The following is a 48,834-nucleotide window of genomic DNA, read 5'->3' as shown; positions in this document are numbered from 1 at the left end:
AATCGGCGAAGAATGCTGAACATGCCGTTATGATTGAGCTTGTTAAGGGTGTTCTGACCACACCTACGGTTACTAGCTCCATATATGGCTTTGACGGAGGCATTTTAAAAACAAAACAGCTGGTAACTGGTTCTACACAACGGACCATTCGGTTTGACTTTTTCTCCGGAGAAACCTTTACGAATGCTGAAGTTCAGGTAACGATTGAAGGCATGACCTTTAACACAAATGACTATTATAGCATTAGTGGGTGGACACATCTGACAAGTGACCAAATTAGCAATAATGGGCATACGCTGACTTTCACAGGAAGCAACAGAGGTGTTTCGGATATTGCGTTTGAACTTCACGATAAATTGATGCCGGCACCGGGGACCTATCTCATTAAGTTCAAAGCAGATGCAGATGGACCTGGAACAGCTAGATCTTTCTCCGAGGAACAATTTATTACCTTAATTATTTTGACTCCGGCTTAAAAAAGAAGCTTCTCATGAGTTCTTTGAACTTATGTGAAGCTTCTTTTTTATGAAAAATAGGATTGCTCAATATAGTCTAAATGAGTATTATGAGTAGGTATGCTCTTATAAAAATAGAGATAAATAGGATGGAGAGCACCATGACAACATCACGACAGAACGCATTGATTTTTTCGTTTACTTTTATGGCGTTTATTCTGGGTACGACGGAGTATATTATCGTTGGTTTACTCTCGGAAATATCCTCGAGCCTCGGAGTGACGCTAGCGACAGCCGGGGGCTTGGTATCTGGTTTCGCGATCGCTTATGCCATTGGCACACCCATTATGATGTCTTTGTTCAGCCGCATCCCGAAACGGATTACGATTCTTGTATCGCTTGTATTGATTCTGCTGCTGAATTTGTGGAGTGCTATAACTGGAACCTATAGTATGCTGCTAGTGACTAGAATAGTTACTGCCGTACTATGTGGTTTTGTTCTTTCTGTAGCCATTACGGTAGCAAATGAAGCGGTTGACCCGGAGAAAAGAGGCAAAGCGATCGCTACAATTTTAAGCGGATTCGCTGTTGCGAATGTATTTGGTGTACCGATCGGCACTTTTGTAGGGCAGTATTTTAACTGGCCTGCAGCATTTGTTCTGAATGGGGGATTAGCTGGAATTGCCATAGCGCTAAATTATGCCTATATTCCACGCAAACTACCGAAGCCTGTGCCTAGCTCACTCAAGGATCAGATCGAGCTGCTCACAAATGGACGTATTATTCTTGCATTTCTCATTCCAGTTACGGCAGTGGGAGCAGTGTTTGTGATGTATACGTACATCACACCATTGCTAGAGCAAGTGATGAATATTCCTAAGAGCTCGGTTAGTGGTGTACTGTTTGTATACGGGATTGCTACGATTGTCAGCAACTGGATTGGAGGCAAGGTTGCAACCGGAAATGCGGTAAGTAAGCTTAGATTCGTTTTTCTTATACAAGCAGTGATCTACATCATCTTTAGTATGACCGCATCGATCTCGATTTTAGGAATGATCGTACTCATGATGTTAGCCGTCATGTCGAGTATTGTGAGCGCACCAGCCCAGCTCTATTTGATAGATTTGGCGAAGCAGTTCTCACCACGATCGAAAGACCTTGCTGCATCGTTGAATCCAGTAGCGTCTAACTTGGGAATCGCAGGTGGCTCCGCAATTGGTGGAGTCGTTGCCCAGCATGGAGGATTAATCTCCCTTCCAATAGCTGCTTCTATCCTGGCGATATCAGCCTGTGTAATTGCATTGATATGCTATAAGTTGGATCAGCAGAGTCAAGAAGCAGTTATTGCTCAGCATCATAACTTAACCTGAGGAGAAGTCATAGAGGTCGTCGGAAATAATCCGGCGGCCTTTTCGTATATCAAAGATAATCTAGTAAAACAACATTTCACTATCATTGACTATATTTTTAACTATGTTATAATTCAAACATATGTTGCTAATATAACAAAATGTATCAATACATATTAGGAGCATTAATTCGTTGCACAAACAAAGTAATAGCTTATTCATCAACATTAATGACTATGGAGGAACTAGCTCTTTGTAGTGTCAGCGAATGTTATAATAGTAACATTTTAATGTTTCATAACTAATTTTTAAAGGAGAAGTGAATAGAATGGATGTTAAAGATATATTAGCAAAAGTAGATCATACACTGCTGGATGTTACGGCTACATGGGAAGATATAAAGAATTTATGTGATGATGCTATGAAATACCAAACGGCCAGTGTTTGTATCCCAAGTGCTTATGTTAGAGAAGCAGCAAATTATGTTGAAGGCAAAATAGCCATCTGTACAGTCATTGGATTTCCGAACGGTTATAATACCCAAGCTGTTAAAGTATTTGAAGCAACAGACGCCATTTCAAATGGAGCATCAGAGATTGATATGGTGATCAATGTGGGCTTCTTAAAAAGCGGGCGTTATGAGGAAGTTTACGAGGAAATACATGCCATTAAAAATGCATGTGGAAGTAGAGTATTAAAGGTTATTGTTGAAACCTGTTTGCTAACCCAAGAGGAAAAAGTGAAAGTATGTGAGCTTGTTACAAAAGCTGGTGCTGATTATATCAAAACATCCACTGGATTTTCAAAAGCTGGAGCAACTAAAGAGGATGTCAGCCTGTTTGCACAGAACATTGGTCTAAATGTGAAGATTAAAGCAGCTGGAGGCATTCGCTCTTTGGATGATGCTAAAGCATTTATCGAGTTGGGTGCAGACCGTTTAGGAACTAGTGCCATAGTTAAAATTGTAAAAGGGCAGGAAGTATTGGGGTATTAGATATGGTATAATTCTGATAATTATACTTTATTATTAGTAGTTAGGATGAACCGGTATGGATAAGCAAGAGAGAGTAAATACAATTGTATCAATCCTAAAAAATAAAAGTGGCGCATCCATCAAAGAACTTTCCCATCAACTTGATGTCACAGAAATGACTGTTCGCCGGGATATTAAATATCTAAAAGAAAATAAAATCGTTCAAGTTGTTTCAGGTGCGGTTATTTATAATGGTTCTGACCTCAATGAGAATAAACAAGATGAATATGATTTGACCACTCAAAAAAATAATCGGGCATCAGAAAAATATAATATAGGTAAGTTAGCAGCTTCACTAATCGAGCCTAACGATATTATTTTTATTGATATTGGTACAACAACCGCTCAAATCATCGAACATATTCCGTCAAATCATTCTGTGGAAATGGTTTGCTGCACTATGAACGCATTAATTGAGATTCATAAAAAAGGGTTTAAGGATTTTATTCTTATTGGTGGTCATTACCGTCCAGAACTTCAAATGTTTGAGAGCAGAGAAGGGTTGGATTTAATAAGTAGAACACGAACAACAAAAGCATTTATTTCTGCAGCTGGAGTTAATGCTAAATTAGGCATTACTTGTACGAACAGTTGTGAAGTGGACACAAAAAATGCGGCAATTCATTGTGCTCTTGAGAAAATTTTAGTGATTGATTCCTCTAAGTTTGATATGGTTAAGTCCACTTACTTTGCTTCGTTAAATGATTTTGATGCGATTGTAACTGATAGAGGTTTATCAGAAGAGTGGATTGAGAAAATCAAACAATTAAATATTTCTCTTTATCTAGCTTAGAAATTCAGCGCGTGCCGATACTCAATTGGTGCGCGCTGTTTGCTTTTATACTTTTAAACTACTTTCTTATATGTTATAACTAATGCTACATTCTGAAGATCATTTGGCATTTGATTCGTTGAGGGGAGATTTAGTTTTTGCATTCACCACAGACACAAGACAACAAGAATTTGTTATATATCATTTTACTCATTTCGGGGATTGTTCTGGTAGCCTTTAATTTACGCCCTGCGATTACATCGGTAGGTCCATTAGTGGGCATTATTCAAGAAGATGTGGGGCTTGCACACTGGAGTGCAGGTTTATTAATGAGTATACCTTTGATATCCTTCGCTGTTATGTCGTCTCTCGTTCCTAGAATCGCTGCTCGTTTATCCAACGAGAAGACGCTATTGTTAGGTTTGGTTATTCTTTTGGTCGGAATTTGCATTCGTTCCATTTCAATGACACTCTTTATTTTCGTTGGTACGCTTTTGATTGGAGTAGGGATAGCCATCGGAAATGTTCTATTGCCGGTAGTTGTGAAGGAGAAGTTCCCACAAAAGTTCGGTCTAATGACAAGTATCTATTCCACTTCCATGGGATTGTTCGCATCGTTAGCATCAGGTATTAGTATTCCTCTAGCCCATGGTCTGAAGCTTGGGTGGGACGGAGCCTTAATCGTATGGGGAATTCCGACAATCATAGCGATCGTGGTATGGATCCTTCTAATTAGATTAAATCCAGCCAAAGATAATGCAGTGAAAAGTGTAAGGATCAGTGCTAGGCAGATCTGGCGTTCACCGCTCGCTTGGAAAATAGCGCTATTCATGGGATTTCAATCTTCATTATTTTATATAACAATGTCTTGGTTACCTGAAATCTTATATAACTATGGCATAAGTAGGGGTACAGCAGGCTGGTTATTATCCTTCATACAAATTGTTGGCGTACCTGTTAGTTTTCTTGTTCCTATTCTTGCAGGACGACTGCGCTCTCAAGTATGGATTGCATTCGCATTAGGCATGTGCTCCATTGTTGGTTATGGGGGCCTATGGATGGGCTCATCTTATCCTATGATGATCCTAAGTATTATCTTGATTGGTATCGCTTTGGGAGGGAATTTCCCACTGGCGCTAAGTTATATCGGAATTCGTGCCCGAAACGGAAATCAAGCTGCAGAATTATCTGGAATGGCTCAATCCACGGGATATATGCTTGCAGCCATAGGGCCTATACTGATCGGTTATTTATATGATATGACCCAAGTGTGGACGATTCCACTGATCACACTGATCGTTATTTCCGGACTCGTGATGACGTTTGGAATGTTGTCTGGCCGAGATAAATATGTATAAAAAAACTCCCCATATAGCAGACAGGTGAAATAATGAACCCTGCTGCTGTATGGGGAGTTTTTTTAAATCGTTTTATTTAAAATACTAAATATCTTTAGCGCTATTTGAATTCGTAGTAATTCTTCCGAATGCTTTAAGTCCAGATTTAGGATTTCTTTTATTTTTTCGATTCGATAGATAAGTGTGTTTCTGTGCAAAAACATAGCCTTCGAAGTTTCGGTGACATTCAGATTGTTAATAAAGTAATTTTCTAAAGTTAGCATGTAGCTTGTACCGTGTAATTGATCATGATCAAAGACTTTACCTAGACACTTCCGGAAAAATTCTTCTAAGGCAACGATTTTGATATTTGCTTCCAACAGATGGTAAACTGAATAATCTTCGAAATGTGAGACCTTGTTTTGAAGGTTTTTTTGTTGCATCAATTTAATCATTTCGTTCGCCTCAGAAAAGCTATTATGCAGCGAGCTGATTGTACTGTATTGCTGACCAATCCCTATTAAGAGTGTTTCTTTCGTTCTTTGGATAAGTACCTCAAGCAGTTCATTTGCATATAACTTGGCATCACTAATCGAAATAGGAGGTCTTTCTTCATTTTGCCCTACTAGAATGATGACTCTGTTGTTTCTATAAAAACACTTAATTTCTCCAATCGCTTTATGCGACAAGTCATAAATGATGTCCACACACTTTTTTGCAATGGACTCCATTTTGTACTTTCCGATAATCATATCTTCAAACTTGTCTGCTTCATTCATTTCAATATTTATCACCATACTGTAATACATATAGCTCGGATTTAATCCATGTAAATAACATAAGGTTTGCAGCGCTTCATGGGATGATATTTTCCCCGAAAGTAAATCATCAATGGAGTCCTGCTTAATTCTTATTTCAAGTTCGCTAATTTCCTTTGCTTTGATCAGCTCAAGTGCCATGATGGTGGAGGCTTGCTGCAAAATAATGTAATCAAATTCTGATAGCTCTTGCACTGTCTGCCAAATCACAATATAGCCGTAAATATAGTTAGAAGCAGCGACAGGAATCACCCGACATTTTATTTCCGCACCTTCTGAATGATAGGTCCTCTTAATAGATTTTTTCATTTCATTTAGATTGGTAGGAATAGTATCGATAAACGCTTTATTAAAAACAGGCTGTCGATTTGAAAAATCTAGATAATACTCGAGAGGACTGTTATTCTTCGCATGTTCTGTGTGATGCAGTAATCGCCAATCCTTGTCTACGACAATAATAGGATTACTAATCGTTTCGGATAACATGGAGGTTATTTTGGCAATACCGCCGCCTTCGAGGGTGATTTTGAAGAACAAGTTATGTATATCTAAAGTCTTTCTATTGAGCAAATCATATCTTCCGGAAACCTTCTCATTAATGATCGAGATCATGTTAGAGAGTGTGTATTCAAAGGGAAGTTCTAGAAGGGGTAACCCATACTTATTGGCTTCATCAATCATGTTCTGAGGAAGCTTGTCAAAGTACCGTTTCATTTTCACAACCAATCCTGAACAGTTCAGCTCCGCAAGTTCCTTAATCATTCGATTTTGTAATTTGGCATTGTTTTTAAAGATGTAGCCTGTTGATAAGAGTAGTTCGTTAGGTGAAAGCCAGTCAAAGGCATCAGGATTCTCAATAATGTTAACGATGGATATGGATTTATCAATTCCTTGTTCTCCAGCAACAATTTTTATTCCCTCTATAGCCTTGATCTTTATTAAGTCTTTAACGGTTAGCAATGTTTGGCACACTCCTCAGACACACTTTTAACACATTCCCTTGTATAACATGCACAAATAGGATGCACTCTTTTTGGTTCGCTTAAACGATGACGATCCCTACCAGTATATTATATATTAAGTGCGTAAGGTAGTTACGCTAATAGTTGCCTTTGTACGATGTAACCAAATCATATGATTCAATGCATTCATCCATCTGTTGAAGTGAAAAGGAGGTCAATCACCTTTTTGAAAATATAAGGAATGAAAATAGAGGTGACTCTAGTGAGATTTGCGAAATCCGGTGATGGAGATTTTATTCAACGAATCATTCATCATAAGTTTCATGGCTTTGTTCATAGCACATTTAATCGCACAATCAATATTCAATGTTTGGATCGTGGAGATTTGTATACTATTGCGTGTAAGGGAATCGATAATGCGCCTAATACACTTATTATTGACTTAGAACATTTTGAAGAAGCAGATATCAGGGTGAATGACATTGTAAGTTCGGATCATTCCGTTTTATCAATTGCTAATAAGATGTCTATCACAATGAATGGTGTTAAAAAATGGAATTGTAAACTGCCTAAATATCCTTCAGAAGCTGATGTCTTAATAATGAATGTATCCGTCATGAAGCAATATATTAAACTTCACGGAAATAACAGCAGAATTGAAAGGGCTTTCAAAAGCGGCAATCCTTTTGACGATGAAATGTCTAGAATCCTTCATGAACGGACGCAGTTACTTGTATCGGAATTGCAAAACAAGCGAATCTCTACTGCAATCACACATGCAACTTCGCTCATAGGCCTTGGACCAGGTTTAACGCCAGCCGGCGATGATTTCTTGGTGGGATTGTTTACCGTCATGGGCATCGAGAATCATCAATACTTTTCACACCAATCGTTTTGTGAAGAAGTCGTCTTACATGCGAAGGCTTTAACCAATGATATCAGCTATATGGCATTAGCTAAAGCAGCAGTTGGCCAGGTAAGAGAGTCTATAAGTGACTTAATGGAAGCTTTATTTAGAGGTAGCGAAGAGGAATTACTATTGGCTTTAGATAGGGTACTGGCTATAGGGTCCACTTCGGGTACAGATATCGCCCTAGGAATTGTTGCAGGGCTGGAAATGAACATGTAAATGGGAGGTACAAGTATGACTGTTCAAGTTTTAGTAAAACCAAACACATATATCGATTCCGTATCTTTGATGTCACTCTCAACCAAAGCGAATCAGATCGAAATCATAGAACAAGCCATTATTGCAATGGGGACTGAAATGAATAAAGAGGTCATTAGAAATGTGGGCTTGATGACACCTGAAGTAGAAAGTGCCAAAACAAGTGACTTAGTGATTATTGTGAAGGCTGCCTCTGAAGAGCTATGTGAGGGTGCTTTCGATAGCATCAATGAATTGTTAACGAAAAAGAAAGATTCCTCTAAGGGAAAAAGTGAGGTTAAATACTCAACCATTACCTCAGCTGTAAACGGTACTCCTGAAGCTAACTTAGCGATTATTGCCGTAAATGGGAGCTACGCTCCTAGAGAAGCAAGAAAAGCTCTTGAAAATAATCTTCATGTCATGCTGTTTAGCGACAATGTAAGTATTGAAGATGAAATTGAATTAAAGACTTTAGCCCAAGAAAAAGGCTTGTTAATGATGGGGCCAGACTGTGGGACTGCGATTATTGGCAATGTCGCATTATGCTTTGCAAATGCCGTGAGAAAAGGAAATATCGGGATCGTTGGCGCATCAGGAACAGGTAGCCAAGAGGTAACGGTTCGTATTCATGAATTTGGCGGTGGAATCACACAGTTGATCGGTACAGGCGGCAGAGATCTAAGTGAAGAGGTTGGCGGCATTATGATGCTGGCCGGAATTAAAGCGTTAGAAGAGGACGATGCAACAAAGGTTATTGTTCTCGTATCTAAACCACCAGCACCAAGTGTAGAAGAGAAAGTGCTTGCGCAAATTAAACAATGTAAGAAACCAGTCGTGGTTTGGTTTGTGGGTGGGAATGAAGAAAAGGTCACCCAAGCTGGCGGTCATTTTGCAAAAATGTCAAAAGAAGCGGCGCTTAAAGCGGTACTTTTAGCTGGGGCAGACGAATCGATGCTTAACAAACGTACGTTAAATCTCCCGCTTATTGAAGAAGTGCGTGCGAAGTTAAATCCTCAGCAAAAATATATCCGTGGACTATTCAGTGGCGGTACGCTCTGTGATGAAGCGATGCACATTGCTATGGAGAAATTCGATAATGTCTACAGTAACATTCAGAGAGATTCTGAATATCGCTTAAAAGATGTTAGAGTAAGCCAAGCTCATACCTTTATTGACTTCGGAGACGACCAATTTACACAAGGTAAGCCACATCCAATGATAGATCCATCCACTCGGATTGAAAGATTTATTCAAGAAGCGAAAGATCCTTCTGTCGGTGTTATTGTGATGGACTTTGTTCTAGGCTTTGGAGCACACGAAGATCCTGTAGGGGCAATGCTTCCAGCGATTATCGAAGCGAAGCAAGCCGCTGAAGATGAAGGAAGGCATCTAGAGATTATTGGATACATTCTTGGAACCGAGCTGGATAGTCAAAATATTGAGGGTCAAATTAATAAATTGTTAGCTTCGGGTGCTACACATGCTAGCAGCAGTCAGAATGCAGGTCTACTAGCAAGAGAATTCGTTGTGAAAGGAGAATAGTCATGAGTAAAATCAATGAACTTTTTACGAATAAACTAAATGTCATTAATGTAGGCATTGCGAACTTTAAAGATGATTTGTTAAAACAAAACGCGAATGTAACTCACTTGGAGTGGACGCCGCCAGGCAGAGGTAATCCAGAATTAATTGCTGCGCTGGATAAGCTTGAAGACCCAAGGGTTACAGCTAAGATTGAAGCTGCTAACAAAGAGGCTGTTGGGCGAATTATTAACTCGCAACCGGTACTGATTGGCTTTGACCAAGCGATCAATGTGGTTCCGGGTATGACGAAAAATACGATTTTACATGCTGGCCCGCCAATCACTTGGGAACGAATGAATGGTCCGATGAAAGGTGCGGTAACAGGGGCTATTGTATTTGAAGGACTTGCCCCCAATCTTGAAGAAGCAGCTGTACTAGCCGAGTCTGGAGAGATTATTTTCTCGCCATGTCATGAACATAACTGTGTTGGTTCCATGGCTGGCGTAACATCGGCTTCCATGTTTATGCATATTGTTGAGAATAAAACTTATGGAAATATTGCCTATACAAATTTAAGTGAACAAATGTCCAAAATCCTTCGTATGGGTGCTAATGACGAGAGTGTTATCCAGCGTTTGATTTGGATGCGAGATGTATTGGGTCCTATTTTAAGAGATGCGATGAAGCTAAATCCCAATGGGATTGACTTGCGCCTAATGCTGTCACAAGCCCTTCATATGGGGGACGAGTGTCATAACCGAAATGTAGCTGGAACAACCCTGCTCATTCAAGCGCTAACGCCTTATATTATCCAAACCGATTTCACTGTTGAACAGAAAAAAGAAGTGTTTGAATTCGTTAGCAGCAGCGACTATTTCTCGGGCCCGACGTGGATGGCGCTTTGTAAATGTGCCCTTGATGCTGCGCATGGCATTGAGAATAGTACCATTGTTACCACCATGGCTCGTAACGGAGTGGAATTCGGTATCCGCGTGAGTGGAATCGCTGGGAACGTATGGTTTACAGGTCCAGCACAACAAGTAATAGGTCCTATGTTCGCTGGTTATAAACCAGAGGATTCTGGTCTTGATATTGGTGACAGTGCGATTACGGAGACCTATGGAATTGGCGGATTTGCTATGGCAACTGCGCCGGCTATTGTTTCGCTTGTGGGGGGGACCGTTGATGATGCCATCAGCTACACCACAAAAATGGCAGAAATCACAACCACTGAAAATCCTAATGTGACGATTCCAATGCTTGACTTTATAGGGATTCCAACAGGTATTGATATTCAAAAAGTCATTCAAACAGGAATTATGCCGATTATTAATACAGCCATTGCACATAAAGATGCGGGTATTGGAATGATTGGTGCGGGTATTGTTAACCCTCCAATCGAAGCATTTGAACAAGCCTTACTCGCATTAAGTGAAAATATTAAATAAGAAAAGGGCTAATTTGCTTAGCCCACCATTCTTATTTGGAGCTAGACGAACATCTTCGTGCTAGGCTGTGAAGGAGTGAACAATTTTGGATCATCTATCCTTGAATACAAAACTTATTGAAGCGAGTGAACAGGGAGAACTGGCTTTTGTTGAGAAACTATTAGACGAGGGTGCCAGTGTTGATTATAAAGATGCTGCAGGGCGAACAGCGTTAATGGCGGCAACTCAAAACAATCAAATCACGATTGCTAAGAGATTAATTGAAGCAGGCAGTGACGTAAACACTAGAGATATTACACAATTATCGCCATTTATATGCTCAGCAGCAAATGGATTTTATGAAATTCTGCGTCTCATGATTGCTGGAGGAGCTGATTTGAAGAGCGTAAATCGTTTTGGAGGAACAGCACTGCTACCCTCAAGTGAAAAGGGCTACTTAAAAACCGTGGAAGTATGTATTGATGCCGGGGTTCCTGTGAATCATGTCAACGCCCTAGGTTGGTCAGCACTGCTTGAAGCAGTTATATTGGGCAACGGGGGGCGGCTATATTCTGACATTATTAAATCACTTGTCCATGCGGGGGCAGATGTGCATTTGCCTGATCGGGATGGGCTCTCATCCCTACAACGTGCCGAAGAGAATGGTCAGCATACAGTGGTGAAGATTCTAGAACAAAGCTTCCAAGAAAATAACGAATATGTGAAGCAGGCAAAGGCTCTTGCTAACAAAGAGCAATATGAAGAAGCTATATCTGTCATGGGCAGGGCGCTGGAAGCGGATGCTGACAACCTGGACTTCATCTATTATAAAGGTTATTTCTTGCAACAAGTAAAGAGATACGAAGAGGCACTTCAGTGCTATGAAAGCGCTTTATCTATGAATCCGATGAATTTAGAATTTTATTTCTATACAGCGAATGCTTTGAGATTGTGGAAAAAACCGGAGGAAGCTCTTCAGGAATATGATAAAGCCTGTGAGCTGGCACCTAATGAAACGTTCTATCGCTACCACAAAACCAATTATTTAAGAGAACTTGGGCGACACCAAGAAGCAGTTATCGAGATGGATAAGCTTCTCGCGCTTCAGCCCCATAGATATGACTTCTCTTTCCATAAAGCGAACAGTCTAAGATCGCTTGGTAAGCATAAAGAGGCCATTGAGGCTATCGAGAACGCCATTAAGAATGATCCAACGAATCCGTTATACCACTCACACAAAAAGCAATCTCTTGAGTTACTCGGTTAGCGTATAAGAATTGCAACATAGGAGGCATCAGATGAAAGAGACTGTAATCGTTGCTATTGGCGGGAACTCATTGGTCAAGGAAAATGGCCTGGATTCGATTCATGACCAATCTGAAGCAGTAAAAGAAGTGGTCGTTAATATTGTTGATATGGTGCAAGAGGGCTACAATGTCGTCGTTACTCATGGTAACGGACCACAGGTAGGGTTTGGACTAAGAAGATCTGAGATTGCACATGAAATTGCCGGCATGTCTCCTGTTCCACTAGTGAATTGTGGGGCTGATACACAAGGTGGAATAGGTTATTTAATTCAGCAAGCTTTAATTAATGAATTTGCAGTTAGAGGGATCCATAAGAATGTGGCTACGGTGATTACACAAGTCGAAGTAAGCTCAGAAGATCCTAATTTCAAGAATCCGACGAAACCAGTAGGATCCTTCTTTTCCAAAGAGCAAGCGGAAGAAATGAAAAGAGAACATCCTGAATGGAGCTTTGTAGAAGACTCTGGCCGAGGATATCGTAGAGTAGTTCCGTCCCCAAGACCTATAGATATTGTGGAGAAAGACGCGATTAAGTCATTAATCGACGGGGGCTTTGTCGTTGTTGCTGCAGGTGGTGGAGGTATCGCAGTCGTGAAGGCTGAGGATAACACGTACCAAGGTGTTGATGCAGTCATCGATAAGGATTTCGCAACGAGTCTTTTAGCAGAACAAATCCATGCGGAGACCTTAATTATTACAACGGGAGTGTCCAGAGTATGCATCAACTATGGTAAGCCGAATCAAAAAGAGCTTTCCAAAATGACGGTTGATGAGACTAAACAATATGTGCTAGAAAATCACTTCCCAGCAGGAAGTATGCTGCCTAAAATCGAGGCGAGTTTAAGCTTCTTAGAGAACAGCGGAACGCGAGTTATTATTACGAATCCGGAAAGCTTAAAGGATGCGATGAATGAACAAGCAGGCACTCATATCGTGAAGTAATTTAAGCGAGGGGAAGTGTAGATATGGATCAAGCAAAATTGGAACAAAATTATGACAGGTACAAATCATACGGTTATGGTGAGGAATTACTGCCCAAAAAGCCTGAGCAAAGAGACTGGGGAATGTCCAACTATATCACACTCTGGATGGGCGCTGTCCATAATATTATGTCTTATATGACAGTGGCAGGTTTCTTCGTCCTAGGACTGAATACAACACAGGTGCTTTTTGCCGTTATGCTTTCAGCCATTATTGTCTCTGCATTTTATGCTTTAAATGGGTATTCTGCCTCCAAGTATGGGCTGCCATTTGCGATGCTGCTTCGTGATTCCTTTGGAGTAAAAGGAGCCATAATCCCTGCATTAATACGGGGGCTTATTGCCGGGTTAGTCTTCTTTGGAACCACAACCGTTGTAGGTGCAGAATCATTAAATGTTATATTTGCTAGATTTATTCCGGATTATATGAGTTTAGGCGGCGGGTTTACACTATTCGGGTTAGCATTTCCGACCATGATCTCCTACGCAATTCTTTGGACAGCAACTGTGCTGTTGTTCTTAGGGGGAATGAAAACACTGGGTAAGTTCGGTAACTGGTCATCCCCGGTAGTGTATGTGTTTATTATTGGTGCTGCGCTGTGGGCGATCAAGATTGCTGGAGGGTTTGGCCCGATTTTAGAGTATGTACCGGCGAACCCAACTTCAAGTCCACTAGTCTTTATTGCTTGCGTGAGTGCATTGGTATCTAACTGGGCGGGTCCTGTTGTAAATATGTCTGACTTCACCCATCGTGCGAAATCACCAAGAGCGGCTATGATTGGATTGCCTGTAGGGTTTATCTTGTCTTATATTCTTTTTGCCATCACTTGTGTGGCTTTAATCGCGGGTACTGAAATTGCGTTTGGTGAACCGATCTTCAATATCGTTCATGCCATTGATAAAATTGAAAACACTTTCGCGGTTGTTGTATTGATTCTTGCGCTAAACGTAGGAGCAATCGCCTTCGTAGTGTTTGCCAACTTATTGCCAGCTGGCTTGCAAATGTCATCTCTTTTCCCGAAAAAATTCACTGTAAAGACTGCGGGTGTCTTAACAGCCGTCGTTGGAACTTTGATTTTGCCATGGAAGCTTGTAGAAAGCACTACGACGTTGTTTTATTTCTATAGCTTTATCGGGTCCATCTTTGGTCCAATTGCGGGTATCATGCTTTCAAGCTTCTTTATTCATCGGAAAAGAGTATTAAATCTTGACCATATCTATGTCCCAGCAGGCAGCAACGGTGAATATAAGAATGGTTACAATCCAGTTGCGATGGCTGTTCTAGCAGTCAGCTTCATCCTTCCTATGTCAGGTGCATTTCTTAAGGGTATCCCCTTCCTAGTTAGGATGAATGATTTTGCTTTCTTTAGTGGCTTAATAGTTTCGTTTATTCTATATACCATCTTTAGCAAAAAACTAAAATCATCCTAATTAAACTAGAGGAGGAATTTTGAAATGGATTACATGAAATTGGCCGTAGACGCAACGATCGAGGGTATGAACAAGAAATTCGGGGGCCCGTTTGGGGCAACGATTGTTCGAGGTGATGAAGTAATTGCAGCGGTTAGCAATACGATGATGAGAGATACGGATCCTTCTGCACATGCGGAAATGGTAGCCATCCGAGAAGCATGCAAAAAGCTAGACACCATGGACTTATCGGACTGCGTAATATACGCAACCTGTGAACCCTGTCCAATGTGTATGGGCGCTATCATTTGGTCAGGTGTTAAAGAAGTTCATTATTGCAGCACAAGAGACGATGCGAAAGAGCATGGCTTCTCTGACATCCACCTTCGTGAATATTTTGTGGGGCATGATGAGAGTGTTGTCAATATGATCAAAGTGGAAGCAAGAGAAGATTGCGATCATTTATGGACGCATTTCCACGAATTAAACAAGAAATAATCCAGGCGGTATCCTATATTTTCCGGCACTATTTTAGTGCCGGATTTTCCTGTTCTTTTACAGACTTACTCAGTAAGATGATGCTGGAGGAAATCAATCACCTGATGAAGAGCTTTTTGCACAACAGGGTTATTGAAATCTTTTTCAAATACATGCTCTCCGTTTGGAATAGTAATAAGCTTTGCCGGTACTCCTTCTTTCACTAGCGCAGCCCTCATGAATGCAGATTGTTCATACGGCACATCTACATCGTTCGTTCCATGCAGTAACAATGTTGGGGGGAATTCCTTAGTTACATGATAAATCGGACAGAATTTTAGGAGCTCTTCCTTATGTAGTGAAGGAGTTAAGCCGGTCACTTCTTGGATCCAGTTACCGGACTGTCTAGCATATAAATAAAGAAGGAAGCGCTCATCAACGCTTGCGTTCGTAATGATTTGATCGGACACCGAACGTTTGGCAATTTCCTTAGAGACGATATCTTTTTCAGCGTAGAATTTACTTGGTTCGAGTGCCCACTGTGCACTAATATCGCCGTAGCCATAGAAGGAGACAATGGCACGTGGCTTATGGGGGAACATTCCTGTGCACAGCGCAAGAAAACCACCTGCCGAGCTTCCTACCACAGCGATTCTTGAGGGGTCAATGGAGAATTGTTGAGGCCCTTTATTCGCTAACCAAAGAAGGCTATCTTGGACATCTTCTAGAATGTCATTAAGTGTTGACCTAGGGGCTAGTCTATAGTCAATCGAAAATAGTGCAAAACCATTAGTCGTGTAAAGTTGTATCATTTCCTCGGATAAATCTTCTCGATCCCCCCAAAGTAGGCCGCCTCCGTGAATGTACACAATAGCAGGGGCTTGGGGACGGCTTGTTTCATAAAAATCAGCTTTAATTGTAAATTGATCATTTTCTTTAAAAATAATGGTCTTCTTCATAGCTATCCATTACACCTCATCAAGTAAGTGATTTTTAAAGATTAGCGCTACCTCTATTGTATATCTTCACGAATTTGGATGAAACCATAATCATAAATACTCAGGATTGGAGATACTGGCATGGATAGAAAGAGAAGATATCAGGCTTTATTTGATAATATTAATCAATATAACTCGGGTGAGAAGGGCATCACTAGAATTGCCTATACCAATGAAGAGCAGACATGTACAAGTGCTTTTATGCGGATGTGTAAGGCTGAAGATTTAGATATCCGGATGGATCATTGCGGAAATGTGATTGCTAGAAGAAACGGGAAGATAGAAGGGCTCCCACCCGTTGTAATGGGCTCTCACTTGGATACGGTATATCAAGGTGGGAAGTACGATGGTGTAGTGGGTGTAACGGCTGCTTTGGAAGTGATCAAACGTCTAAACGAAAAAGGGATTGAAACGGATCATCCGATCGAAATTATTTCATTTGCCTGTGAAGAATCCTCGCGTTTTGGTATTTCAACAGTTGGCAGCAAAATAATGTCAGGGTTATTTCAGAAGGAGAAATATAGATCTTTGAAGGACAAAGACGGTATTACAATGGAAAAGGCATTTTCGCTATGTGCACTGGATTATAACAGTATTGATCAGGCGAGTAGAGAAAATGAAGAATTAAAAGCGTTTTTTGAATTACATATTGAACAAGGTCCTGTCTTAATAAACAATAATAAAAAAATTGGAATTGTGACTGGAATTGCTGCACCCGTGAGGCTTCATATTCAAATATCAGGGAAGGCATCCCACTCTGGAACGACACCTATGAATATGAGAAAAGATGCTTTTCTGGGTGCCTCAGAAATAGCACTTGAGCTTGAGAAAGCAGCCAAACTCGAACAAGAATTTGGAACGGTTGCGACGCTAGGGGTGATAGATATCTTGAATGGCGCTATGAACGTGGTTCCGGGAGAAGTGGAAATTAAAATTGATATCAGATCTACTTCAGTGGCATCCAGGAAACGTGTGTTAGACCATTTGTATCAGACGATAGCCTCAGTACAAGAAAATAGACAACTTGTAATTGAGAGTACGGAAATTATTTCGGAGGAACCTGTCCTATTATCTGATGAGATCAGTCAGGTTCTAGAATCCATTTGTGAAGAGAAGCGGATATTGAGTCAACGGATGATTAGTGGGGCAGGGCATGATGCCATGAACATGAACAAACTTTGCCCAGTAGGGCTTATCTTTGTTCCTTCTGTAGATGGACTTAGTCATCATCCTAATGAATTTACAGATATGGATGATATCATTATGGGGATTGATATCTTAGAAGAAGCTGTTCTTCGTTATGCGTTTGTAAGACAGACTTAGGTTTATCTTTCACAACCTTGTTCATTATGTTTCTTCACGTACTGAACAAGGCTGTTTTGCATATCTTTTATCGTGGTTTGTTGACAACAACAAAGGAGTGTGTTAAATTTATCTTAAGTTAAAGATAATTAATGTAAAGATAATTATTAGGAATAGTATTCTATGAAGCATAGGATGAAACGGTAGAAAGGGATTTTTTTGAATGATATCTTAACATTAAGATAATTCAATTAATCCTTCTTGATCAGGGAATTATATTACGAAATCAAACTAAACTTTAGGAGTGTATAATCATGAGAAATTTAAAAGGGATCCACCACGTAACAGCCATCACAAGCAGCGCAGAGAAAAACTACGAGTTCTTCACATACGTATTGGGAATGCGTCTAGTGAAGAAAACGGTCAATCAAGACGATATTCAAACGTATCACTTGTTTTTTGCAGATGATAAGGGCAGTGCCGGAACGGATATGACGTTCTTTGACTTCCCTAACATTCCGAAAGGCGTACACGGAACCAATGAAATCGCCAAGACATCCTTCCGGGTGCCAACAGATGCTGCATTAGACTACTGGGTAAAACGTTTTGATCGCCTGGATGTGAAGCATACCGGAATTAAAGAGCAGTTTGGTAAAAAGACATTATCCTTCGTGGATTTTGATGACCAACAATATCAACTGATCTCTGATGAATTTAATGAAGGGGTCGCATCAGGAACACCATGGCAAAAAGGACCGATTCCTTTAGCGTTTGCGATTACTGGCTTGGGACCGATCTTTGTACGTATAGCTGATTTCAGTTATTTTAAAGAAATGTTGGAAAGAGTTATGCAGTTTAAAGAAATCGGTCAAGAAGATGCTTATCATTTGTTTGAGGTCGGCGAAGGCGGAAATGGTGCACAAATTATTGTAGAGCATAACGAGGACTTACCGAATTCGCGTCAAGGCTTTGGTACGGTTCACCACGCTGCTTTCAGAGTAGAGGATCGGACCATGCTGGATGAGTGGACTAAGCATTTTGAAGACTTTGGATTCCGTACCTCAGGTTATGTGGATCGTCATTTCTTCGAGTCGCTGTATACACGTGTTGCTCCGCAAATCCTGTTCGAGCTTGCGACAGATGGACCTGGATTTATGGGAGATGAGGAATACGAAACGGTTGGAGAAAAGCTCTCATTACCACCATTCCTGGAGCCAAAGCGTGAGCAGATTGAGAAGTTAGTGCGGCCTATTGATACCGTCAGAAGCACGATCGATTTTGTGAAAGAGTGAAGAAGGAGCTGGGGAGATTGATTTCGATAGATCCGAAGCACAATAGTGAGCGGGAAAATTATAAGTTATTAATTGGGACTGTTATTCCTAGGCCTATTGCTTTTGTTACCACACAATCAGAAGAGGGCATATTGAATGGTGCGCCGTTTAGCTATTTTAATATCGTCTCTTCTAATCCTCCGATGGTTTCCCTGTCTATTCAAAGACCAGCGGGACGATTAAAGGATACCGCCCGTAATATTTATAACAATCATCAGTTTGTTGTGCATATTGTGGATGATGAGAATGTTCGGAAGATCAATCAAACCGCTGCCTCATTGCCAAGTGCAGAAAGTGAAATTGAACTAGCGAATCTTACACCGGTCCAAAGTGAAAATGTAGCTGTGCCTGGTGTATTGGAAGCAAAGGTGCGAATGGAGTGTAAGCTTGTACAAGCGATACCTCTAGGTGGTGGAGAAGAACCTGGTAGTGATTTGTTCATCGGCGAAATTGTTCAGTTTCACATTGATGAATCGATCTATCAGGAGGGGAGGATTGACCCTAGGGCCTTAAATGCAGTAAGTCGTTTAGCGGGAGCTAATTACGCTACGATTGGTGAGATTTTTGAAATTGAAAGACCGAAATAATAAACTAAGACCTGTTCGTAAGCGATGAAGCCTACCGAGCAGGTCTTTTTGTGGGCTAATTATAGTCATCAGCTATGCTAAGCAAACCGTAAGGTTTTCTCTCGAAGTTTATCTGGACTGATCGTTCCAGATATGTTATATTGCCATTACAGGAGGTGTTACTCATGGCAAGGACAAGAGAGTTTAACGAGGATCAAGCATTACATCAAGCGATGCTGTTGTTTTGGAAAAAGGGTTATGAGGCAACAAGCATACCGGACTTGCTGCAGGTTATGGGCATTAGCCGATCTAGTCTTTACGATACTTTTTCTGACAAGCAAACGTTGTACATTGCCGCACTGGAACATTACAAAAAGGTTAGCTTCAATAGACAGGTTATTCTTGAACGGGCGTCAAGCGTTAGAGCAGGGATTCAACAATTTTTTGAGCAACATATTACTTCAGCGTACGATACGGGCCTACCCGGCGGGTGTTTTGTAACGAATGCAGCTACAACATTAGAGTCGCGGGATGAAAAAATAAATGAATTGATAAAAACTAGTTTTTTGAATTTAGAACAGGCTTTTTGCGAGCTTTTGGAAAAAGGCCGACAATCAGGTGAAATTGATAAAACCACTGATGTCAAAGCGTGGTCTTATTTATTGCTGAATCTACATCAAAGCATAAATATCATGGCAAAAGCAGATCAGGATCAGCAACGTGCCAAAGAGATGATAAGCTTTGTAATTGCAGGAATATAATTTTTTTTTGGTTATTCCGGAACGATCGTTCCGTTATTGTAAATTATCTTTAATGCGGAGAAGAGACTTATGAAAAGTAGTGCAGGAGAAAAATTAAAAGAGGTGTGATAAATCATGGAAATAGGTGTTACTTCGTTCGTAGAAACAAAGCCTGATATTGAGACTGGAATTGTGATGAGTCACGCACAGCGATTACGAGAAGTAGTTGAAGAAATCGTCCTTGCGGATCAGGTGGGACTTGATGTTTTTGGTATTGGTGAGCATCATCGTGAAGATTATGCAGCTTCTTCACCAGCAATCGTGTTGTCCGCTGCTGCGTCCTTAACTAAAAGGATTCGCCTGACTAGTGCTGTGACGGTCCTTTCATCTGCTGATCCTGTACGTGTGTTTCAGGATTTCGCTATGCTTGATGGCATCTCCAATGGACGAGCCGAGATTATAGCGGGCCGGGGTTCATTCGTTGAATCCTTTCCGTTGTTTGGTTATGGCTTACATGACTATGATGAGCTATTTAATGAAAATATCGAACTGCTTATGAAAATACGGGAATCCGAGAAAGTAACATGGAAGGGAGGCCATCGGCCAGCAATTCATAATTTGGGCGTATACCCGCGGCCCGTCCAGAACTCTTTACCTATATGGATTGGCAGCGGAGGTACGCAAAGCTCCGCCGTTCGTGCAGGACTTTTGGGTCTGCCATTGATGTTGGCGATCATTGGCGGGAATCCAATGAATTTTGCTCCGCTTGTAGAGCTGTACAAGAAGGCGGCGGCCCGCGCTGGACATGATGTATCGCAGCTTCAGGTGGGATCTCATTCGATTGGATTCGTCGCAGAAGATACGGAACGGGCAGCAGATATCTTTTTTCCATCTACCCAGTACGGCATGAACAAGCTCGGCAAAGAGCGAGGATGGTCGTATTACGACCGCTCCAGCTATGATGCCGCCCGAAGCTTTGAGGGTGCATTGTACGTTGGAGATCCGGAAACAGTTGCTCAGAAGATCATTCATCTACGGAAGCATGTAGGAATAACACGCTTTATGATGTATGTTCCACTAAGCACGATGCCGCATGAACTTGTGTTGCGGGCTATAGAATTGCTCGGAACGGAGGTTGCTCCACGAGTACGAGAGGAAATTGCTAAGTGGGAAGCTGAGAAGGAATAAGGATTATACAAGCAATCATTATTGTATTGGAGGATTTTCATGAGTATCGATAAACGTATACTACCAGAATTAAGAGGGGCATATTCACAATTTCCAGGGTTTCAATTGGAAGATAATTTAGAGTGGAGCAGAAGTTTAGTGTCGGCTCCGCCAGTGAAGAAGTCAGAGCATGTAAACACAACCATTCGAAAAATTCCGGGTGTTGCAGGGGAGATACTGGTAAAAATTTATGAACCTGCTGGGCGAAATGCTGACAAGCTTCCAGCTATGCTGTGGATTCACGGGGGCGGATACGTGTTAGGACATCCTGATATGGACGACGAGTTGTGTGAACGCTTTGTTCAGACGGCTAGATGTGTTGTCGTGTCGGTTGATTATAGGCTGGCACCCGAGCACCCCTATCCAGCTGCAATCGAAGATTGTTATGCTGGCTTAGTATGGATGACGGAGGAAGCGGAATCACTTGGCATTGATGAGAATCGGGTTGCGATTGCTGGTGCAAGCGGCGGCGGCGGGCTGACAGCAGCACTTGCGCTGATGGCACGAGATAAAGGTGGACCATCCATTATCTTTCAGATGCCGTTGTACCCGATGCTCGACAACCGTAACATTACACCATCAAGCCATGAGATTACGGAAGAAGGTGCAATCTGGAACCGGACGGACAACTTAACGGCTTGGAACATGTACCTGGGCGAGGAGAACGATGCCAGCAGGATATCTTCCTATGCGGTACCAACGAGAGCGGAGAATTTAGCTGGACTGCCACCAACCTATACCTGTGTAGGTCAGCTTGATCTATTCCGAGATGAGACGATCGAATATGTAACACGACTTGCGCAAGCAGGTGTAGATATCGAATTTCACCTGTATCCCGGATGTTTTCATCTTTTCGAAATATTCGTTCCAGAAGCGGAAGTGAGTCAGCGCGCCGTTCAGTGCTATATAGATGCGATGGCCCGGGCACTTCATCCCAAACACCCGCTCTTCCCAAGCGTGAGCTGTTAATAATGCAAGCACAAACCATATGATCATTGCTCCTTGTTGTAGATTGATATCCTCGCTGATTATGCGAGAAAAGACTCTATACAGTGATTATTTCATCACACACAAAAAATACACCCCCTAGAATCGACCGGACAAACCATAGGTTTATCAATGTCTATTCTAAGAGGTGTATTTCATAATATTAAAGCGGGTGATCTTAACGAAGCATCTTGAGCGCACCGCTCCAAGCCAATACTTGATCAAGCATGCCATTTACATTGGTCAGGTGAAGATCCGCTGGTTTGAACACAGATCCGTTCTCGAAATCAGTGAACAGAGACAGAGCCGGATGTACACGAACGTCTGCTACTGACAGTTCTCCCAAAATTCCACGTAAATGCTCAGCTGCACGAGCGCCGCCTACGGAACCATAACTTACGATACCTGCTGCTTTGTTGTTCCAAGCTTCACGCGCGTAATCGAGTGCATTTTTCAGTGATGCGGAAATACTGTGGTTATATTCTTGAACGATAAATACGAAACCGTCTAACGTAGCAAGCTTTGTATTCCAAGCAGTTGCTTGCTCAGTAGCATCTACTTCTCCCATTAGTGGAAGTTTGAAGTCTGCGATATCAACGATCTCATAATTAGCATCTCCACGTGCATCTGCTACCTTTTTAACCCATTCCCCTACTTGTGGGCTTAAACGGCCTTGACGAGTACTTCCTAGAATGATACCGATGGTTAATTTAGACATTGTTTGTTCCTCCTCGATTTTTGTTCTACCAAATAGTTTGGCTAGAAATCCCATGAATTACACAACCTTTAAAAAAATAATCTTAAGAGTGCTTAGCTCTAGTTGTCTTTAAGTTAAGTATCTTTAACATGAGATAATAATACCGTGTTCAGTTTACTTTGTCAAGCAACTTAATAATAGTTAGTTTATAATTTTGTCTCACCTTTACAAATTTAGTTGTCTGGAATATAATTGTTTAAGCAACTATTTAAAACGAAAATGAAATGAGAAGAGGGCTGATCATGACGATAAAGCATAACTCATCTGAACTTACCTTAGGATTTATGATGGGAACGACCTATCGTAAATTAAGTGCGTTATTCCAAAATGGGTTAAAAGAATATGATATAACACCTGAGCAATGGTCAGTTCTGTTTCAAGTCGACAGGACGGAAGGGCTGATTCAGAAGGACATCGCGAAGCGTTCGGGTAAGGATAAACCAACTACGACGCGAATTCTGGATCACTTGGAGGGAAAAGGACTGATCTATAAAAAAACCGGGGAGAATGATCGACGTTCTTTTAAAGTCTATATTACGGAAAAAGGAAGAGCTCTAATTAAGGAAACCTTCCCTATTGAGGATCAGGTCACAGATGAAATTAAGAACTGTATTTCTAGTGATGAATATGAGCAACTCATGGGGTTGCTGCTAAGAATAAACAATCACATTGATCAAATAAATGATGGAGAGTAGGAAGGTAAGTTATGCCAGAACAACAAGAATTACGTACGAAACTTTGGACTAAATCTTTTATTGCTTTAACGTTTAGTGCTTTATTTTTATTTATGAATTTACAGATGCTGCTATCTTCATTTCCGTCTTATGTGAAAAGTGAATTTCAAGCCAGTGATATTATGGTCAGCTTGGTCACAAGTGTATTTGCACTAACTGCGATTGCTTCACGTTTTATGACTGCTTTTCTGATGCGAAAGGTTAGCCGCAATTTATTATTGTATATTGGCTTAGCCATCGCGGCCGCCATAACCGGTCTTTATGTGGCAGCAGATTCAATCGGGTCACTACTGCTGATGCGTGTAGGCTATGGGATTGGATTCGGGATTGCCAGCACGATTATTCCCACAATTGTTTCACAGATTATTCCTAGCAAAAGAATGGGCGAAGGGATCGGCTATTTTGGCTTATCAAGCAGTCTTGCAATGTCCATTGGTCCAATGATTGGTTTGAACGTAATGAAGCATTCGGGGTTTGGAACACTGGCGATGATCGGAACATTCACCCTGCTTCTTGCCTTTCCAGTCCTATTGTTCTCACGTTCGCTTCCAGCTCACCGCAAAAAACAATCGATTGAGCAAACCATTGAATCACCTAAACCTCTCAAGGTTCCTTTTAATAAAAAGTTAGTATTGCCCGCAATTCTGAATGTCCTGCTCGCGATCACTTATGGGGGATTACTTAGTTTTATCGCTTTGTTCGGCGAATCGGTACATTTAGAGCAAGTGGGTTTGTTCTTCTTATTTAACGCAATTACGATCATCATCATTAGACCGATTTCCGGCAGATTATTTGATAAAAGAGGACCCGCTGCTGTTTTGATTCCCGCAGCGTTTTGTGTCGTCGCGAGCTTAGCAGTGCTCTCGTATACAACATCCATGCCAATGCTCATTGTATCGGCATTGCTCTATGGACTCGGCTTTGGAGCTATTCAGCCAACTATACAGGCATGGATGCTTCGAACTTCTACACCTGCACAGTATGGCATGGCAAACAGTATGTTTTATAACTCAACGGATCTAGGGGTAGCGAGTGGAGCCATCATTCTTGGGGCGATTTCGGCAGCATCCAATTATGGGATGATGTATCGTTATTCTGCTGGATTCATGGTGTTGTTTCTAATGATTTATATTGGGATTCAGATTACAAAGTCTAGAAGTAACCCTTCAGCTTTAAGTCAATAAGGGAAATTTCAGATTAAGCTAATCTTTAGGTACTATTCATATCGTTTTAAGCTAAGGGGGTTATAGTAATCACATAACCCCCTTAAATATAGACCTTGACCCTGCCGGACGATGGCAGGGTCCTTTTTTTGTTGATGCAGAGGACAGAGATCGGTAGATTAAGCCAATCTTTATGTCTCTTTCATGTTCTTTTAAGCTAAGAGGGTTATAGTAATCACATAACCCCCTTATAATATAGACCTTGACCCCGCCGGACGATGGCGGGGTCCTTTTTTTATGTTTTTGTTCCCGTTCGAAAGCAATATCCAGACTTTATCCGCATAGGACGGTATAATGAAGAAATCTGGAGATGGGCAAAGGTTAGGAGAATCAACAATGAATATGACATGGAATTTGGATAGCTTATATCCTTCGTTTGAATCAGAGAAGTTAAAAGCGGATCGTCAGCTACTAGGTCAACTTATTATAGATTTAAAAGCCTGGGCTGAGGGCAATCTAAAGCGTGAGGGTGTTTCCGTCGCAGCGATCGAGGACTTTCTAAGACTCTACAACGATTATAAAAGTGTATATGTATGCTTGTTAGCTTATGCGGAGTTAACGCTTAGTGCAGATAGCAACTGTGAACAGGCTATGAATCTTGCCGATGATATCGAACAGGTCAGCTCAGAGATTGCTGGTGTAGCTGCGGGTTTTAAACGTTGGATTAGTACATGTGATCACCTGGATGAGCTTATTGTTAGCTCACCTTATCTTTTGCAGCATCAATTCTACTTGAATGAGCTTCTTTTACAATCCCGCTATGTGTTAAATGAGGACGTGGAGGTTGCCATTGCCCGAATGCAAAGTACAGGGTCCAAAGCTTGGGGAAGGTTATACATGGAGACCGCCTCAAGTACACTAGCAGATGTGGTGGTGCAAGGGGAGTCGAAACAAGCAACGCTTGCGGAACTAAGGAGTATGGCCTATGAGAATAACGCTTCATCAAGAAAAGCGGCTTATGAAGCCGAGGCTGAAGCTTGCAGTCGTATTGCTGGGGTTTGTGCAGCTTGCATGAATGGAATAAGTGGTGAGGCGCTAACGATTTATGGCATGCGTGGATATCAATCTTCTCTGGAAAAGGTGTTAGTGGCATCGCGAATGGACAGTGAAACTTTGTCGGCAATGCTCGCCGCTCTTCAGGAGAGTTTGCCAGCTTTTCATACCTATTATCAAAAGAAAGCCGAACTGCTGGGACATTCCACAAAGCTGCCTTTTTACGATATATTTGCACCTATAGGTGAAGAAAGTATGAAAATTTCTTACGAAGATGCTCAAAAAACAATCGTCTCAAGCTTCGCAACCTTTAGCGAGGAATTGGCCAACTTAGCTCAAAAGGCTTTTGATCAGCGATGGATTGATGCAGAACCAAAGGCCGGTAAGGGCGGCTTTGGGCTGTGCATTGATATTTTTCCGATAGGCGAGAGCAGGATCATGACTCAGTTCACTGGCAATGCTATAGATATTAGTATTCTTGCCCATGAGCTTGGTCATGCCTATCATAGCTCCTGTCTAGCGCATGAAACGATGTTGAACACGGATTATCCGATTCCGATAGCTGAAACGGCTTCGATCTTTTGCGAGACGATTGTGAATCAAGCTTTAATCGCAAGCTCCGCCAAGAAGGAAGCTCATCTTATTTTGGAGAGAAGCATTTCCGATGCCGGATATTATCTTGTGGATTTCTATGCCCGTTATTTATTTGAGCTTAAATTATATGAGAAAAGAGCATTAGGTCCGCTGCCTGTGCAAGAATTAAATGAATTGATGATTGCTTGTATGAAGGAAGCTTATGGAGAGAGCATTGCAACTGACACGATCCATCCGTACATGTGGATGAACAAGGCCGGATATTTTATGGCTGGTTATGAATTTATGAATTTTCCGTATTCTTTCGGACTGTTATTCGCTAAAGGACTCTACGCAGAGTATTTAAAAAAGGGCGAGGAGTTTGTCGCCCGGTATCGTCAGTTCCTTAGTGCTACCAGCAAGCATAATATTGCAGATATAGCGAAGTTTATGGATATTGATGTGCACTCCATTGATTTTTGGAGAGGTGCTTTAAAGCTGATTGAAACTGATATTGAGGCATTCATCAGCACAACCTAAACCACTCTCCAGTTGTGATCGCAGGTAGCTTCAATTTGGCCGCGGTTTTCAATGTAATTCGTGACAATTTCAGACATGTCGATCAGTATTTCTTTGACAATCGGTTTACCTTTATACATCTCATAATCTCCGCCACCGCTGGCTCTATAGTTATTCATAACCACATCATATTCTTTAGCGTCCTCTACAGGCTGTCCACGATACAGCAGATGGAGGACTCTTTTGCCTACAGGGTTATCAATATGAAGCTCGTAGTGGATGCCTTCCCACATATCATAATTGTAATGCTGCGATTTAGGTTCTACATAAGCAGGGTTAACAATTACATTCCCCTCTGTATCCTTTTGAAAATAGTTGGCGGTTTGTTCCAGTGCCTCTTTAATATCATGCCCGGTCAGCCTAAGAACCGTTAGCGTGTTAGGATAAATGAAGTTTGAAAGAATGTCTCTCCGTGTAATGGTATTACTGAAACCTTTGCAATCGTTACTGAGTAAAGCGGCTGTCGAAATCTCTACGCCTGAAGCCTCCATTTGAACCTTATTCATAAATTCTATAAAGGGATGGTCAGCCATTCGGCATTCATCTGCACTAGAAATAGATAGGTCACCGATCACTGTACCTATTCTCTCATCCAACCAGGTTTCTGTTTCTGATTCGAGCGTGCTGCTCAGACCTACAATTGTATCATCTACAGCTGTTTTGTCGTCCAGAGTAAGAAGCTCGGCATGTTTACTCTTAATCTTCCAATGCCCGTTTTCTTTTTGAAAGACTACTGAAATTTTACCAAGGGAATGTCCATTACAACCAGGCTGTATGATCGTTATACCATTTAATTCACTAGCAATAGAGCGATGCTGATGTCCGGTAATTAATACGTCTAATCCTTCTACCTCTGCACACATAGCGTAAGCTTGATTCTCTCCAGTTAATCTCTCAACAGGTTCTCCGTTAAGTAGATCGCGCTCGAACCCGCCATGATAAGCTACAACGAGCAAATCGGGTTGCTCTTCTTCTCGTATAGTGGCACACCAAAGCTTTACAGTCTCTAAAGCATCTTTAAATTGAAGCCCTTCAATATGGACAGGATTCTCCCAGTGTGGAATGTAATGTGTGGTAACTCCAAGAATGGCCACTTTGATTTTATCGTCTACCCATTTGATGATATAAGGTTTACCGAATGCCGGTTTACTTGTCGTTTGATCTATTATTCCAGCCGATAACCAAGGGAATTTGGAATCTTGAATGGCTTTATGGAGTAGTGGCTTCCCAAAATTAAATTCATGGTTGCCGATAATTGCGGCATCATATTTTAATTCGTTCAGTGCAGCGATCCCTGGATTTAATTCATTACTGTACTGTGTTGCTGCATAATAAGCTAGCGGTGTACCTTGAATAAGATCACCGTTATCCAGAAGAATCAGCTCCGGACAATGGGCTCTTTCTTGTTTAATGAGGCTGGCAATGGTTGCTAAGCCTTTTTGTTGTTTCTCACCCGTACGATAATCAATGGGACTTAAATGCCCATGGAGATCACTTGTTATGAGGATTTCACAGGTTAAGTTATTGTCTTTATTCATGGGTAGCCTCCTACGGATAATAAGTTCAGACCCCATTCTATCAGATAATTTGGAAACTTTAAGAGATTGGAATAAATTTTACATTTATTTGATAGTTAGATGCTCTAGATTTAATACAAAAACTTTATAGTCTAGAAGTACTAAAAAAAAGAAAACAGTGGAGGTCTTTCGTTTGAGAAAAATAAGTAAATTCGTATTGCCGCTAATGATGTCTATTACATTGCTTAGTGGTTGTGGTGCTAATAACACTGCTAATACTGCAAACCAAGGATCAACAGATGCAACAAATGCACCGAAGGAAACGGCAGCTCCTGTAGCAGAGGGTTATGTTCCAGAGAAGCTTACCGTACAATTTGTTCCTTCTCAAAATGCAGATACGCTCGAAGCTAAGGCAAAACCTCTTGAAAAATTACTGGGTGATAAACTCGGTATTCCTGTAAAAGTAAGTGTCTCTACTGATTACAACACGGTTATTGAAGCTATGGCTTCCAAAAAAGTGGATGTAGGTTTCCTTCCTCCAACAGCTTATGTATTAGCTAAAGAAAAAGGAGCTGCTGAAGTTATTCTTCAAGCTCAACGTTTTGGTGTAAATGATGAAACTGGCGCTCCAACAGATGAATTAGCTGATTTCTATAAATCTATGATCATCGTTAAGAAAGATTCTGCCATCCAATCCGTTGCCGATTTGAAAGGCAAAAAAATCGCCTATCAAAACGTTACATCCTCTGCAGGTTTTGTATGGCCGGCAGCAACACTGATGGATGCAGGACTTGATCCGCTGAAGGATGTACAAGCCATTACGGTTAAGGGACATGACCAAGGCGTACTTGCTGTACTGAACGGTGACGTAGACGCAGCAGCTATTTTCCAAGATGCCCGGAATATTGTTATTAAAGATTATCCGAAAGTATTTGAAGATACCCGTGTTCTTGCCTTTACGGATAAAATCCCTAATGATACGATTTCGGTCCGTTCAGATATGAATAAGGAATGGATGGAGAAAATTCAACAGGCGTTCATGGATATCGCAGCTGACACAGAAGGACATGCAATTGTTAAAGAAATTTATTCTCATGAAGGTTATGTGAAGTCACAAGATAGCAACTTTGACATTGTTCGTGAATACAACAATAAAGTAAAAACCGAGTAGTTCAAACCGTTCAAGGATACAACGATGTTGGTGTATAACAGGCATTAAGGATAGCCAGCTCCGGATTCCCCCCCCGGATCTGGCTATCTCTTTTATACGAATATACGAAAACACACAAAGGAATGATTTCATGATAAAGCTTCAGAATGTATCCAAGACGTATCAAAACGGAACTAAAGGCTTAAACAACATTAATCTGACGATTCCAGCTGGGGAATTTGTAGCTATTGTTGGTCTTTCCGGAGCGGGGAAGTCAACCTTACTGCGTTCCATTAACCGGCTTCATGATATTTCGGAAGGCGATATTCTTATAAACGGGCATTCCATCACGAATGCGAAGGGAAGCCAGCTACGAATGATTCGCCGGAATATCGGAATGATCTTCCAAAGCTTCAACTTAGTGAAACGTACGACTGTGCTTCGTAATGTATTGGCAGGACGGGTGGGCTATCATTCCACCCTACGGACGATACTCGGTAAATTCCCGCAAAAGGATATCGATTTAGCCTTCGAGTCACTCGATCGGGTCAATATCGTTGAGAAGGCGTACATCCGTGCAGATCAGCTATCTGGTGGTCAGCAGCAGCGCGTGGCTATTGCTCGTGTTCTTGCACAGGAGGCGCAAATTATCCTCGCAGATGAACCTGTCGCTTCACTGGATCCACTCACGACCAAGCAGGTTATGGATGATTTGAAAAAGATTAATGTAGAGCTTGGAATTACGACCATTGTGAATTTGCATTTTATCGATCTCGCTAGAGAATACGCTACCCGGATTATAGGACTCCGCGCAGGAGAGGTTGTCTTCGATGGTCCTGTATCGGAGGCAACCGATGAGAAGTTTGCTGAGATTTACGGCAGACCGATTCATCAGGATGAGTTGTTAGGTGAGCCTGTAATCGGAGGCATGTGAGATGAGTGTGAATGCAGAGAAGCTACATCCCAAACCGCCAAGGAAGATAAAGCATTATTTTACAGCCTTTATATTAGTAGTATTACTATGGAGAAGTGCGGTCTTGACCGATTCATCCTTAGGAGAGCTAATCTCTGGTCTGCCGAATATGTTTGATCTGCTTAAGGAAATGTTCCCTCCAAACTGGGGGTATTTTGACAATATTATAGATGCGATGCTGGAGACGATCCGGATGGCACTAGTCGGTACAACGTTTGGTGCCATTCTCGCGGTTCCCGTTGCACTGCTGTGTGCAAGCAATATTACGCACAGCCGATGGCTTCATTATCCGGTGCGTATGCTGCTGAATTTGATCCGCACCATTCCCGATCTACTGCTGGCTTCTATTTTTGTTGCCATCTTCGGACTCGGTGCACTTCCAGGGATCTTTGCTTTGACAGTATTTTCGCTGGGGCTGATCGCTAAGCTTACCTATGAAGCGTTGGAGACGATTGAACAGGGGCCTTTGGAAGCCATGACTTCAGTCGGAGCGAATAAGACTCAACGAATTATCTTCGGAGTCATTCCGCAAGTACAGGCTCATTTCATGTCTTATGTGCTGTATGCTTTTGAAATCAATGTCCGTGCTGCAGCGGTTCTAGGTCTGGTAGGAGCGGGCGGAATCGGCCATTACTATGAAGTGACATTAGGTTTCTTAGAATACGATAAGACTTGCACCATTATCTTGTTCACATTAGCAGTAGTATTGATTATTGATTATGTAAGCACTAAGCTGCGGGAGAAATTAATATGAGTAAATCATGGAATACCCTTGTCCCCAAACCTCGTAAAAACCGCTTCCGCTGGCTGATTTATGTGGCATTAGCGGCAGTATATATTTGGGCTTTTTCGGGAGTACCGTTTAATGGATTTAAAGAAACCGCCGGGATCATTACTAAGGCAATCTTTGCTGGGATATTCTCACCTGATTGGGCCTTCGTTTATTTACCGGATGGGGAGGATCTGCTTCGGGGCTTGCTTGAGACGTTAGCAATTTCAATCTTAGGGACTTTTATCTCGACCTTTTTATGTATTCCTTTTGCATTTTGGGCAGCCGTCAATATGAGTAAGGGAAAGGCTATTTCAAGTTCCGGTAAGCTGGTATTAAGTTTTATACGGACATTCCCTGAGATCATTATGGCCTTGCTGTTCATCAAGGCTGTTGGGCCGGGTTCATTTGCGGGTGTACTGGCTCTGGGTCTGCATTCCGTGGGCATGCTCGGCAAATTGTTCGCGGATGAGATTGAGAATATTGATAACGGTCCACTTGAGGCTTTAATCTCATCTGGTGCCAGCCGTATGCAGGTGTTATGGTTTGCTGTTGTGCCACAGGTATTGCCAGGCTTTCTATCCTATACTTTATACAGGTTCGAAATTAATGTTCGTTCGGCTACGATTCTGGGTATGATTGGGGCAGGTGGGATTGGCACACCGTTAATCTTCGCACTCAGTTCACGGAATTGGGATCGTGTCGGGATCATACTATTAGGCATCATTGTGATGATTACGATTATTGATTTGATTTCCGGCATGATTCGGAAGAAGCTAGTGTAACGGAATCGCATTATTACAGGTTAGACAAGACCTCCTTAGGGTATGAATCATACCTATGGGAGGTCTTTTAATGATTAACGTATCCTTCGGAAAAGCTATATAAGTACTAATATTTTTTGTGTTAACATATGTTGGTCTATCCGAACTTGTACCAAAGGAGTTGAAAGCTTGGAATCTGCGCTTATTGGGAGCTTTGTATCGGCAATGGCTACCGTTCTTGGAGCATTTCCGATCTTGTTCGTGAAGAGGTTATCTGAGAAATGGAAGGACGTTCTCGTGGCTTTTACTGCAGGTATAATGGTATCGGCTTCTACATTTGGACTCATGCCACAAGCGATTAAAGAATCAGGTATTATCGCTTTAACCTTAGGTCTGATTACAGGAGTGCTGTTGCTTGATTTAATTGAAAACAACATCCCGCATATCGACGTGGAGAATAAACCCGGATATACCAATATGGATTCGAAGGCACTGCTCGTTTTGATTGCGCTGTTTATTCATAACATCCCAGAAGGTCTCAGTACAGGATTCAGTTATGCCAGCGAGCAGGCGAGTCTGGGTCCGACCGTGGCAATAGCTATTGGTGCGCAAAACATGCCAGAAGGATTAATACTCGCAGTCTTCCTGATGAATTCTAGAACAAGCAAGCTAAAAGCGTTGGGAATCGTTACACTTACCGGACTAATGGAGATGGTGTCTGCGGTTATTGGGTATTTCACTGCAAGCTACCTACAGAATGTAGTGGGCTATGGTCTCGCTTTTGCCGCAGGAGCGATGCTCTTTATCGTCTACAAGGAGCTGATTCCGGAGAGTCACGGTCATGGTTACGAACGGCCTTCGACGTATTCATTTATTTTTGGATTATTAATTATGGTGTATATCACGCAGATCTTTGGGTGAGTAGCGCATAAATCTACCCGTACTGAAGACATACAATATCTATATCAAAAAGAAGACCCATGAAGCGCCAGAGCAGCTTAAGCTGCCTGACCTCATTGGCCGTCTTTATGGTTTAATCTATAATTATCCTCGCAAAATTGTCTCGATTTGCTCCAGCTCTTCTGCGCTTAGCTCCGGTGCATTCAAGGAAGCGACAGCATCTTCAATCTGGCTCACCTTACTCGCGCCGATCAGAGCAGAAGTGACTTTACCTCCGCGGAGTACCCAAGACAATGCTAGCTGAGACATTTTTTGTCCACGTGCAGCAGCAATCTCGTTCAGCTTGCGAACTTTGCCAATCGCCTCTTCAGTAATAGCATTCTCGGACAGGAATACACTAGGTCCAGCAGCACGAGAATCAGGAGCGATTCCGTTTAGATAGCGGTCTGTCAGAATGCCTCCTTGTAGTGGGGAGAACACAATCGAACCGATACCTTCCTCAGCCAATACATCCTGCAAGCCATCTTCAATCCAGCGGGACATCATGGAGTAGTTAGGTTGATGAATCAGGCATGGCGTTCCGAGTCGACGCAGAATTTGTGCCGCTTCGCGTGTCTGTTCAGGGTTGTAATTCGAAATCCCAACATACAGCGCTTTACCTTGACGTACAATAAGATCCAGCGCAGCCATAGTCTCTTCCAGTGGTGTATTCGGATCTGGACGGTGGTGATAGAAAATATCTACATAATCAAGGCCCATACGTTTCAAGCTTTGATCCAGACTGGAGACGAGATATTTCTTGGAGCCCCATTCGCCATAAGGACCGGCCCACATATAATATCCGGCCTTAGTAGAGATGACCATTTCATCACGATAAGGAGCAAGATCCTTCTTAAGGATTTGACCAAAGCTTTCTTCTGCGGAGCCAGCTGGGGGACCGTAGTTATTAGCGAGATCAAAATGCGTGATTCCAAGATCGAAAGCTCTTCTTGCCATCGCGCGACCATTCTCGAATAAGTCGTTTCCGCCAAAGTTATGCCATAGTCCAAGTGAGATCGCCGGAAGGAGTAGACCGCTTTTTCCAGTGCGGTTATATTTCATATTGTCATATCTGGTAGCGCTTGCGTTATACATCATTAGTTCCTCCTAAAAAGACTTATTTCTGATTAAGTTACGTCCTTATTGTAGCGAAAGATCCCGGACAAACGTATGTCAGCAAGGAAGAAGTTTATAGCACAATGTCATTTTTGAGATGACGGACACGGTATTCTTTTGGAGAACAACCTTTCACCTTCTTGAACATCCGCGAAAAGAGTAAGGGGTCCTGATAGCCGACGGAACGCGAGATCTCACCAATAGTACAGAAGGTTTCTGTCAGAAGCTCGCATGCTTTAGCGACACGGTAATTCAATAAATACTGCTGTGGTGGCATACCAATGGTCCGTTTGAACAAGGAAGATAAATATTTGCGATCCAGCTTGAGAGAAGAAGACAGCATTTCCACCGAAATGTTCTCACAATAATGTGTATGCAAAAAGTGCAGACTTTGCTCGACGTAAATACTCTTTTGACGCGGTAAAGGAAGTACATCCGGAATAGCTGGCACCGCTTGTAGTAAGAGGGAGAAAAAATCATACATAATCGCTTTTAGCGGCAGGTCAAGACAATCTGAAGTGTCGGCTGCTTCTGTCAGACGTTCGTAGAGATTAGGCATAAGCTGTTCATCCATCGGGAAGATTGGCTGCTCAGGCGACAAGGAGGTTTTGGATAAAATATAAGATACCTGTTCTCCGGTAAAGGCTACCCAGGAATAGATCCAGGGATTAGTCAGGTCCGCTGCATAAGAAGTAACGATATGAGGGTAAGTAAGAAAAGCTTGTCCCGCTTGCAGGATATGGGTCTGTTCACCCACAGATACCTTTCCAGTTCCCTCATGAATGAAATGTATTTTGTAAACGTCACGAACCCCGGGTCCGAAAAAATGCCCAGGCAGACACTGCTCCCGCCCCCAGTAATGGAGATGCAGATCGGGATTACCTCTGAAGGGTCGCTCAGAATTATAATTAAATATCGCCATGAATGCTTCAGTCTCTTTCTTTTATAGAGTTAACTTAAGGGTGATTGTGCCCACTTTCTTTTATTATACAGCATATTTTAGTGGGAACATTACTTGGAATGGTTTGCGAATTCTGTGATAGAAGTTTATCCCAGCTCAGTTTGGTTAAGTAAGCTATGAAGCTGAACGTATGAGCTAACTTTGATCACTAGGAGGTAATGGAGATGAATAAGAGAATAGTGGGTGTCTTTGCTGCCGAATACGAAGCTTCGAGGGTTATTGAAGAGTTGAAACGTCAAGGCTGCAGAACAGAGGATATATCGATTATCGCGAGAAATTCAGAGAGTGCGGATACGATTAGAGATGAATCAGGGACCCAAGCGCCGGAAGGAATAGCTACTGGTGCAGCTACGGGTGGTCTGCTCGGTGGATTAACTGGGCTCTTGATGGGGATAGGCGCTTTGGCTATTCCAGGCATCGGGCCGATCATTGCAGCCGGACCGCTTGCGGCAACACTTGCTGGAGCGGCAATAGGTGCAGGCAGCGGTGGATTAGTAGGCGGCCTAATTGGACTTGGCATTCCTGAAGAGGAAGCCAAGCGTTACGATAACTACGTGGATGAAGGCCATATTCTTGTAATGGTGGATGTAGAGGGCGAGCAGAAGGAGGAAGAAGTGAAGCGGATCTTCGTACAGCATAATAGTCTGAATGGGGATCGTTTTGAGGATATTGCGAATATGAATACAGCTGAGAATCGAAATTATGATGGTAGTGTAAAGGAAAGCGATGCGCTCCGGGCAGCTGATCAACAAGAGGCGAGAAACCTAGCTCAAGCTACCGGAACTATGGATGCCATGGATACCTTAGCAAGTGAGCGCATTAGAAATAAATAAGAAATGAATAACTTTTAGTAAAAAACAGACTATTTCACTAGCCATGGGTGAGCTGCTGAGATAGCCTGTTTTTTGTGATTTTATAAAGAGTCAGGTCATATATTTGTTTTTTTTAACGCAGAGGTGCTGATCCTTCGCTTTAGCATTAATTGCTTCAAGGCGTCAGCGTTTACGAGGATAGTTCCGGCAATGATGGTGAATACACCGAGGATCGTAACCCAATTCACAGCTTCATTATAAAAGAAAAAGCCAACCCCTACGGCAATCGGTGGAGATATATATAGCCAGGTAGAAGGAAACACAGGATTTGTCTTAGCGACAAGCCAGTAGAACAATGAATGACCGACCATCGAGCCGATTACGATCAGATAGAGCAGTGAACCTGCTGTCTCGAAAGAAAGCAGAAACTCAGGATGTACATTTTCGGTGGCTAAGGAAAGAATGAATAATAACACTCCGCCATACATCATTTGGGCTGCATTTAGTGCGATGGGAGAGACCTCAGGCATACTGTTAATTACTTTTTTAGAATAAATTGCACCTACCGCGTAACAGCACTCCCCAATAAGGACAGCTGCGCAGCCGATGAGCCATAAAGGTGAAATATCAACGACAAGATTAGGAAGAACGAGCAGCAGTACGCCAGTCAACCCGATGATACAACCATATAGGGAGATGGCAGGTGCTTTTTGCCGAAGAATAGAAGTTTGGAGCAACAGAATCATGATCGGACCAGTGGCAGAGAGGACAGCTGCTAACCCAGAAGATACATATTGTTCGGCCCAGTAGAGACCTGCAAAGGTGCCAAAGGTTAACGCAGATCCGGTGAAGAGCATTTCTTTACGCAGGAGCAGGGAGAAGCTAGCCTTTCGTTTCCAGACCATCCATAGAAATAGAACAGCACCTGCCACAAAAAAGCGTAAGCCTGCTGAAAAGAAGGGCGGCGCACCAGCATCCACACCGATTTTGATAGCTAGAAAGGTCGTGCCGAAGATCAGACATACAAGTGCATAAGCGAATAAGATCATTTTGAAAGTCCCCTTTAGTGTGTGTATATAGCGATCCTTGAACCAGTCCGTTAATCATATAGGGGAGAACATAGAACAGATGATGTTGAATAGAACAGATGACTTTAGAAATCGTGTACAATACTGTAAATAGGAGTTGTTCGGAGAGGAGTTGCAGTGAAGTGAAAAAGTCAGCGAGCGTGGAGCATAATCATCCCTTATTCCGGCAGGTATATGAATTTTTAGTGAATCGCATGGAGCGAGGGGAGTGGGGGGCACATGATAAGCTTCCTTCTATACGGCTGCTGGCGGAGGAATTAAAGGTACATCGACTGACAGTATTCAAAGCGTATAGAATGCTGACAGAGGATGGGAAAGTTTATGTAAAAGATAAATCGGGTTATTACGTATCGCCTGTTAGCTTGGTTCCTATTGTAGAAAAAGGCGCAGCAGTCACTGCCTATGCGCTCACTAATCCTCTTTCGGATATACAGAGAATGCCTGCTAAGTATCAGTTCTCACAGGCGCTGATTGATCCAGGTCTTTTGCCAAATCTTTTTCTATCCGACTATGTCAAAAAAGTGTTCGATTTATATCCCAAGGTCATGGGGACGTACTCTTCGGTTCAGGGAGATGAGGAGTTACGGGAGACGCTAAGTCGTCATTTTCGTAAGAAGCATCGGTTACAGTTATCCTCGGAAGAGCTGCTTATTACTTCAGGTGCGCAGCAGGCGATCAATCTGATATCACGAATTGTGCTCGGGCCTATGGACACGGTGCTGGTGGAGCGACCGACCTACAGTGTGGCCATGGATATTTTTCGCCGGGAGGGGGCAAGGCTGATTCCGGTGGAGATCACTCCGATGGGCTATGACTTGGAGGAAGTTGAAGCTCTGATGAAAAAGCATAGACCGCGCATGTTCTATATCAATCCGACTCATCATAATCCAACTGGATATACGGTGCCAGCGCAGCAACGTAAACTGTTGGTCGAGCTTGCCGAGCGTTATCGCTGTCTGTTAGTCGAAGATGATCCGTTCCGCGATATGTATTTTGAAGAGGAGCCCCCGCCGCCCTTTTTTGCTTACGATACCGAAGGTTGGGTGATCTATATTAGCAGCTTCAGTAAATATGTAGCCCCAGGCTTACGGATCTGTGCGGTGGCTTGTCGTTATCCGTTTATGGAGCGCTTGATCACGGCCAAATCACTCGCGGACAATGGTACTCCGCTGCTTAACCAGAAGATATTCCTACATTACTACACGTCATCACGTTTGCAACAGCATCTCGGTAAGCTGCGGATTGCACTTCAGGTGCATAAGGAGATTGTAGAGGAGGAGCTGGCTGGGACCGGGTGGGAGTGGACGCCTCCACAAGGGGGGCTAAATCTGTGGGTGAAGCTGCCGGATCATCTCTCGGTGGAGCGATTGTTTGCCGCAAGTATGGCGCAGTCGATTGCTTTTGTGCCAGGAGAGCTGTTCGATCCGCTGGGGGAAATGAAGTCGAGCATTCGAATAAGCTACTCTTTTGCAAGCGAAGGGGTGCTACGTGAGGGGATTCAGCGGTTGATTGCAATTGCGCGGGGGGGATGAGTAAATTCAGAAGAGATGAGAGACTAGTGAAGTCTAATTCGGACGGAATGGATTAGATTTGTATAACTTGTTTGGGAATTGTTGTAACACTTTCCACGTTTGCTCCGTCTGTAAGATAAAGAAGGAGGTCATTAAGGTGCGAAAGGGTAATCTGCGAAATCCAGTGCTGATCATTCTAAGTATAACGTTAATATTTATGGCCTTGCTGACGGTGCGCCCCTCCGTTACTTATGCGTGTTCCTGTGTTGTACCTGCGGAACCACTTGAGGCGCTTGAATCAAGTTCAGCCGTCTTTACTGGGAAAGTAGTGGGCATAAAGGAGCCGAAGGGGACTATAATCTCATCTGCGGATCCAGTAAAAGTAACCTTTGAAATCGATTCCAGCTGGAAAGGGGTCGAGGGGAATAAAGTAACATTGACCACTGCTTTATCGTCTGCCAGCTGTGGGTTTGAATTCGTGGAAGGGGAAAGTTATATCGTCTATGCGTATGCTAATGACGAAGATGACTCTGGTAAATTAGAGGCCAGTTTATGCAGTCGAACGAAGCTGCTTGCTTCGGCATCGGAGGACCTGAAGGAGCTTGGATCTAGTATATCGGCAGGAACACCTACAGCTTCTCCGAAGGCAACATCGAATCCTTCGCCGAAATCTGCAGATGGGAATAATGAGTCGACGGATGTGGCGGGGAAACCAGCTGCGGAGAGCGATTCCGTACCACTTGTTAATGTAGGGATCAGTGGAGTCATTATCGTTCTGATAGCGATAACTGGCGCTGTGCTCTACCGTCGTAGAGATGGTGGAACGCGAAAAAAATGACACTAACTGTAGGGTCACGTTATGTGGTGATGAAATAAGCGGTCGCCGGAGAGTTATTCGGGCGGCCGCTTATTTATTTAAGCTGATCTTAATGAGATCAATAATTAGGGAATTCCTCCCTGTAATTTATCTTGTTTTAATCGATATCATCAATGTTCAGGGAATTCCTCCCTGTAATTCAGCAGAAATTGCCCATTTTGGCAATAATCCGCTCATTTATAGGGAGAATTTCCGCAAAAAGTTCAACTTTCACTTATAAAGTCCGAATTAGAGGGAGGATTTCCCTATAAATATTTCAAGGAGGTTAGAAATCTGTGAAACCAGCTGAAGTTAGGTAATGAAGGTGATGTAAGGTGCTGCAGGTAATCAAGGTGAAGAGGGGGAATTTCATGCCGCAAGCTTACGTCACACCCACCCGAACAACCGAGCAAGCTGAGCGACTGCAAAGGTTACTCCTATGGCGATACCGAGCGGAATGACTGCTGAGAGAACAGCCCACTTCATGCTTTTCGTCTCCTTATAGATGTTCACGAGCGTAGTGCCGCAAGGATAGTGGAGCAGGGAGAACAGCATCATGTTAAGCGCAGTCAGCCAAGTCCAGCCATGTGATAAAAAGACATCTTTGATGCTGCCCAAGCTGTCGATATCGACCATAGCGCCTGAGGACATATAGCCCATAAGCAGAATAGGCAGTACGATTTCATTCGCGGGAAGTCCGAGAATAAAGGCCATAATGATAAAGCCATCCATGCCGAGCATGTGTGCAAAAGGATCAAAGAAGGCAGCCATATGATTCAGGACAGAATCTCCACCAATAAACAGGTTGCCAAGAATCCAAGTGATAATACCGGCAGGGGCAGCAACAACGATAGCCCGAGTAAGTACGTTAAGCGACTTATCTTTTGAAGAAATAAGTATGGTCTTCCAAATTTGCGGCCGGCGATAGGGCGGGAGCTCCAGTGTGTAGTGTGTTGGAACACCGCGTAGCGCAGTTTTCGACATGACCCAGGAAACCGTCAGGGTAACGATGATACCGATTAGCACCATCCCCATAAGTACGGAGGCGGTGGTGAGGGTACGGAGTGCGCCTGTCGTAGCCGCTCCTGCCATGAATAAGGAAGACAATAGAATCAATGTCGGCCAACGGCCGTTACATGGAACGAAATTGTTAGTTAAAATCGCGAGCATCCGTTCACGCGGCGATTCGATGATTCGTGTGGAGAGGATCGCGGCGGCATTACAGCCGAAACCCATAGACATGGTCAAAGCTTGCTTGCCGTGACCACCTGATTTTTTGAACAACCGGTCCATGTTAAAAGCAACCCTCGGCAGATACCCGAAATTCTCAAGCAGTGCAAACACTGGAAAAAATATCATCATTGGTGGCAGCATGACACTGATAACCCATGAGGTTCCTCGATATAATCCAAGCACAAGTACACCGTGTAGCCAAGCGGGGGCATGAATCGCCGCAAATCCGGCCGTCAGATAACCTTCAATGAAGCCGAAGAAAGAAGCAAGCCAGCTTGAAGGATAGTTGGCGCCGGCAATCGTAATCCAGAACACGATACCGAGGATGGCGAGCATAATGGGGAATCCCCATATTTTTGAAGTTACGATATTATCCAGCTTATAAGTGCTGTTCAGCTTCTTCTTATCCCTATAGGTGACTGCATCCCCGCAGATGCCTGCGGATACGCCATAGATACCACTGACAATCTCATCCCGTATCGCTCCGCCGTCAGCGAGCTTTTTTGCTGTGGACAGCAAGGAATCTAGAGGATCTAATCCCTTAGTGATAGGCGGTGACTCCATGACCGATGACCTCCTTTGCTTCAGGCAATTCTTTATTTTTCATATTCTCCTTAAGCGAAGTTAGCAAGCTGTCGTCACCATCCAATAAGCGCAGTGCAATCCAGCGTGCTGGATATTTGCTGCCAATGGTTTGCTCTACCAGAGGTGTAAGCTCTGCGATCCCTCGTTCAATCTCTTCGTTATAAGTAATAACCAGCGGCTGTGCGGTGAAAGTGCCGGTAGCCACTCGCTCCACCTGATCCAATAACGCTTCAATACCGATTTTATTGCGAGCCGATATCGCTACAACTGGCACGCCGAGACGTTTGGAAATACGTTTCAGATTAATGTCGATACCGAGTTTACGGGCTTCATCGATGAGGTTGATGCAGACTACAGCCCGCCCGGTAATCTCCAGCACTTGCAAGGCAAGGTTGAGATTTCGTTCTAGCGAGGTAGCGTCAAGCACGACTAGTGTCACATCTGGCTGTTCAAAAATAATATAATCTCTAGCCGCTTCTTCATCAGCAGAATTCGAGTATAGGGAATAGGTACCAGGAAGATCTACTGCAAGATACGTATGGTCTTTATGCTTAAACTCGCCTTCAGCAGTAATGACGGTTTTACCTGCCCAGTTTCCTGTATGCTGGCGCATGCCGGTCAGCAGATTGAAAAGCGTGCTTTTTCCAGTGTTAGGATTGCCTGCAAAAGCGACAGTGAAATGACTCATGCTTCTACACCTCCGATGACTTCTCCAAATATTAAAGAGCTTTCTTCTCTACGTAATGCAATGGTCGTGTTGCTTACCCGAAAAGCTATAGGATCTCCTAAAGGACTACGTCGCAACACCTCAACGGCATTACCGACTACAAACCCGAGATCCAGTAATCTTCTTCTAAGCACACCCTGAACTTCAATGCCGCTGATGCGCAACATACTGCCTTTAGCCGCTTCTGATAATGGAATACTAGTTCCCGACATAAGAACCCCCTTCTTTCAGTTATTGTATATTTGTATTTTTATGGTTATTATTTTGTGCAATGGAATTTTTCTTGTGGACTGACACAATATTAGTATATGTGAACAACTTTGTCCCTGCAACAAGAATGTTTCCCTAAGGCAAAATTAATTTAGACGCAGAAAAGCCCCTAACGGAAAGAAGGCTTGCGCTCTCCAGCCAAGGGGCTAAGATTGAGTCTACTCATAGGCTTGTCTTTAATTGAAATAGTCTAATCCAAGGTTTTATTAGTCGTGAAGTTACGTCCAGCTGCCAAAATCAAGCGTGCGTCCGGTTTCCACCAAGGTTTTAATATTACTTAGAACTTGCCACCATGCGTTGATACTGCCAGCATACGAAGGATCTTCAGGATGCCATTCATCATGTATAAGCGTGAGCTTAGTGGTTTCACCTACCGTTTCAAGCAGCCAGGAAATACGCGATTCATATCTTTCATGTCCTTGATGATAGGAGGGGCCGACCTTATGCGTGAAACGCAGTGCTTTTTGCGGAGTAAACTCCAGCAGCGTTCCATACACATGTAATGTTTCATCTCCATCTTCTCCAGGACCTACATATTCCAATAATTCGCCTTCCTTAAAAGTTGAATGGATTACGCTCCCGTAATAAATCTGTTTGGTACCTTCCGGAGAGATCAGAGTGTCCCATACCTGCTCAGGTGTGCCGCCAATATAAAATTCATAGTGAAGTTCTTTCATTCGTTATTCCTCCTTGGTTTGTAGCCTCATTTATTCCCATAGACTTATTTACACTATACAAAAGGATCACTGACAACTACGGTCAGTGATCCCAAGAAAATGATCTTAAACTTTATAATAAGCTGCTAGATCGGTAGCGATAGAGAAAAGTTTTTGTTTCAGAGCCAGAGGCTCTAGAATTCGTAACGTTGTTCCGTAGGGCAATAAGAAATATGGCATATAAGTTAGTAAAGAAGTTTCATCTACTTGAAAGCTGGCTTGTCCGTCGATGCGCTGGATCAGTGTATATCCGAACAACCAGTGGCTGCATAGATCGTTTAAGATTCCCTCGTCAGATGCGATGACTACTGTAACTAGTTTCTCTTCAGTATTACGTGTAGGCAGTAAGCTCTTTAACAAAAAATCACGTGCAGAGAAGTCAGCAGGACGAGAAAACACAGCTTCTGTACGGTGTAGTTCAGTTATTCTATCGACTCGAAAGCTACGAATCTCTTGTCTCTGATGGCAATAAGCAACGGTGTACCATTGCCCTTTCCACAGTACAAGCCCATAAGGATCAATGGCGCGTGAGGAGGTTGTCTCTCCATTTCCTTTGCGATATTCCATTTGAAGGGTATGTCCATTAGCCGTCCCTAATTCTAGCTCTTGCAGTAGATGGGGAAGCGGAACGGTAGGGGAGTGGATAGTCTCAATCCCACTTTCATGGCGCTCCATTTGTTCTAATTGCTGTGCATTGCTGTACCGTTTCAGTTTGGAAATCGCTTGATTTAGCGCTTCTACATAAGGATATCCGGTTCCACGGGCAAAGGAGGCTGCTTGCAGAAGGGAACGTTGTTCATCAGTGTCAAAGAATAATGGAGCCTCGAAAAAATGCTCCGGAAGGCTATACCCCCCACCAGGTCCGCTATCCGCGATAATGGGAACACCACTGATACATAGTGCGTCGATGTAACGGTAAACGGAGCGGACACTGATCTCTAACGCTTCCGCCAGTTCCCCGGCCGTTCTTCCCCGCTGCTTGAGCATCCAGAGAATGGATAACATGTGGTCAGCCTTAGACATGTATGCGGAACCTCCTTGCTAGGTTTATTGAATAATATAGCAAGTGTAACGTGTAAGTACGGTTCAGCCAACACAAAGAGAAGTATTTATACCATTATTTTTTTAAGACTATGAATGTACCGGGATCGCGCAATAATGAAATAAAGAGTCTGCACAGCAAGGAATGTACCGGATGTCATTAGCACGGGAAGCGTGACATCGGTGATATTCATTTGCTTCAGGATGGGCCGAATCACGACAAGGGTCTGAATGGTGGCAATCACAATCGGAATATAAAAGAGCACAGAGATCTGTTTGGTAGCAGAAGCTGACATTTCTTTGGTACTTAAACCGATTTTGGATAAAGCGGTGTACATTTGCTTATCTGTGTTCAGCTCGGTATGAAGCTTAAAAAAGAGAAAGCTGGCCGATGAAAGTGAAAAGATCAAAGCGATAAAGATGCCAATAAAACTAAATATGGCTGTTCCCTGTTTGGTTGATAGATAGCTGTCCGCTCGCGCTGTTAGTAAGCCGTTGTATTGATGATTATTAGCACTGTTGGATACTTTACTCCACTGGATAAGTTCTCTGGTGATCACAGCTTCAGGGGAGTTATCCTCAGGCGTAGGGCCATCCCATGCAGGGATTTTATATAGATATCGTACATAGGGCCTTGTGTATTCCGCTGCTGAAGAAAACTTATCATAAAAACCGTCATCTACGATTAAGAGTGAGCTTGCCATGGGGTCCATTGGATGTATCTTTGGCGTTCGAAATTCTTTTAGCAGCAGCTCTTCATCTTTCTGATTTTTCAAAAGAATCGTTCGATTCACAGCGTAATTCTGTGTCTCTATATGAGGGCTTAGCATTAATACAGCTTCTTTCTCAGATAGGGGTCCCACCTCGGGCACATTCATTTGCGGAGCCAATTGATTGAACTCTGATCGGGAGATGATATCAAGGTTAAGGAGGGTTTCTTTATCGATTCCTTGAATGGAAGCGGAGATTAGATCAACCTTATTCTCTGTATATTCGACTTTAGCATTCAGTAATTTATTATGAATCGGTTCTAAGTCTGGCGCTTTTCCCTTCGGATTATAGCTCGAATAGTTTATAGCGAATGGTGTTTTTTTATAGTGCTCTGTATTCGCTTGATTAATGGACAAAAGAAATCCAGCAGCCATGCAAGCAATCGAAGTGACTACTGTAACAAGAAACAGCATTCTTGCATTGTCTTTGATCTTGTAGCTCATCTCAGAAATCCACAGCAGATTGGTCCCACGCCAAAGTCGTTTACGACGCAGCTTAAGTAGGCGTATCCCTAGTACGGATAACTGAGAGTAGAAAAAGTAGGTTCCGGCAATACCTGTGACAGCAGCAACCAATAGTGAGCTCGGAGATAATTGCTTACGAATCGCGAGAGCTCCAGCAGTCAACAGCAGAAATCCGAACAGCGAGAACAACCAGGAGACACGGGGTTCTTTTTTAGGTTTAACATTTCCCTTAAGTAATTCAAGGACTTGATGCTTGCGAATAAACAATAATGTGAAGATCGAAATGACCAGAAATAATGAAATGAATGAGATAGAGGTCATCACTAACGCCTTCATTGGCCAATAAAATGGTAGAGGGTCCATGCCCATAATGGTCGTACTCAGCAGCAAGAATAGCTTGGATAAAAGCATTCCGAAAGACATACCTGTGACGATAGAGAGCAGTCCGATGAGCATATTTTCGATAAGAATCAGCTTGTTGATCTGGCCTGGACGTGCACCTAAGATCATCAGTAGGCCGAACTCCAAATTACGCATTTTCAGGAAAGCACTAATCGAGTATAGGACAAAAAAGAAAGCAAAGATAAACACAATATAAGAAGCGATTTGCATGCCGGCGGCTGAATTCAGGCCTAGCTTGATGTTCGTAACCCCAGGATGGTAAATAAACACGGAATATGAAAAAAAGATCATGACCATAAAAGCACTGCTTAAGAAAAAAGCAAAATAAGCCCGCGAATTACGCCGCACATTGTTAAACGCGAATTGAGGAAAGTTCATGACTATTCCCTCCCCAAAATGAAAGTGTGTCGATGATTTTTTGGAAGAAGGTTTGACGGTTATCTCCACGATGAATTTCTGCCGCTAGTTTTCCGTCTTTTATAAAGACGATTCGGTTGCAGTAGCTCGCTGCCAGTGGATCATGCGTTACAAGCATTATCGTCGTGCCCTCTTTATGATTAATATTCTCCAGCGATTCCATCACCGTACGTGAAGAATTAGAGTCAAGCGCACCTGTAGGCTCGTCTGCCAATATAATTGAAGGAGAGGTGATGATTGCCCGGGCAATTGCGGTCCGCTGACGTTGGCCACCCGAAATTTCATAGGTGCGTTTGCTCAGAATATCGGTAATGTTTAAGCGTTCTGCGACTCTTTGCAGCAAAATCTCCATCTGCGAGAGTTTACGATTGTCCAGCGTTAGGGGCAGTACAATATTCTCAGCAACGGTTAATGTCTCAAGCAGGTTAAAATCCTGAAACACAAAGCCTAGTTGTTTGCGGCGAAAGTGTGCGAGCTCTTTTTTATTCAAAAGATAAGGGTTGCTGCCATTGATATTCACCTCACCAGAGGAGGGCTGGTCGATCGTGGAAACCATGTTAAGCAGTGTTGTTTTACCGCTACCGGAGGGGCCCATGATGCCTACAAATTCACCTTTTTCAATATTGAGATGGATATCGGTGAGAGCTTGGGTCGCTATTTTCCCGGGGTATACCTTATGAAGTCCTTTGACCTCTAAAACATTCATATCATCCATTCCTTCCGTTGCAAAATTGAGTTTCTCATCCCTCACGAAGCGGGGACGGGTTATGTATATAATGTATAAAATTGAGCGATAAGCTGCTATGGATTTACCTTAACGTTATCTTACAACGTGCTTAAGGTTATGTTCGTACTGGACTGGGATGAACAGATATGCAAAGAAGAAGAACCTCAAAGCCATGATTGCTGACTACGAAGTCCTCTCGTTCTTATCTCTATAGATGATTGCTATTGCTGAATATGAGTCGCACACGGGTTCCTTCTCCGAGTTGAGATTGAATTTCCACCTTATGTTCAAGCCTGCTGCAAATCTCCCTTACGAGGTACAGACCCATACCTGTCGATTCATGATAATGGCGTCCACGATCCCCCGTAAAGTAGGGATTAAACACACGCTTTAGATCTTCAGGAGAAATGCCGATGCCTTGATCGGTAATATCCAGAACCGTGTCGGTGCCCACACGCTGGGCTGAGAGGGTAACAGTTTTAGCAGTATTGGATGCGGGGGTATAATTCACGGCATTGGTTAAGATTTGTGTCAGCATAAACATCAACCATTTGGCATCGCTATATACTGCTAGATTGGCATCCACCTGTACATCTACTTGTATACCTCTGCGTATGAATAGTCTGCGATTCTCGGCTACCGCCTCACTAACTATTTTGCGCAGAAGTAACGGTTCAACCTGAAAGTCATTTTCAAATCGGTCAAGCCTTGCCGTGTAAATAACCATCTCCAGCCCCCCGCGCAGACGTTCTAATTCCTCCTGAATACTTGCGGCGGTTTCCTCTTCAAGATCCTTTAGCGTGAGCTGAATGACAGAGAGTGGAGTCTTCATCTGATGAACCCAGCGATTCATGAATACGATATGCTGATTCATCTGGCGGACATGCCCATTTACCTGCTCCTGATACTGACGGTCAATAAGCTGCAATAGCTCATGAATTGCTTCTGACAGAGGCGTATCCCCTAAGGATACGGGATGATTTTGGAGTGAGTCCATAGGATCGCTTAGTGCTGCATACAATTTCCGGTGCTGAACATATCGGTAGCCTAAAAATAGTAAAAGAACTACGGTGCTAAGGGCGATTCCATAGAGCATGATAGAGATCGGTCGGTTCTCACCAGACAGCCAATACAGCAAGGGAATAAGCAACATTTGAAGCAGATAGAACAGGATTAGCGGAATCTGGTCTTTCCAAAATAGCCTCATGGCATATCCTTAGTGACATTAAGCCGATACCCAGCGCCTCTTACAGTTTCCACAATATCGCCAAGACCAAGATCCTTGAGTTTTTTGCGGACACGGGTTATGTACACATTTAATGTATTGTCATCTATAAAATGCTGATCCTTCCACATGAGATCAAGTAGACGCTCCCGGTTAACGACGCGTCCTTCTTTTAGCAATAAGGCCTCCAGCAGAACGGATTCTTTTTGAGTCAGCTCGCTAGTATGTCCGTCGTATTGGATGACATAACGTTCAGGATAGAGAATTAAGCCTCCAGACTGGAGCTTATGCTCTTCCTGGGTCTGTGAGTAAGATCCGTATACTCTGCGGATGTGGCTGCGGATTTTGGCAAGCACAACCTCATAGTGAAAAGGTTTGGTGATATAATCATCCCCGCCATTCTCTAGCGCCATCACCTGATCCATTCCACTGTCCCGTGCAGAGATGAATAGAATAGGGCAGAGAGAGAGCGAACGAATCTGGCGGCACCAGTAAAATCCATCGTATTTTGGCAGATTGACGTCCAGCAGAACAACGTCCGGATGAGTGTCATTAAAAATCTCCAGTACCCTGTTGAAATCCTCTATTATCACCGTACGAAATTCATATTTAGATAGATACGTGCTTAAAAGGCTCGCAAGTTTAGCATCGTCCTCTATGATTAGAATCGTTTCCATATATTCACTCCTTTGTTCAGTTATACAGTACCATGGACAAGGAAAAATATGCAAAAGTGAGTCAAGCCTAGCCTTCCGGCAGCCCCAACCCCAACCCCAACCCCAACCCCAA

General features: G+C 42.8%; 45 protein-coding genes. 29 read left to right on the top strand and 16 right to left on the bottom strand.

Annotated features, from left to right (window positions below):
- The 5 genes from CA598_RS32355 to CA598_RS19900 all read left to right on the top strand — a co-directional run.
- The coding region (locus tag CA598_RS32355; protein WP_179283717.1) for a BslA/BslB family hydrophobin at positions 1 to 476 on the top strand (476 nt) is incomplete at its 5' end.
- Positions 477 to 616: 140 nt separating this feature from the next.
- Positions 617 to 1,825 (top strand): MFS transporter, encoded by a 1,209-nt coding sequence (locus CA598_RS19915; protein ID WP_179281677.1) that lies wholly within the window; start codon positions 617 to 619, stop codon positions 1,823 to 1,825.
- 307 nt (positions 1,826 to 2,132) lie between these two features.
- Positions 2,133 to 2,798, top strand: a complete 666-nt coding sequence (gene deoC, locus CA598_RS19910) for a deoxyribose-phosphate aldolase (RefSeq protein WP_179283716.1) — start codon at positions 2,133 to 2,135, stop codon at positions 2,796 to 2,798.
- A gap of 55 nt (positions 2,799 to 2,853) precedes the next feature.
- Entirely contained in the window at positions 2,854 to 3,630 is a 777-nt protein-coding gene (locus tag CA598_RS19905) for a DeoR/GlpR family DNA-binding transcription regulator (RefSeq protein ID WP_094877617.1), read from the top strand.
- Between the two features lie 137 nt (positions 3,631 to 3,767).
- Positions 3,768 to 4,967 carry a CynX/NimT family MFS transporter gene (locus tag CA598_RS19900; protein ID WP_094877616.1) on the top strand — a complete coding sequence of 400 codons (1,200 nt, stop codon included), beginning with the start codon at positions 3,768 to 3,770 and terminating at the stop codon, positions 4,965 to 4,967.
- Between the two features lie 62 nt (positions 4,968 to 5,029).
- Here CA598_RS19900 and CA598_RS19895 read toward each other — a convergent pair whose 3' ends face one another.
- Entirely contained in the window at positions 5,030 to 6,724 is a 1,695-nt protein-coding gene (locus tag CA598_RS19895) for a PucR family transcriptional regulator (RefSeq protein WP_094877615.1), read from the bottom strand.
- A gap of 264 nt (positions 6,725 to 6,988) precedes the next feature.
- On the opposite strand from CA598_RS19895, the gene CA598_RS19890 reads away from it, so the two are divergent.
- The 7 genes from CA598_RS19890 (at position 6,989) to CA598_RS19860 (ending at position 15,022) form a co-directional block, all read left to right on the top strand.
- A complete protein-coding gene (locus CA598_RS19890; RefSeq protein ID WP_094877621.1) occupies positions 6,989 to 7,855 on the top strand; it encodes an oxamate carbamoyltransferase subunit AllH family protein in 867 nt (288 codons plus the stop codon).
- 15 nt (positions 7,856 to 7,870) lie between these two features.
- A complete protein-coding gene (gene fdrA / locus CA598_RS19885; RefSeq protein ID WP_094877614.1) occupies positions 7,871 to 9,418 on the top strand; it encodes an acyl-CoA synthetase FdrA in 1,548 nt (515 codons plus the stop codon).
- Between the two features lie 2 nt (positions 9,419 to 9,420).
- Positions 9,421 to 10,848 (top strand): YlbE family protein, encoded by a 1,428-nt coding sequence (locus tag CA598_RS19880; protein WP_094877613.1) that lies wholly within the window; start codon positions 9,421 to 9,423, stop codon positions 10,846 to 10,848.
- A gap of 85 nt (positions 10,849 to 10,933) precedes the next feature.
- On the top strand, positions 10,934 to 12,094 hold the full coding sequence (locus CA598_RS19875; RefSeq protein ID WP_179283715.1) for an ankyrin repeat domain-containing protein: 1,161 nt from the start codon (positions 10,934 to 10,936) through the stop codon (positions 12,092 to 12,094).
- 31 nt (positions 12,095 to 12,125) lie between these two features.
- A complete protein-coding gene (gene arcC / locus CA598_RS19870) occupies positions 12,126 to 13,076 on the top strand; it encodes a carbamate kinase (RefSeq protein ID WP_094872379.1) in 951 nt (316 codons plus the stop codon).
- Between the two features lie 23 nt (positions 13,077 to 13,099).
- Positions 13,100 to 14,545 carry a cytosine permease gene (locus CA598_RS19865; protein WP_094877612.1) on the top strand — a complete coding sequence of 482 codons (1,446 nt, stop codon included), beginning with the start codon at positions 13,100 to 13,102 and terminating at the stop codon, positions 14,543 to 14,545.
- A 24-nt stretch (positions 14,546 to 14,569) separates the two neighbouring features.
- Entirely contained in the window at positions 14,570 to 15,022 is a 453-nt protein-coding gene (locus tag CA598_RS19860; protein ID WP_042124600.1) for a nucleoside deaminase, read from the top strand.
- A gap of 65 nt (positions 15,023 to 15,087) precedes the next feature.
- On the opposite strand, the gene CA598_RS19855 is transcribed toward CA598_RS19860, so the two are convergent.
- A complete protein-coding gene (locus CA598_RS19855; protein WP_094877611.1) occupies positions 15,088 to 15,960 on the bottom strand; it encodes an alpha/beta hydrolase in 873 nt (290 codons plus the stop codon).
- Positions 15,961 to 16,080: 120 nt separating this feature from the next.
- On the opposite strand from CA598_RS19855, the gene CA598_RS19850 reads away from it, so the two are divergent.
- The 6 genes from CA598_RS19850 (at position 16,081) to CA598_RS19825 (ending at position 22,134) form a co-directional block, all read left to right on the top strand.
- Positions 16,081 to 17,322: a M20 family metallo-hydrolase gene (locus CA598_RS19850; protein ID WP_094877610.1), complete on the top strand. Its 1,242-nt coding sequence runs from the start codon at positions 16,081 to 16,083 to the stop codon at positions 17,320 to 17,322.
- 293 nt (positions 17,323 to 17,615) lie between these two features.
- Positions 17,616 to 18,593 carry a ring-cleaving dioxygenase gene (locus CA598_RS19845; RefSeq protein WP_094877609.1) on the top strand — a complete coding sequence of 326 codons (978 nt, stop codon included), beginning with the start codon at positions 17,616 to 17,618 and terminating at the stop codon, positions 18,591 to 18,593.
- Between the two features lie 17 nt (positions 18,594 to 18,610).
- Positions 18,611 to 19,219 (top strand): flavin reductase family protein, encoded by a 609-nt coding sequence (locus CA598_RS19840; RefSeq protein ID WP_094877608.1) that lies wholly within the window; start codon positions 18,611 to 18,613, stop codon positions 19,217 to 19,219.
- Between the two features lie 164 nt (positions 19,220 to 19,383).
- The gene (locus CA598_RS19835; RefSeq protein WP_143812427.1) at positions 19,384 to 19,959 is read left to right on the top strand and encodes a TetR/AcrR family transcriptional regulator; all 576 of its coding nucleotides are present in this window, start codon (positions 19,384 to 19,386) and stop codon (positions 19,957 to 19,959) included.
- A gap of 114 nt (positions 19,960 to 20,073) precedes the next feature.
- Entirely contained in the window at positions 20,074 to 21,126 is a 1,053-nt protein-coding gene (locus CA598_RS19830; protein ID WP_042185341.1) for an LLM class flavin-dependent oxidoreductase, read from the top strand.
- 39 nt (positions 21,127 to 21,165) lie between these two features.
- A complete protein-coding gene (locus tag CA598_RS19825) occupies positions 21,166 to 22,134 on the top strand; it encodes an alpha/beta hydrolase (protein WP_094877607.1) in 969 nt (322 codons plus the stop codon).
- A gap of 196 nt (positions 22,135 to 22,330) precedes the next feature.
- Here CA598_RS19825 and CA598_RS19820 read toward each other — a convergent pair whose 3' ends face one another.
- The gene (locus CA598_RS19820) at positions 22,331 to 22,870 is read right to left on the bottom strand and encodes an NADPH-dependent FMN reductase (protein WP_094877606.1); all 540 of its coding nucleotides are present in this window, start codon (positions 22,868 to 22,870) and stop codon (positions 22,331 to 22,333) included.
- 281 nt (positions 22,871 to 23,151) lie between these two features.
- Between CA598_RS19820 and CA598_RS19815 the strand changes: the two genes are divergently transcribed.
- From CA598_RS19815 to CA598_RS19805, 3 genes are all read left to right on the top strand, one after another.
- On the top strand, positions 23,152 to 23,604 hold the full coding sequence (locus CA598_RS19815; RefSeq protein WP_094872365.1) for a MarR family winged helix-turn-helix transcriptional regulator: 453 nt from the start codon (positions 23,152 to 23,154) through the stop codon (positions 23,602 to 23,604).
- 11 nt (positions 23,605 to 23,615) lie between these two features.
- Positions 23,616 to 24,827, top strand: a complete 1,212-nt coding sequence (locus CA598_RS19810; protein WP_094877605.1) for an MFS transporter — start codon at positions 23,616 to 23,618, stop codon at positions 24,825 to 24,827.
- A gap of 375 nt (positions 24,828 to 25,202) precedes the next feature.
- Positions 25,203 to 26,972, top strand: coding sequence for a M3 family oligoendopeptidase (locus CA598_RS19805; RefSeq protein ID WP_094877604.1), 1,770 nt, complete (start codon positions 25,203 to 25,205; stop codon positions 26,970 to 26,972).
- On the opposite strand, the gene CA598_RS19800 is transcribed toward CA598_RS19805, so the two are convergent.
- Positions 26,969 to 28,549 carry a bifunctional metallophosphatase/5'-nucleotidase gene (locus tag CA598_RS19800; RefSeq protein WP_094877603.1) on the bottom strand — a complete coding sequence of 527 codons (1,581 nt, stop codon included), beginning with the start codon at positions 28,547 to 28,549 and terminating at the stop codon, positions 26,969 to 26,971. The two genes, CA598_RS19805 and CA598_RS19800, sit on opposite strands and share 4 nt — an antisense overlap.
- A gap of 172 nt (positions 28,550 to 28,721) precedes the next feature.
- Here CA598_RS19800 and CA598_RS19795 point away from each other — a divergent pair, with 172 nt between their 5' ends.
- The 5 genes from CA598_RS19795 to CA598_RS19775 all read left to right on the top strand — a co-directional run bounded on the left by CA598_RS19795 (position 28,722) and on the right by CA598_RS19775 (position 33,105).
- A complete protein-coding gene (locus CA598_RS19795; protein WP_094872358.1) occupies positions 28,722 to 29,699 on the top strand; it encodes a phosphate/phosphite/phosphonate ABC transporter substrate-binding protein in 978 nt (325 codons plus the stop codon).
- A gap of 130 nt (positions 29,700 to 29,829) precedes the next feature.
- Complete coding sequence (gene phnC / locus CA598_RS19790) at positions 29,830 to 30,612, top strand: phosphonate ABC transporter ATP-binding protein (RefSeq protein WP_094872356.1); 783 nt, start codon at positions 29,830 to 29,832, stop codon at positions 30,610 to 30,612.
- A gap of 1 nt (position 30,613) precedes the next feature.
- On the top strand, positions 30,614 to 31,405 hold the full coding sequence (phnE, locus tag CA598_RS19785) for a phosphonate ABC transporter, permease protein PhnE (RefSeq protein WP_094877602.1): 792 nt from the start codon (positions 30,614 to 30,616) through the stop codon (positions 31,403 to 31,405).
- The gene (gene phnE, locus CA598_RS19780) at positions 31,402 to 32,205 is read left to right on the top strand and encodes a phosphonate ABC transporter, permease protein PhnE (RefSeq protein ID WP_094877601.1); all 804 of its coding nucleotides are present in this window, start codon (positions 31,402 to 31,404) and stop codon (positions 32,203 to 32,205) included. Before phnE (CA598_RS19785) ends, phnE (CA598_RS19780) begins: the two co-directional genes overlap by 4 nt.
- 168 nt (positions 32,206 to 32,373) lie before the next feature.
- On the top strand, positions 32,374 to 33,105 hold the full coding sequence (locus CA598_RS19775; protein ID WP_094877600.1) for a ZIP family metal transporter: 732 nt from the start codon (positions 32,374 to 32,376) through the stop codon (positions 33,103 to 33,105).
- Between the two features lie 123 nt (positions 33,106 to 33,228).
- Here the strand turns inward: CA598_RS19775 and CA598_RS19770 are convergent, their stop codons facing one another.
- Positions 33,229 to 34,218: an aldo/keto reductase gene (locus CA598_RS19770; RefSeq protein ID WP_373455840.1), complete on the bottom strand. Its 990-nt coding sequence runs from the start codon at positions 34,216 to 34,218 to the stop codon at positions 33,229 to 33,231.
- A gap of 94 nt (positions 34,219 to 34,312) precedes the next feature.
- On the bottom strand, positions 34,313 to 35,161 hold the full coding sequence (locus tag CA598_RS19765) for an AraC family ligand binding domain-containing protein (RefSeq protein WP_094877598.1): 849 nt from the start codon (positions 35,159 to 35,161) through the stop codon (positions 34,313 to 34,315).
- A 203-nt stretch (positions 35,162 to 35,364) separates the two neighbouring features.
- Between CA598_RS19765 and CA598_RS19760 the strand changes: the two genes are divergently transcribed.
- Positions 35,365 to 36,033, top strand: a complete 669-nt coding sequence (locus tag CA598_RS19760) for a general stress protein (protein ID WP_094872343.1) — start codon at positions 35,365 to 35,367, stop codon at positions 36,031 to 36,033.
- Positions 36,034 to 36,128: 95 nt separating this feature from the next.
- Here CA598_RS19760 and CA598_RS19755 read toward each other — a convergent pair whose 3' ends face one another.
- Positions 36,129 to 37,061 (bottom strand): DMT family transporter, encoded by a 933-nt coding sequence (locus tag CA598_RS19755; protein ID WP_094877597.1) that lies wholly within the window; start codon positions 37,059 to 37,061, stop codon positions 36,129 to 36,131.
- A gap of 161 nt (positions 37,062 to 37,222) precedes the next feature.
- Here CA598_RS19755 and CA598_RS19750 point away from each other — a divergent pair, with 161 nt between their 5' ends.
- On the top strand, positions 37,223 to 38,632 hold the full coding sequence (locus CA598_RS19750) for an aminotransferase-like domain-containing protein (RefSeq protein ID WP_256990565.1): 1,410 nt from the start codon (positions 37,223 to 37,225) through the stop codon (positions 38,630 to 38,632).
- Positions 38,633 to 38,768: 136 nt separating this feature from the next.
- Complete coding sequence (locus CA598_RS19745) at positions 38,769 to 39,449, top strand: hypothetical protein (RefSeq protein WP_094877595.1); 681 nt, start codon at positions 38,769 to 38,771, stop codon at positions 39,447 to 39,449.
- Between the two features lie 405 nt (positions 39,450 to 39,854).
- Here the strand turns inward: CA598_RS19745 and CA598_RS19740 are convergent, their stop codons facing one another.
- The 9 genes from CA598_RS19740 to CA598_RS19700 form a co-directional block, all read right to left on the bottom strand.
- Positions 39,855 to 41,264, bottom strand: coding sequence for a nucleoside recognition domain-containing protein (locus CA598_RS19740; protein ID WP_094872337.1), 1,410 nt, complete (start codon positions 41,262 to 41,264; stop codon positions 39,855 to 39,857).
- Positions 41,242 to 41,973, bottom strand: a complete 732-nt coding sequence (locus CA598_RS19735; RefSeq protein ID WP_094872336.1) for a FeoB small GTPase domain-containing protein — start codon at positions 41,971 to 41,973, stop codon at positions 41,242 to 41,244. The genes CA598_RS19740 and CA598_RS19735 overlap by 23 nt, the downstream gene beginning before the upstream one ends.
- Entirely contained in the window at positions 41,970 to 42,224 is a 255-nt protein-coding gene (locus CA598_RS19730; protein ID WP_060621666.1) for a FeoA family protein, read from the bottom strand. The genes CA598_RS19735 and CA598_RS19730 overlap by 4 nt, the downstream gene beginning before the upstream one ends.
- A 276-nt stretch (positions 42,225 to 42,500) precedes the next feature.
- Positions 42,501 to 42,959: an SRPBCC domain-containing protein gene (locus CA598_RS19725; RefSeq protein WP_094877594.1), complete on the bottom strand. Its 459-nt coding sequence runs from the start codon at positions 42,957 to 42,959 to the stop codon at positions 42,501 to 42,503.
- Positions 42,960 to 43,064: 105 nt separating this feature from the next.
- Positions 43,065 to 44,021 carry a helix-turn-helix transcriptional regulator gene (locus CA598_RS19720; protein WP_094877593.1) on the bottom strand — a complete coding sequence of 319 codons (957 nt, stop codon included), beginning with the start codon at positions 44,019 to 44,021 and terminating at the stop codon, positions 43,065 to 43,067.
- 86 nt (positions 44,022 to 44,107) lie between these two features.
- Complete coding sequence (locus tag CA598_RS19715; protein WP_094877592.1) at positions 44,108 to 46,054, bottom strand: FtsX-like permease family protein; 1,947 nt, start codon at positions 46,052 to 46,054, stop codon at positions 44,108 to 44,110.
- Positions 46,029 to 46,799: an ABC transporter ATP-binding protein gene (locus CA598_RS19710; protein WP_094872330.1), complete on the bottom strand. Its 771-nt coding sequence runs from the start codon at positions 46,797 to 46,799 to the stop codon at positions 46,029 to 46,031. The genes CA598_RS19715 and CA598_RS19710 overlap by 26 nt, the downstream gene beginning before the upstream one ends.
- Before the next feature lie 229 nt (positions 46,800 to 47,028).
- On the bottom strand, positions 47,029 to 48,027 hold the full coding sequence (locus CA598_RS19705) for a sensor histidine kinase (RefSeq protein ID WP_094877591.1): 999 nt from the start codon (positions 48,025 to 48,027) through the stop codon (positions 47,029 to 47,031).
- Positions 48,024 to 48,722 (bottom strand): response regulator transcription factor, encoded by a 699-nt coding sequence (locus CA598_RS19700; protein WP_094872327.1) that lies wholly within the window; start codon positions 48,720 to 48,722, stop codon positions 48,024 to 48,026. The genes CA598_RS19705 and CA598_RS19700 overlap by 4 nt, the downstream gene beginning before the upstream one ends.
- Between the last annotated feature and the right edge of the window lie 112 nt (positions 48,723 to 48,834).

It is taken from the genome of Paenibacillus sp. VTT E-133291 (assembly GCF_002264395.1).
GTDB classification, from domain to species: Bacteria; Bacillota; Bacilli; order Paenibacillales; family Paenibacillaceae; genus Paenibacillus_AQ; species Paenibacillus_AQ nitricinens.
Note: the sequence above shows the minus strand (reverse complement) of the source record. Positions and strands in the feature narration are given on the sequence as shown.

Excerpts from the sequence above, each read along its gene's own strand:
- CA598_RS19915 (WP_179281677.1), top strand. The coding sequence starts at position 617 with ATGACAACATCACGACAGAACGCATTGATTTTTTCGTTTACTTTTATG.
- deoC (WP_179283716.1), top strand. The coding sequence starts at position 2,133 with ATGGATGTTAAAGATATATTAGCAAAAGTAGATCATACACTGCTGGAT.
- CA598_RS19905 (WP_094877617.1), top strand. The coding sequence starts at position 2,854 with ATGGATAAGCAAGAGAGAGTAAATACAATTGTATCAATCCTAAAAAAT.
- fdrA (WP_094877614.1), top strand. The coding sequence starts at position 7,871 with ATGACTGTTCAAGTTTTAGTAAAACCAAACACATATATCGATTCCGTA.
- CA598_RS19880 (WP_094877613.1), top strand. The coding sequence starts at position 9,421 with ATGAGTAAAATCAATGAACTTTTTACGAATAAACTAAATGTCATTAAT.
- arcC (WP_094872379.1), top strand. The coding sequence starts at position 12,126 with ATGAAAGAGACTGTAATCGTTGCTATTGGCGGGAACTCATTGGTCAAG.
- CA598_RS19865 (WP_094877612.1), top strand. The coding sequence starts at position 13,100 with ATGGATCAAGCAAAATTGGAACAAAATTATGACAGGTACAAATCATAC.
- CA598_RS19860 (WP_042124600.1), top strand. The coding sequence starts at position 14,570 with ATGGATTACATGAAATTGGCCGTAGACGCAACGATCGAGGGTATGAAC.
- CA598_RS19855 (WP_094877611.1), bottom strand. The coding sequence starts at position 15,960 with ATGAAGAAGACCATTATTTTTAAAGAAAATGATCAATTTACAATTAAA.
- CA598_RS19850 (WP_094877610.1), top strand. The coding sequence starts at position 16,081 with ATGGATAGAAAGAGAAGATATCAGGCTTTATTTGATAATATTAATCAA.
- CA598_RS19845 (WP_094877609.1), top strand. The coding sequence starts at position 17,616 with ATGAGAAATTTAAAAGGGATCCACCACGTAACAGCCATCACAAGCAGC.
- CA598_RS19835 (WP_143812427.1), top strand. The coding sequence starts at position 19,384 with ATGGCAAGGACAAGAGAGTTTAACGAGGATCAAGCATTACATCAAGCG.
- CA598_RS19830 (WP_042185341.1), top strand. The coding sequence starts at position 20,074 with ATGGAAATAGGTGTTACTTCGTTCGTAGAAACAAAGCCTGATATTGAG.
- CA598_RS19825 (WP_094877607.1), top strand. The coding sequence starts at position 21,166 with ATGAGTATCGATAAACGTATACTACCAGAATTAAGAGGGGCATATTCA.
- CA598_RS19820 (WP_094877606.1), bottom strand. The coding sequence starts at position 22,870 with ATGTCTAAATTAACCATCGGTATCATTCTAGGAAGTACTCGTCAAGGC.
- CA598_RS19815 (WP_094872365.1), top strand. The coding sequence starts at position 23,152 with ATGACGATAAAGCATAACTCATCTGAACTTACCTTAGGATTTATGATG.
- CA598_RS19810 (WP_094877605.1), top strand. The coding sequence starts at position 23,616 with ATGCCAGAACAACAAGAATTACGTACGAAACTTTGGACTAAATCTTTT.
- CA598_RS19805 (WP_094877604.1), top strand. The coding sequence starts at position 25,203 with ATGAATATGACATGGAATTTGGATAGCTTATATCCTTCGTTTGAATCA.
- CA598_RS19800 (WP_094877603.1), bottom strand. The coding sequence starts at position 28,549 with ATGAATAAAGACAATAACTTAACCTGTGAAATCCTCATAACAAGTGAT.
- phnC (WP_094872356.1), top strand. The coding sequence starts at position 29,830 with ATGATAAAGCTTCAGAATGTATCCAAGACGTATCAAAACGGAACTAAA.
- phnE (WP_094877602.1), top strand. The coding sequence starts at position 30,614 with ATGAGTGTGAATGCAGAGAAGCTACATCCCAAACCGCCAAGGAAGATA.
- phnE (WP_094877601.1), top strand. The coding sequence starts at position 31,402 with ATGAGTAAATCATGGAATACCCTTGTCCCCAAACCTCGTAAAAACCGC.
- CA598_RS19770 (WP_373455840.1), bottom strand. The coding sequence starts at position 34,218 with ATGTATAACGCAAGCGCTACCAGATATGACAATATGAAATATAACCGC.
- CA598_RS19765 (WP_094877598.1), bottom strand. The coding sequence starts at position 35,161 with ATGGCGATATTTAATTATAATTCTGAGCGACCCTTCAGAGGTAATCCC.
- CA598_RS19760 (WP_094872343.1), top strand. The coding sequence starts at position 35,365 with ATGAATAAGAGAATAGTGGGTGTCTTTGCTGCCGAATACGAAGCTTCG.
- CA598_RS19755 (WP_094877597.1), bottom strand. The coding sequence starts at position 37,061 with ATGATCTTATTCGCTTATGCACTTGTATGTCTGATCTTCGGCACGACC.
- CA598_RS19740 (WP_094872337.1), bottom strand. The coding sequence starts at position 41,264 with ATGGAGTCACCGCCTATCACTAAGGGATTAGATCCTCTAGATTCCTTG.
- CA598_RS19735 (WP_094872336.1), bottom strand. The coding sequence starts at position 41,973 with ATGAGTCATTTCACTGTCGCTTTTGCAGGCAATCCTAACACTGGAAAA.
- CA598_RS19730 (WP_060621666.1), bottom strand. The coding sequence starts at position 42,224 with ATGTCGGGAACTAGTATTCCATTATCAGAAGCGGCTAAAGGCAGTATG.
- CA598_RS19725 (WP_094877594.1), bottom strand. The coding sequence starts at position 42,959 with ATGAAAGAACTTCACTATGAATTTTATATTGGCGGCACACCTGAGCAG.
- CA598_RS19720 (WP_094877593.1), bottom strand. The coding sequence starts at position 44,021 with ATGTCTAAGGCTGACCACATGTTATCCATTCTCTGGATGCTCAAGCAG.
- CA598_RS19715 (WP_094877592.1), bottom strand. The coding sequence starts at position 46,054 with ATGAACTTTCCTCAATTCGCGTTTAACAATGTGCGGCGTAATTCGCGG.
- CA598_RS19710 (WP_094872330.1), bottom strand. The coding sequence starts at position 46,799 with ATGAATGTTTTAGAGGTCAAAGGACTTCATAAGGTATACCCCGGGAAA.
- CA598_RS19705 (WP_094877591.1), bottom strand. The coding sequence starts at position 48,027 with ATGAGGCTATTTTGGAAAGACCAGATTCCGCTAATCCTGTTCTATCTG.
- CA598_RS19700 (WP_094872327.1), bottom strand. The coding sequence starts at position 48,722 with ATGGAAACGATTCTAATCATAGAGGACGATGCTAAACTTGCGAGCCTT.